The 56083-nt window shown below is 60.7% G+C and carries 55 protein-coding genes (2 of these 55 cut by a window edge); 26 read left to right on the plus strand and 29 right to left on the minus strand.

What is annotated here, in order from left to right; genetic code table 11:
• From EXW71_RS25035 to EXW71_RS25085, 10 genes are all read right to left on the minus strand, one after another.
• On the minus strand, positions 1-192 hold the beginning of the coding sequence (locus tag EXW71_RS25035) for a site-specific integrase (protein WP_134660525.1). The gene continues 1068 nt to the left of window position 1, outside the view; only the first 192 of its 1260 coding nucleotides appear in the window; it begins with the start codon at positions 190-192; its stop codon lies off the left edge, out of view.
• 359 nt (positions 193-551) lie between these two features.
• Entirely contained in the window at positions 552-1322 is a 771-nt protein-coding gene (locus EXW71_RS25045; RefSeq protein ID WP_134660526.1) for a S24 family peptidase, read from the minus strand.
• A gap of 213 nt (positions 1323-1535) precedes the next feature.
• Positions 1536-2063, minus strand: coding sequence for an inorganic diphosphatase (gene ppa, locus EXW71_RS25050; RefSeq protein WP_003176323.1), 528 nt, complete (start codon positions 2061-2063; stop codon positions 1536-1538).
• A 109-nt stretch (positions 2064-2172) separates the two neighbouring features.
• Positions 2173-2988 (minus strand): zinc-dependent peptidase, encoded by an 816-nt coding sequence (locus EXW71_RS25055; protein ID WP_134660527.1) that lies wholly within the window; start codon positions 2986-2988, stop codon positions 2173-2175.
• Between the two features lie 6 nt (positions 2989-2994).
• On the minus strand, positions 2995-3648 hold the full coding sequence (locus tag EXW71_RS25060; RefSeq protein WP_123717395.1) for a DedA family protein: 654 nt from the start codon (positions 3646-3648) through the stop codon (positions 2995-2997).
• A gap of 294 nt (positions 3649-3942) precedes the next feature.
• Positions 3943-4401, minus strand: a complete 459-nt coding sequence (locus tag EXW71_RS25065) for an N-acetyltransferase (protein ID WP_123717396.1) — start codon at positions 4399-4401, stop codon at positions 3943-3945.
• A gap of 89 nt (positions 4402-4490) precedes the next feature.
• Complete coding sequence (gene eutC, locus EXW71_RS25070) at positions 4491-5315, minus strand: ethanolamine ammonia-lyase subunit EutC (protein WP_372241345.1); 825 nt, start codon at positions 5313-5315, stop codon at positions 4491-4493.
• Between the two features lie 11 nt (positions 5316-5326).
• Positions 5327-6721: an ethanolamine ammonia-lyase subunit EutB gene (locus EXW71_RS25075; RefSeq protein ID WP_134660528.1), complete on the minus strand. Its 1395-nt coding sequence runs from the start codon at positions 6719-6721 to the stop codon at positions 5327-5329.
• A gap of 53 nt (positions 6722-6774) precedes the next feature.
• Entirely contained in the window at positions 6775-8208 is a 1434-nt protein-coding gene (gene eat / locus EXW71_RS25080) for an ethanolamine permease (RefSeq protein ID WP_123717399.1), read from the minus strand.
• A gap of 209 nt (positions 8209-8417) precedes the next feature.
• A complete protein-coding gene (locus EXW71_RS25085) occupies positions 8418-9938 on the minus strand; it encodes an aldehyde dehydrogenase family protein (RefSeq protein WP_123717400.1) in 1521 nt (506 codons plus the stop codon).
• A gap of 271 nt (positions 9939-10209) precedes the next feature.
• Here EXW71_RS25085 and EXW71_RS25090 point away from each other — a divergent pair, with 271 nt between their 5' ends.
• The 5 genes from EXW71_RS25090 (at position 10210) to EXW71_RS25110 (ending at position 15809) form a co-directional block, all read left to right on the plus strand.
• The gene (locus EXW71_RS25090; protein ID WP_134660529.1) at positions 10210-12141 is read left to right on the plus strand and encodes a sigma-54-dependent Fis family transcriptional regulator; all 1932 of its coding nucleotides are present in this window, start codon (positions 10210-10212) and stop codon (positions 12139-12141) included.
• Between the two features lie 98 nt (positions 12142-12239).
• Positions 12240-13163 (plus strand): hypothetical protein, encoded by a 924-nt coding sequence (locus tag EXW71_RS25095; RefSeq protein WP_256657140.1) that lies wholly within the window; start codon positions 12240-12242, stop codon positions 13161-13163.
• A 393-nt stretch (positions 13164-13556) separates the two neighbouring features.
• Positions 13557-14906 carry a UDP-N-acetylmuramate:L-alanyl-gamma-D-glutamyl-meso-diaminopimelate ligase gene (gene mpl, locus EXW71_RS25100; RefSeq protein WP_134660530.1) on the plus strand — a complete coding sequence of 450 codons (1350 nt, stop codon included), beginning with the start codon at positions 13557-13559 and terminating at the stop codon, positions 14904-14906.
• On the plus strand, positions 14903-15532 hold the full coding sequence (ubiX, locus tag EXW71_RS25105) for a flavin prenyltransferase UbiX (protein ID WP_060754740.1): 630 nt from the start codon (positions 14903-14905) through the stop codon (positions 15530-15532). The genes mpl and ubiX overlap by 4 nt, the downstream gene beginning before the upstream one ends.
• Entirely contained in the window at positions 15525-15809 is a 285-nt protein-coding gene (locus EXW71_RS25110) for a YceK/YidQ family lipoprotein (protein ID WP_123717403.1), read from the plus strand. The genes ubiX and EXW71_RS25110 overlap by 8 nt, the downstream gene beginning before the upstream one ends.
• A gap of 68 nt (positions 15810-15877) precedes the next feature.
• On the opposite strand, the gene EXW71_RS25115 is transcribed toward EXW71_RS25110, so the two are convergent.
• The 3 genes from EXW71_RS25115 to EXW71_RS25125 all read right to left on the minus strand — a co-directional run bounded on the left by EXW71_RS25115 (position 15878) and on the right by EXW71_RS25125 (position 18828).
• Positions 15878-16519 carry an oxidoreductase gene (locus EXW71_RS25115; RefSeq protein ID WP_134660531.1) on the minus strand — a complete coding sequence of 214 codons (642 nt, stop codon included), beginning with the start codon at positions 16517-16519 and terminating at the stop codon, positions 15878-15880.
• Positions 16520-16548: 29 nt separating this feature from the next.
• Positions 16549-18267: a C13 family peptidase gene (locus tag EXW71_RS25120; protein WP_134660532.1), complete on the minus strand. Its 1719-nt coding sequence runs from the start codon at positions 18265-18267 to the stop codon at positions 16549-16551.
• 105 nt (positions 18268-18372) lie between these two features.
• Positions 18373-18828, minus strand: a complete 456-nt coding sequence (locus EXW71_RS25125) for a MaoC family dehydratase (protein WP_123717406.1) — start codon at positions 18826-18828, stop codon at positions 18373-18375.
• A gap of 159 nt (positions 18829-18987) precedes the next feature.
• Between EXW71_RS25125 and EXW71_RS25130 the strand changes: the two genes are divergently transcribed.
• Genes EXW71_RS25130 through EXW71_RS25140 form a run of 3 tightly spaced genes read left to right on the plus strand, consistent with a single transcriptional unit; the run spans position 18988 to position 20669 of the window.
• A complete protein-coding gene (locus EXW71_RS25130; protein ID WP_090365632.1) occupies positions 18988-19341 on the plus strand; it encodes a CidA/LrgA family protein in 354 nt (117 codons plus the stop codon).
• Positions 19338-20054: an LrgB family protein gene (locus tag EXW71_RS25135; protein ID WP_134660533.1), complete on the plus strand. Its 717-nt coding sequence runs from the start codon at positions 19338-19340 to the stop codon at positions 20052-20054. Before EXW71_RS25130 ends, EXW71_RS25135 begins: the two co-directional genes overlap by 4 nt.
• A gap of 21 nt (positions 20055-20075) precedes the next feature.
• The gene (locus EXW71_RS25140) at positions 20076-20669 is read left to right on the plus strand and encodes an LON peptidase substrate-binding domain-containing protein (RefSeq protein ID WP_123717408.1); all 594 of its coding nucleotides are present in this window, start codon (positions 20076-20078) and stop codon (positions 20667-20669) included.
• Here the strand turns inward: EXW71_RS25140 and EXW71_RS25145 are convergent.
• Positions 20663-21979, minus strand: a complete 1317-nt coding sequence (locus EXW71_RS25145) for a bifunctional DedA family/phosphatase PAP2 family protein (RefSeq protein ID WP_123717409.1) — start codon at positions 21977-21979, stop codon at positions 20663-20665. The genes EXW71_RS25140 and EXW71_RS25145 overlap by 7 nt on opposite strands.
• An 85-nt stretch (positions 21980-22064) precedes the next feature.
• Complete coding sequence (locus EXW71_RS25150; protein ID WP_134660534.1) at positions 22065-22748, minus strand: DNA-3-methyladenine glycosylase; 684 nt, start codon at positions 22746-22748, stop codon at positions 22065-22067.
• A gap of 175 nt (positions 22749-22923) precedes the next feature.
• On the opposite strand from EXW71_RS25150, the gene EXW71_RS25155 reads away from it, so the two are divergent.
• The 13 genes from EXW71_RS25155 to EXW71_RS25215 all read left to right on the plus strand — a co-directional run bounded on the left by EXW71_RS25155 (position 22924) and on the right by EXW71_RS25215 (position 35411).
• Positions 22924-24189, plus strand: a complete 1266-nt coding sequence (locus tag EXW71_RS25155) for a glutamate-5-semialdehyde dehydrogenase (protein ID WP_123717411.1) — start codon at positions 22924-22926, stop codon at positions 24187-24189.
• The gene (gene nadD, locus EXW71_RS25160) at positions 24189-24833 is read left to right on the plus strand and encodes a nicotinate-nucleotide adenylyltransferase (RefSeq protein ID WP_123717412.1); all 645 of its coding nucleotides are present in this window, start codon (positions 24189-24191) and stop codon (positions 24831-24833) included. The genes EXW71_RS25155 and nadD overlap by 1 nt, the downstream gene beginning before the upstream one ends.
• Positions 24834-24902: 69 nt before the next feature.
• The gene (rsfS, locus tag EXW71_RS25165; RefSeq protein WP_123717413.1) at positions 24903-25397 is read left to right on the plus strand and encodes a ribosome silencing factor; all 495 of its coding nucleotides are present in this window, start codon (positions 24903-24905) and stop codon (positions 25395-25397) included.
• A 9-nt stretch (positions 25398-25406) separates the two neighbouring features.
• On the plus strand, positions 25407-25874 hold the full coding sequence (rlmH, locus tag EXW71_RS25170) for a 23S rRNA (pseudouridine(1915)-N(3))-methyltransferase RlmH (protein ID WP_003176297.1): 468 nt from the start codon (positions 25407-25409) through the stop codon (positions 25872-25874).
• Positions 25875-25889: 15 nt separating this feature from the next.
• Positions 25890-27788, plus strand: a complete 1899-nt coding sequence (gene mrdA / locus EXW71_RS25175; RefSeq protein ID WP_134660535.1) for a penicillin-binding protein 2 — start codon at positions 25890-25892, stop codon at positions 27786-27788.
• Between the two features lie 31 nt (positions 27789-27819).
• The gene (gene rodA, locus EXW71_RS25180; RefSeq protein ID WP_167659698.1) at positions 27820-28923 is read left to right on the plus strand and encodes a rod shape-determining protein RodA; all 1104 of its coding nucleotides are present in this window, start codon (positions 27820-27822) and stop codon (positions 28921-28923) included.
• Positions 28924-28940: 17 nt separating this feature from the next.
• Positions 28941-29951, plus strand: coding sequence for a lytic murein transglycosylase B (gene mltB / locus EXW71_RS25185; RefSeq protein WP_123717416.1), 1011 nt, complete (start codon positions 28941-28943; stop codon positions 29949-29951).
• Positions 29951-30952, plus strand: a complete 1002-nt coding sequence (locus EXW71_RS25190) for a septal ring lytic transglycosylase RlpA family protein (RefSeq protein WP_134660536.1) — start codon at positions 29951-29953, stop codon at positions 30950-30952. The genes mltB and EXW71_RS25190 overlap by 1 nt, the downstream gene beginning before the upstream one ends.
• 184 nt (positions 30953-31136) lie before the next feature.
• The gene (locus tag EXW71_RS25195; protein ID WP_134660537.1) at positions 31137-32294 is read left to right on the plus strand and encodes a D-alanyl-D-alanine carboxypeptidase family protein; all 1158 of its coding nucleotides are present in this window, start codon (positions 31137-31139) and stop codon (positions 32292-32294) included.
• Positions 32295-32378: 84 nt separating this feature from the next.
• Positions 32379-32654: a DUF493 domain-containing protein gene (locus EXW71_RS25200; RefSeq protein WP_090365645.1), complete on the plus strand. Its 276-nt coding sequence runs from the start codon at positions 32379-32381 to the stop codon at positions 32652-32654.
• Positions 32654-33301: a lipoyl(octanoyl) transferase LipB gene (gene lipB, locus EXW71_RS25205; RefSeq protein WP_134660538.1), complete on the plus strand. Its 648-nt coding sequence runs from the start codon at positions 32654-32656 to the stop codon at positions 33299-33301. The genes EXW71_RS25200 and lipB overlap by 1 nt, the downstream gene beginning before the upstream one ends.
• 26 nt (positions 33302-33327) lie before the next feature.
• Positions 33328-34329 (plus strand): lipoyl synthase, encoded by a 1002-nt coding sequence (gene lipA / locus EXW71_RS25210; protein WP_161548486.1) that lies wholly within the window; start codon positions 33328-33330, stop codon positions 34327-34329.
• A 149-nt stretch (positions 34330-34478) separates the two neighbouring features.
• Complete coding sequence (locus EXW71_RS25215) at positions 34479-35411, plus strand: LD-carboxypeptidase (RefSeq protein ID WP_134660539.1); 933 nt, start codon at positions 34479-34481, stop codon at positions 35409-35411.
• A gap of 93 nt (positions 35412-35504) precedes the next feature.
• Here the strand turns inward: EXW71_RS25215 and EXW71_RS25220 are convergent, their stop codons facing one another.
• The 5 genes from EXW71_RS25220 to leuS form a co-directional block, all read right to left on the minus strand.
• Entirely contained in the window at positions 35505-36830 is a 1326-nt protein-coding gene (locus tag EXW71_RS25220; RefSeq protein WP_134660540.1) for a lytic murein transglycosylase, read from the minus strand.
• Between the two features lie 61 nt (positions 36831-36891).
• The gene (gene arfA, locus EXW71_RS25225) at positions 36892-37056 is read right to left on the minus strand and encodes an alternative ribosome rescue factor ArfA (RefSeq protein WP_003176285.1); all 165 of its coding nucleotides are present in this window, start codon (positions 37054-37056) and stop codon (positions 36892-36894) included.
• A gap of 326 nt (positions 37057-37382) precedes the next feature.
• The gene (holA, locus tag EXW71_RS25230; protein ID WP_123717422.1) at positions 37383-38420 is read right to left on the minus strand and encodes a DNA polymerase III subunit delta; all 1038 of its coding nucleotides are present in this window, start codon (positions 38418-38420) and stop codon (positions 37383-37385) included.
• A 39-nt stretch (positions 38421-38459) separates the two neighbouring features.
• Positions 38460-39065, minus strand: coding sequence for an LPS assembly lipoprotein LptE (gene lptE / locus EXW71_RS25235; protein WP_123717423.1), 606 nt, complete (start codon positions 39063-39065; stop codon positions 38460-38462).
• Between the two features lie 88 nt (positions 39066-39153).
• On the minus strand, positions 39154-41760 hold the full coding sequence (gene leuS, locus EXW71_RS25240) for a leucine--tRNA ligase (protein WP_134660541.1): 2607 nt from the start codon (positions 41758-41760) through the stop codon (positions 39154-39156).
• Positions 41761-42021: 261 nt separating this feature from the next.
• On the opposite strand from leuS, the gene EXW71_RS25245 reads away from it, so the two are divergent.
• Together EXW71_RS25245 and EXW71_RS25250 are read left to right on the plus strand one after the other, a co-directional pair.
• The gene (locus EXW71_RS25245) at positions 42022-42339 is read left to right on the plus strand and encodes a hypothetical protein (protein WP_123717425.1); all 318 of its coding nucleotides are present in this window, start codon (positions 42022-42024) and stop codon (positions 42337-42339) included.
• 101 nt (positions 42340-42440) lie between these two features.
• Complete coding sequence (locus EXW71_RS25250; RefSeq protein WP_134660542.1) at positions 42441-43202, plus strand: YdcF family protein; 762 nt, start codon at positions 42441-42443, stop codon at positions 43200-43202.
• A 72-nt stretch (positions 43203-43274) separates the two neighbouring features.
• On the opposite strand, the gene lnt is transcribed toward EXW71_RS25250, so the two are convergent.
• From lnt to miaB, 5 genes are all read right to left on the minus strand, one after another.
• A complete protein-coding gene (gene lnt / locus EXW71_RS25255; protein WP_134660543.1) occupies positions 43275-44798 on the minus strand; it encodes an apolipoprotein N-acyltransferase in 1524 nt (507 codons plus the stop codon).
• Between the two features lie 8 nt (positions 44799-44806).
• Complete coding sequence (locus tag EXW71_RS25260; protein ID WP_017735641.1) at positions 44807-45646, minus strand: HlyC/CorC family transporter; 840 nt, start codon at positions 45644-45646, stop codon at positions 44807-44809.
• A 42-nt stretch (positions 45647-45688) separates the two neighbouring features.
• Positions 45689-46147 carry an rRNA maturation RNase YbeY gene (ybeY, locus tag EXW71_RS25265; RefSeq protein WP_123717428.1) on the minus strand — a complete coding sequence of 153 codons (459 nt, stop codon included), beginning with the start codon at positions 46145-46147 and terminating at the stop codon, positions 45689-45691.
• The gene (locus EXW71_RS25270) at positions 46140-47144 is read right to left on the minus strand and encodes a PhoH family protein (protein WP_123717429.1); all 1005 of its coding nucleotides are present in this window, start codon (positions 47142-47144) and stop codon (positions 46140-46142) included. Before EXW71_RS25270 ends, ybeY begins: the two co-directional genes overlap by 8 nt.
• A gap of 226 nt (positions 47145-47370) precedes the next feature.
• A complete protein-coding gene (gene miaB / locus EXW71_RS25275) occupies positions 47371-48699 on the minus strand; it encodes a tRNA (N6-isopentenyl adenosine(37)-C2)-methylthiotransferase MiaB (protein WP_123717430.1) in 1329 nt (442 codons plus the stop codon).
• A 131-nt stretch (positions 48700-48830) separates the two neighbouring features.
• Here miaB and EXW71_RS25280 point away from each other — a divergent pair, with 131 nt between their 5' ends.
• Positions 48831-49157 carry a DUF1820 family protein gene (locus EXW71_RS25280; RefSeq protein ID WP_003236992.1) on the plus strand — a complete coding sequence of 109 codons (327 nt, stop codon included), beginning with the start codon at positions 48831-48833 and terminating at the stop codon, positions 49155-49157.
• A 59-nt stretch (positions 49158-49216) separates the two neighbouring features.
• Here EXW71_RS25280 and EXW71_RS25285 read toward each other — a convergent pair whose 3' ends face one another.
• The 4 genes from EXW71_RS25285 to EXW71_RS25300 all read right to left on the minus strand — a co-directional run bounded on the left by EXW71_RS25285 (position 49217) and on the right by EXW71_RS25300 (position 52760).
• The gene (locus EXW71_RS25285) at positions 49217-49771 is read right to left on the minus strand and encodes a tetratricopeptide repeat protein (protein ID WP_134660544.1); all 555 of its coding nucleotides are present in this window, start codon (positions 49769-49771) and stop codon (positions 49217-49219) included.
• A gap of 226 nt (positions 49772-49997) precedes the next feature.
• On the minus strand, positions 49998-51281 hold the full coding sequence (gene hemL / locus EXW71_RS25290; RefSeq protein WP_123717432.1) for a glutamate-1-semialdehyde 2,1-aminomutase: 1284 nt from the start codon (positions 51279-51281) through the stop codon (positions 49998-50000).
• 17 nt (positions 51282-51298) lie between these two features.
• Positions 51299-51931, minus strand: coding sequence for a thiamine phosphate synthase (gene thiE / locus EXW71_RS25295; protein ID WP_134660545.1), 633 nt, complete (start codon positions 51929-51931; stop codon positions 51299-51301).
• 31 nt (positions 51932-51962) lie between these two features.
• A complete protein-coding gene (locus EXW71_RS25300; RefSeq protein ID WP_134660546.1) occupies positions 51963-52760 on the minus strand; it encodes a hydroxymethylpyrimidine/phosphomethylpyrimidine kinase in 798 nt (265 codons plus the stop codon).
• A gap of 288 nt (positions 52761-53048) precedes the next feature.
• On the opposite strand from EXW71_RS25300, the gene EXW71_RS25305 reads away from it, so the two are divergent.
• Both EXW71_RS25305 and EXW71_RS25310 read left to right on the plus strand, forming a co-directional pair.
• Positions 53049-55418: a hybrid sensor histidine kinase/response regulator gene (locus EXW71_RS25305; RefSeq protein WP_134660547.1), complete on the plus strand. Its 2370-nt coding sequence runs from the start codon at positions 53049-53051 to the stop codon at positions 55416-55418.
• 211 nt (positions 55419-55629) lie between these two features.
• A protein-coding gene (locus tag EXW71_RS25310; RefSeq protein ID WP_134660548.1) for an acyl-CoA dehydrogenase family protein crosses the window boundary here: on the plus strand, positions 55630-56083 show its start. Its footprint extends 1202 nt past the window's final position; 454 of the gene's 1656 nt are visible here — the first part of the coding sequence; the start codon lies at positions 55630-55632; its stop codon lies beyond the right edge, outside the window.

Genomic DNA, 56083 nt, shown 5'->3' on the forward strand with positions numbered 1-56083 from the left:
TGCTCGGGCTTTTTTCAGGTCGAGTTGAGGGTAACCGCCAAGCCCCATTTCTCTACGTTTGCCATTGAGCTGGAACCGTAGAACCCAGTTTTTTCGGCCTGTGGATTTGACGACAAGGCGCAGCCCATCACCGTCTTCGTAGGTGCCTGCCTCGGTCACATGTTCGACTTGTTTTGCGGTTAGCTTGCCCATACTTTCGGCCCTCTGGTCCCCCCACTTGATCCCCCACTCAGTCGTGGAAGCCGATGGATGAAAACGGAAGTCACAGGAACAAAAATAGGCTGAAACCCTTGATCCAGCAAGGCTGTCGCGGTTTTCAGTAGATGAGAGTGGCTTTCAAAAAGACATTAAAAAGCCGGCTTGTGGCCGGCTTCTCGGGGACTGCGTCAGCTTGTTTTTGACAAACTTCACCAGCCTTCAAATCGCTCAGCCCACGTTGCGTCGGGCTGAATAGTAGGGGCATCCGCGGGAACTCCTCCGCTTCGCCTGGCAGGGCGCATAGCTAAAAGCCACCCCTGCCAAATGTGCCGCGTATGATACCCACATTCATCTCAATTGCCCACCTCAGGTTCCGATTTAGAGCCTTCCCAGCCCAATAAGTGCTCGTCCAGCGGTACGGGCGGGCGGCGGTTGTTGAGGGTGGACCACCAGAACACCCAACCCACGATCTGGAAACTCTGTTCGAAGCGTTGTTCGTAGGTCAGGTATTCGTCCGGGTGTTCGGCGGCGTTGTGGCTGCGCATGCGCAGGCCGCCGCCTGGACGGTTGTAGAGGTATTTGATGCGCAGCATGCCGTCGTGCTCGACGGCGTAGATTTCGCCGTCGATGATTTGGGTGCGGCCGCGGTCGATGGCGAGGGTGGCGCCTTGTTGGATGATCTCGATCATGCTGTTGTCGACCATGTAGGCGCCGCAGGCACGGTCGGGGTTCACGTTGAGTGTTTCGAGGGTGTGCAGTGAGACGCGGATGCGCTCGGTGGAGGTGAACGTGGGGTGGAGGGGAATCTCCACATCGAGTTTTTCCGGAGGGCAGGCGGGGCCTGTGAGGTACTTTCCGCTTTCTTCGCGGGCGAGTGCAGTCCTTGCAGTGGGGCCTTCCAACAGGAAGTTGGCCGGCGGGTGTTTGGGGCCAAGGCCGGTGTTCAGCCACCGGCTGGAGACGCACAACAACTCTGCGATCTCGTTGAGTCGGCCCATGGGGACACCGCGTTTGAACCAGTTGTTCACGTGTTGAGGCGTGACGCCGCGGTTCTTGGCGAAGTCGGAGGCGGAAAGATGAACTTCCCGTAATAGCGCTTTTAGACGATCACCTGATGTATTCATAAACGCAGAGTTTACTGGCCGGGAAAGCTATTCAAATAAACCATGCGTTGAATTGCGCGTGTAGGTTTTTGCTGGGTTGTAGCCGAATTTTTCTATATCTATACGGTGTTAAACGTTGGTGGTTGTTAGTTGAACTTGGCGTTTAACTTTTTCCATAAAAAAGCCCCGAATGATCGGGGCTTTTTAAATTGCCGAAGCAATGAGAAGTGGGTATCAGCCTTTGTAGGCGGCAACCGACTTCATGATCTCGGCGCGGGCGGCGTCTGCGTTGCCCCAACCGTCGATCTTCACCCATTTGCCTTTTTCGAGGTCTTTATAGTTCTCGAAGAAGTGCTTGATCTGCTCCAGCAACAGCGGCGGCAGGTCGGTGTATTCCTTCACGTCCACATACAGCTGGGACAGCTTGTCGTGTGGCACTGCGATAACTTTGGCATCGCCGCCGCCGTCGTCGGTCATGTTCAGGATGCCGACTGGACGTGCACGGATAACCGAGCCTGGGGTAACCGGGTAAGGGGTTACAACCAGCACGTCGAGGGGGTCACCGTCGTCAGCCAGGGTGTTTGGAATGAAACCGTAGTTGGCCGGGTAGAACATCGGGGTGGCCATGAAACGGTCAACGAACAGGCAGTCGCTGTCTTTGTCGATTTCGTATTTGATCGGCGCGTGGTTGGCCGGAATTTCGATGGCGACGTAGATGTCGTTCGGCAGGTCTTTGCCAGCCGGAATCTTGCTGTAGCTCATTGGGCGTTGCCCCCGTTAATTGGCCAAGAAACTTGGCCGGATTGGCCTAAAAGTGGCGGCGATTATAGGCACATTCTGACGCCGATGCCATGCGCCAGACGTCGCAAGCTCATACGCCGTGCGGCGGGTAGTGCGGGTCATGGGCTTGCAGCCGGGCCAGGCGTTCCAGCGGATCCTGGCGGTAAAAACGGCTGAGTTGCGCGTACACCTGCGGATAGTGGCTGACCAGTAAATCCGGGGCACTGAAGAAATATTCGCTGGTAACGGCGAAGAATTCCGCCGGGTTTTCGGCGGCGTAGGGGTCGATCTCGGTTTCGGCGTCCGGGTTGGCGTCCAACTGGCGATTGAGGTCATCAAAGGCGCTTTGCATCACACTGGCCCATTCCTGCACACGCATGTCATGGTGCAGCGGCGGCAGGCCGTTGGCGTCGCCGTTGAGCATGTCGAGTTTGTGGGCCAGTTCGTGGATGACCAGATTGTAGCCTTCCCATTTGCCACTGGCCAATACCCCGGGCCAGGCGAGGATCACCGGGCCTTGTTGCCAGGCTTCGCCGCTGTGTTCGCCGTCCCATTCGTGCTCGACGCCGCTGGCATCGCGATGGCGCTGCGGGCTCAGGAAGTCGTCGGGGTACAGCACGATTTCGTGAAAGCCCTGGTACCAGTCCAGGTCTCCCAGGTTCATCAAGGGCAGTTGCGCCTGGGCGGCGAGCAGCAGGCGTTGTTCCTGATGCAGTTCGACGCCGGGCAGGGCGGTGAGGTGTTTTTCGGCGAGAAACACCACGCAGGCTTCGCGCAGCCACTGGTCCTGCTCGGCGCTGATGCCGTCGAGGAAGGTCAGGTGGTGCCGCACCCGTTGCCAGGTGTCATCGGCAATCGGGTGCTTGGCCAGCAGGCGCCGGCGACGCCAGGCGCTGAGGGACCACATCGGTGATTACGGCTTGGCTTCGGAAGAAGTGTTGCCGAAGCGGCTGCGGATCACACCGATGATCATCGGCACGAGGGACAGCAGAATGATGAACACCACCAGCAACGACAGGTTTTTCTTGATAAATGGCACGTTGCCGAAGAAGTAACCCAGGGTCACCAGGCCACCGACCCAGATCACAGTGCCGAATACGCTGAACCCGAAGAAGCGCGGGTAGGGCATTTTGGCGATACCGGCGACGAACGGCGCAAAGGTCCGCAGGATTGGCAGGAAACGCGCCAGGGTCACGGTTTTGCCGCCGTGCTTGTCGTAGAAGTCGTGGGTCTTTTGCAGGTAGTCGCGACGGAAGATTTTTGAGTTCGGGTTACTGAACAAGCGTTCTCCGGCCGTTCGTCCGATCACATAGTTGGTGCTGTCCCCGAGGATCGCCGCCAACATCAACAGGCCTGCCAGCAATACCGGGTCCATACCGCCACCTGCGGCGACGGCACCGGCGATGAACAGCAACGAATCACCCGGCAGGAATGGCATGACCACCAGGCCGGTTTCACAAAAAATAACCAGAAACAAAATGGCGTAGATCCACACACCGTAGTTTTTCACCAGCATGTCGAGGTACACGTCGAGATGCAGGATAAGGTCGAGCGGGTTGAAATCCATGAATGGCACCTGTGTGAATGGCCCGGCTCAGCAGGCCAGTGCGGGGGCTACGGTTAAGTTAGGCTACAAGCTTGTGTCGTGATTCTTACAACCGAAAGAGGCCCGCATTATACGGATCGGCAAGTGAAAAGCGTGTTGGTTTTGTAGCGGGGGATGTCGCGGTTATCCAGGATATACATCGATCTGAAGGTGGGACGGGGTTGCTCCGATTGCGCAGTGCCAGTCGTCGACACGTCCATTGACTGACCTGCCGCAATCGGGCCAAGCCCCCTGCTACAGGTGATTGTGACGAAGTCAGTCTTCACTGATCGGCAGCACATAGCTCTTGAACTCGGTGTCTTCACGAAACCCGATCGACTCATAGGTCTTCTGCGCCACCTCATTGTCACTGCTGGTGGACACCCGCAGCCGTACCGCATGGGTTTCCTTGGCCATCTTCTTCGCCGTGCGCATCAAGTTGTCTGCCACCAGCTGGCGGCGGGCGTCTTCGGCCACATAAATGTCGTTGAGAATCCACACGCGCTTGAGCGACAACGACGAAAAGCTTGGGTACAGCTGACAGAACCCCAGCAGCTTCTTGTCATCGTCATCCGCCAGGGCCAGGTAAATCACCGACTCCTTGCGCCGCAGGCGCTTTTCCAGGAAGGCCCGCGACGAGTCCGGGAACGGCAACGCGCCGTAGAATTCACGGTATTTGACGAACAAGGGTGTCAGCAGGTCCAGGTGTTCCAGGGTCGCTTGAGTAATCCGCATGTCAGGCCTCGACGTCTAAATGGGGGATGACCACGCAAGGGGCCGTGACTCGATGCTGCCTAACGGCGCTAAAAAGCGCAATCGTGCTGCTATCGGTCATCCGGTGGGCTGAGCAGGAAATTCCCTTTCATCAGGTCCGGATCATCCGACTCGATGGTCTGAACCTGCGCCTCGTCCTTGAGATTGACCCCCGACAGTTGCCGGCGACACGCCTCTTTCATCAAGTAAAGCAGGCGATGAGCCGCCATGCCGTAGCTGAGGCCCTCAAGGCGTACATTGGAAATGCAGTTACGGTAAGCGTCGGTGAGGCCGACCTTGGGGTTGTAAGTGAAGTACAGCCCCAGGCTGTCCGGCGAACTCAGCCCTGGTCGTTCGCCGATCAGGATCACCACCATCCTGGCGCCGAGTAATTGGCCGATTTCGTCGGCCACCGCCACGCGGCCCTGTTCTACCAGAATCACGGGCGACAAGGACCAGCCTTCGGCGTGGGTCTGTTCCTCCATGCGTGCAAGAAACGGCAGCGTGTGTTTATGCACCGCCAGGGCCGACAAGCCATCCGCGACGACCACGGCCAGGTCGACGCCGCCGGGGTGGGCGCTCGCGTAGTCGCGTAACTGCTGAGCGGATTCATCACTCAGGCGTCGCCCCAGGTCCGGGCGTTGCAGGTACATATGACGGTCGACGGCGGCACTGTGCAGCAACAGGCTGTCACGGCCACGTTCGGCCAACTGGCTGCTCAGGCCCGCATGATCGAAGGGCAAGTGCACCGCGTCGCGCGCCTGGGCGTGGGCGAATTGAAAATCCAGCTGCGCACTGGTGGGAATGCTGGTGCCGGTGCGGCCCAGCGCAATACGCGCCGGCGTGAGACGGCGCAGTTCGAGCCACGGGTTGTCGGGCAATTCTACGGGTTGCATCGGTGGCTCCTTCATCCCAATTGCGCCAAGGCGTGGCGAAAAGCTGGCGGCAAGCTGCTGCCAAAGTGCACCTTGCCGTCGGCTTGCGTGAAGATGCCCATTTTCGCCAGCCACTGTTCAAATTCCGGTGCCGGTTTCAAACCCAGGGTTTGACGGGCGTACAAGGCATCGTGAAACGAGGTGGTCTGGTAGTTGAGCATGATGTCGTCGGAGCCCGGGATGCCCATGATGAAGTTGATCCCGGCTACGCCCAGCAGGGTCAGCAGGGTGTCCATGTCATCCTGGTCGGCTTCGGCGTGGTTGGTGTAGCAGATGTCGCAACCCATCGGCACGCCCAGCAGTTTGCCGCAGAAGTGGTCTTCAAGGCCGGCGCGGATGATTTGCTTGCCGTTGTACAGGTACTCCGGGCCGATAAATCCTACGACCGTATTGACCAGAAACGGCTTGAAGTGCCGCGCCACCGCGTAGGCTCGGGTTTCGCAGGTTTGCTGGTCTACGCCAAAGTGCGCGTTGGCCGACAAGGCACTGCCCTGGCCGGTTTCGAAATACATCAGGTTCTGGCCCAGCGTGCCGCGGTTCAGGCTCAGGCCGGCTTCGTAACCTTCCTGCAGCACGCTCAGGCTGATGCCGAAGCTGGCATTGGCCGCCTCGGTACCGGCAATCGACTGAAACACCAGGTCCAGCGGCACGCCACGGTTGATCGCCTCAATGGAGGTGGTGACGTGGGTGAGCACGCAGGCTTGGGTGGGGATTTCGTAGCGTTGGATGATCGCGTCGAGCATTTCCAGCATGGCGCAGATCGAGGCGATGCTGTCGGTAGCCGGGTTGATGCCGATCATGGCGTCGCCATTGCCATAGAGCAGGCCATCGAGGATGCTCGCGGCAATGCCCGCCGGTTCATCCGTGGGATGGTTGGGTTGCAGGCGGGTGGATAAACGCCCGCGCAGGCCCATGGTGCCGCGAAACTGAGTGACCACACGGATTTTCTGCGCGACCAGCACCAGGTCCTGCACACGCATGATCTTCGATACGGCGGCAGCCATTTCCGGTGTCAGCCCTGGCGCCAGCGCGCGCAGGGAATGTTCATCGGCGGCGTCGCTGAGCAGCCAATCGCGCAGGCCGCCGACAGTCAGGTGGCTGACCGCGGCAAACGCCGATTTATCATGGGTGTCGATGATCAGTCGGGTGACCTCATCGCTTTCATACGGGATCAGCGCTTCTTCCAGAAAGTGCTTCAGCGGGATATTCGCCAACGCCATCTGCGCGGCCACCCGTTCACCGTCGTTCTGCGCGGCCACGCCGGCGAGAAAGTCCCCGGAGCGTGCAGGGCTGGCCTTGGCCATCACGTCTTTGAGGCTGTCGAAGCGGTAGGTTTGTGCACCCACCGCGTGGGAAAAACTTGCCATACAGTGTCTCCTTGGCGGCGCGGGCAAGGCGCTCGCGCCGAGGTTTACGGCATTCAGTGCAGGGCGGCTTCTGCGGCCTGGATCGCCGCGAATTCTTCTTCCGGCGTGCCCGCTACCAAGTGATGCCGGCTGTAGAAAGCAAAGTAAGCAATTAATACTCCATAGATGATCGCGGCGCCAATCACCACGCGGGGATCGACCAGAAAGCCCGCCACCACGGCCACGCAGGCCAGCACCAGGGCGATACCCGAGGTGAAAATCCCACCCGGTGTGCGGTATGGACGGTCCATTTTGGGGCGACGGATGCGCAAGGTGATGTGCGCGGCCATCATCAGCACGTAGGAAATGGTCGCGCCGAACACCGCCACCAGAATCAACAAGTCACCCTGGCCGGTCAGCGACAGGCCGAAACCAATGATGCCGGGGATCACCAGAGCCAGCACCGGCGCTTTGCTTTTGTTGGTCTGGGACAGTTTGCGTGGCAGGTAGCCCGCACGGGACAGGGCGAAAATTTGCCGCGAATAGGCATAGATAATCGAGAAAAAGCTGGCGATCAGCCCGGCCAGGCCAACCAGATTGACGAAGCCGCCCATCCAGGTCGAACCGCCGTAGGACAACGCCAGCGCCTCAACCAGCGGGTTCCCCGATTTGATCAGCGCGTACGTGCCGGCGCCGCCTGGCGCAATAACCAGAATCAACAAGGCAAAGCTGGTGAGCACTACGATAGCGCCGATCAGGCCCCGGGGCAGGTCGCGTTTGGGGTTCTTGGTTTCTTCGGCGGCCAGGGGCACGCCTTCTACGGCGAGGAAAAACCAGATCGCATAAGGAATCGCCGCCCACACACCGACGTAGCCGAACGGCAGGAAAGTGCTCGCACCCTTGGCCTGTGTCACCGGGATATCGAGCAGGTTGGCCACGTTGAAGTGCGGCACCATCGATACCAGGAAGACTCCCAGGGCAATGGCCGCGATGGCGGTGATCACAAACATCAGCTTCAGGGCTTCGCCCACGCCGAAGATGTGGATGCCGATAAAGATGATGTAGAACGCCAGGTAAATCATCCAGCCGCCAATACCAAACAGCGACTCGCAATAAGCGCCGATAAAAACCGCGATAGCGGCGGGAGCGATGGCGTATTCAATGAGGATGGCAGTACCCGTGAGGAAGCCGCCCCAGGGGCCGAAGGCGCTGCGGGCAAAACCATAGCCGCCGCCGGCGGTGGGGATCATCGATGACAGTTCGGCCAGGGAAAAACACATGCACAGGTACATGGTGGCCATCAGCAATGTCGCGAGGAACATGCCGCCCCAGCCACCTTGGGCCAAGCCGAAGTTCCACCCGGCGTAGTCGCCGGAGATGACATAGGCAACGCCGAGGCCGACCAGCAGCACCCAACCGGCGGCGCCTTTTTTCAGTTCGCGTTGTTGGAAATATTGGGAGTCGACTTTTTCGAAGTCGACAGAAGAACTTGTGGGTTCGCTAGGCATAGGGAAGTACCTTTCGTTGTTATTGTTTTAATTCGGCCTCTTTGGGCCGGATGCAATTGGCAAGTACTTATGAAGATCAACATGTGAGGGCGGAGTTGTTCGCGAAAGCGGTGGGTCAGTCAACAAATAAGCGACTGTCAGGCCGCTTTCGCGAGCAAGCCCGCTCCCACATTTTCAAGTGCATTTCAAATGAGGGAGCGGGTTGTCAGTTAGAAGAAGCCGAGCGGATTGATGTCGTAACTAACCAGCAGGTTTTTAGTTTGCTGGTAGTGATCCAACATCATCTTGTGGGTCTCACGGCCCACGCCGGATTTCTTGTAGCCACCAAATGCGGCATGCGCCGGGTACAGGTGGTAGCAGTTGGTCCATACGCGACCTGCCTTGATCGCCCGGCCCATGCGGTAGGCGCGGTTGATATCGCGGGTCCACACACCGGCGCCCAGGCCGAATTCGGTGTCGTTGGCAATCGCCAGGGCTTCGGCTTCGTCCTTGAAGGTGGTGATGCTCACCACCGGGCCGAAGATTTCTTCCTGGAACACGCGCATTTGGTTGGTGCCTTTAAGCAGGGTCGGCTGGATGTAATAGCCGCCGGCCATGTCACCGCTAAGTTGCTCGACTTTACCGCCGGTCAGCAGTTGCGCACCTTCGCCCTTGGCGATATCCAGGTAGGACAGGATCTTGTCGAACTGTTGCTCCGAGGCCTGGGCGCCCACCATGGTGTCGGTGTCCAGGGGGTCGCCACGTTTGATCTGCTCGACTTTCTTCATGACTACCTTCATGAAGTCGTCGTAGATCGACTCTTCGACCAAGGCGCGGGACGGGCAGGTGCACACTTCGCCCTGGTTGAAGAACGCCAGCACCAGGCCCTCGGCGGCTTTTTCGATAAATGAAGGCTCGGCTTTCATGATGTCGGCAAAGAAGATGTTCGGCGACTTGCCGCCCAGCTCAACGGTCGACGGAATGATGTTCTCCGCCGCTGCATGCATGATGTGCGAGCCCACCGGCGTGGAACCGGTGAATGCGATCTTGGCGATGCGCTTGCTGGTGGCCAGGGCTTCGCCGGCTTCTTTGCCGAAGCCGTGTACCACGTTGAGCACGCCCGGTGGCAGCAGGTCGCCAATCAGTTCCATCAGCACGTTGATGCCCAGCGGGGTTTGCTCGGCGGGCTTGAGGACCACGCAGTTCCCGGCCGCCAGGGCCGGTGCGAGTTTCCACGCGGCCATCAGCAGTGGGAAGTTCCACGGGATGATCTGGCCGACCACGCCCAGCGGTTCGTGGAAGTGATAGGCGGCGGTGAGTTCGTTGATTTCGGCGCTGGTGCCTTCCTGGGCGCGGATGCAGCCGGCGAAGTAGCGGAAGTGGTCGGCGGCGAGCGGGATGTCGGCGTTGAGGGTTTCACGCACGGCCTTGCCGTTGTCCCAGGTTTCGGTGATGGCCAGCAGTTCGAGATTCTGCTCGATGCGGTCGGCGATTTTCAGCAATACCAGCGAGCGGTCCTGGGCCGAGGTCTTGCCCCAGGCGTCAGCGGCGGCATGGGCGGCGTCCAGCGCCTTGTCGATATCTTTGGCAGTGGAACGGGGGAATTCGGCGATAGGCTTGCCGTTGACCGGCGAGGTGTTGGTGAAATAGTTGCCGTCGACTGGCGCAACGAATTCGCCACCAATGTAGTTGCCGTACTTGGCCTTGAACGAAACGATCGCGCCTTCAGTACCGGGGTGTGCATAACGCATGGTGGGTATCTCCTGGCTTTTATGTTTATTGGAGTGCAGCGCAAAGCGCTTGATAAAGCGTAGAGCAAAGGTTGGGCCACTGCTGCGCTTGCCAAGTAAATCAAGGGCTTGGGATTTATCGCAGGGCGTGACTGTGGCGCTTGTGGCACAGCCCGGGTGACAGCGTGTGCCATAAACGATACAGCTTGTGACCGGTGAGTCTGCCCGGGATTGCAATGGTCGTATGGCTGGGGGATGCTGGCTGTTCTCACGCAGGGAGAATAATAAGAACATGCACAACGATCATTTCAGCCGCCATGCCCAGCAAGTCTTGACCGTCACCCGCGGGCGAGACCTTTCCCAGGGCCCGGGCAGCGACCCGTCCATCGCCCGCTCCTGGTTGCGTTGCCTGGAGGACTATCACCTCGACCCCGCTCAGACCATCGCCCCCACCGTGCTTGAACACGGCCGTCTGCTGGAAAGCCGCGAACGCCTGCAGCAAGTGCTGCACATTGCGGGCAGCGAGATGAACAGCCTGCACCAGCAACTGTCGGGCGCCGGCCATGCCGTGCTGCTCACCGACGCGCGCGGGGTGATCCTCAACTGTGTGACCGCGCCGTCCGAGCGCAAGATTTTCGAGCGTGCCGGGCTGTGGCTTGGCGCCGATTGGAGTGAAGCCTGTGAAGGCACCAATGGCATCGGTACCTGCCTGGTGGAGCGCCAGTCCCTGACCATTCACCGCGACGAACATTTTCGCGGCCGTCACACCGGGCTGACCTGCTCTGCGAGCCCGGTGTTCGACCCGCATGGCGAATTGCTTGCGGTGCTGGATGTGTCATCTGCACGGCAGGCGGTGTCGCGCCAGAGCCAGTTCCACACCATGGCGCTGGTGAACCTGTCGGCGAAGATGATCGAGAGTTGCTATTTCCTGCGGCATTTTGAACATCACTGGCTGTTGCGCTTTCACCTGCAAGCCGAGTCGGTGGGGCTGTTCAGCGAAGGGCTGCTGGCGTTCGATGGGGAAGGGCGTATTTGTGCAGTCAACCAGAGTGCCCTGAACCTGCTGGGGCAGGGGCGCGGCGGCTTGCTGGGGCAACCGGTAGAGGCTTATTTCGACTGCTCCCTTGATTTGCTGCTCGGTCGGGCCAGCGCCAACGCCACGGCCAGCTGGCCGTTGCGTACCCGTGATGGCCGGCATCTGTTCGCCGTGTTGCGCGGGCAGTCGCGCAGCGTACCTGCTGCTATGCCCGCCCCTGTGGTCAAAGTCGAGCCGTCTCGCCAGCCCGGTATCTGCCTGGGTGATCCAGGGCTGCAAAGCGATTTTCGCAAAGCGCTGCGGGTGTTCGAGCGCGACGTGCCGTTGCTGGTCGGCGGTGAGACCGGGTCCGGCAAGGAAGCGTTCGCCAAGAGCGTTCACCAGGCCAGTCAGCGTGCCGATAAGGCTTTTATTGCCCTCAACTGCGCCGCCATTCCGGAAAGTCTGATTGAGAGTGAGCTGTTTGGTTATCGCGCCGGCAGCTTTACGGGCGCCCGTAAGGAAGGCATGCAGGGTAAGTTGCAACAGGCTGACGGTGGCACGCTGTTCCTCGATGAAATCGGTGACATGCCGCTCGCGTTGCAGTCGCGGCTCTTGAGGGTGCTGGAAGATCGCATGGTAGTGCCCCTCGGCGGCGAGCCTCAGGCGGTGAATGTCAGGATTATCAGCGCCACTCACCGCAACCTGATTGAGCGGGTGCAGGAAGGCAGCTTTCGGGAGGACTTGTACTATCGACTGAACGGCCTGGAAATTTCTTTGCCGCCTGTGCGTGAACGCAGCGATAAAGAGCAGTTGCTGGCGTTTTTGCTGGCACAGGAAGCAGGCGGACAACCGGTGTCACTGGACAACGCCGCGCGCCAGGCGCTGTTGGCTTACACCTGGCCGGGTAACGTGCGGCAGCTGCGTACGGTGTTGCGCACGTTGGTCGCGCTATGTGACAACGAAATGATCGGCGTGGATGATTTGCCCGCAATGATTCGTGTGGCGTCACAGCGCCCCAGCGTTACTGATGTACCGTCCCGTTCGAGGCTGGAGGATGCCGAGCGCCTGGCGTTGGTCAGTGTCCTGGAACAGCAGCGCTGGCAGATGACCCTTGCTGCGGAGCAGCTTGGGATCAGTCGTAATACCCTCTATCGGAAGTTGCGTAAGTATGGAGTCGAGTTGCGTATGAAACGTGAGAAGGGGTAATTATCCAGTTGCTTCTGTGTGTTGATGTGTGGAACTGGAGAAGTTTTCTATCCACTTATTGAGTGCCACTGAATGATTGGCCCAATGAGGTGATTGATATGAGAATTCCCGCTATTTTTAACCCGATTAAAATTGCAATCCATAAAATCAGCCCGCCAAAAGTTGAGATGCCTGTTTCTGGTATTGCAGGTAAGTACATACCTGCGCCCCGGGTGAACTTGCCCGGCGTTGCGCCTGATCCGAATCGAACACTGGCCAATCAGAACTTCAAGAAAATCGTGTTGGATATGAAGAATCCTGGCATCGCTGGCGTAAAGCTTCCGTCACATTCACACCCCGCTCCAAAGACGATGGGCGATGTTGTACAAAACATGATCACGGCTGATCGCTTGGTCAAGGCCGGTGTTTTCAAGACCGGGCCAGACTTGAAGACAGTAACGCGAGACGCTTTTGTCAATGCAGCGGTCAATGGCTTGGTGAGTACGCCCCTGAGCATTGGCACCTACGCAGGTTCGGTTTGGAGCGGTGAACAAATCAAGGGCGCGTTCTCTGCGAACACGCCCTTTTTGCCGCCTGCGCACCAGCCAGCGCCCAGTCAACAGTCAAAAGAGCTGGCCGGCCAGGTAAGTGGGGCGCCGAAGCCTGTGGTGGACGGTCTCGAGTTGCGCCTGGAAAACGCCGAATTGAAACTGCTATTGACGGTTAACACGATCCAATCATTTGCCGAGGGAAGTAAGGGGCTTGCACTGGATAAGTCGGAAAACTGGCCAACTGAGCCGGGTGCGCGTCTTGAACATATGGAGAAGTTATATGACGCTGCCGAAAAATCCTTGGTGGCGCTGGCTGAGAATAACGAATTCATCTTCAAACCTTATAAGCGTCAACTGCCTGCGTCTGAAACATCCATAACCTCGCGTCTTGATGTACTGGATAAAAGAAACGAGGCGATCCAGAAAATGATTGTTCGCATAATTAGTGTATTGCAGGCAGAGGCGCCTCAGGCGCCTGGGCAGGTCGTGTAATAACTGGGGTTTGCTGGGTCGTCGTTCCGGCACGCATTAAAGGACGATAAATCGCAAGTTTGGAGTGCCGGCGGACTGTGCAGGCATTGGACTTAAAGGGGGAGGGGGCGGCGGCTCGCCGGGGCGAGCGCCGTATGCCGTTAAAAGCGTGCCATTTGCCTAATGCCAGTCAGTTAAGAAGGAGAAAGGCTAAAACGTAACCTGTGGCGAGGGCGCTTGCTCCCGTTGGACTGCGCAGCAGTCCCATGCTTTGTAAACAGAGAGCGGGGCCGCTTCGCGGTCCAGCGGGAGCAAGCTCCCTCGCCACACATACAGCGTTCACCCTTAACTGACTGGCATTAGCCATTTGCCCCTCCCTGCGCTAACCTGCCGCGATGTTTTACGAGGTCGACTATGCACATTCATATTCTTGGTATCTGCGGCACATTCATGGGTTCGATGGCAGTTCTGGCCAAAGAGCTGGGCCATCATGTCACCGGCTCCGATGCCAACGTCTACCCACCCATGAGCACGCAACTCGAGGCCCAGGGCATCGAGCTGACCCAAGGCTATGACCCGTCGCAATTCGACCCGGTGCCCGACCTGGTGGTGATCGGCAATGCCATGACCCGTGGCAACCCGGCGGTCGAGTATGTGCTCAATAAAGGCTTGCCTTATGTCTCCGGCCCGCAGTGGCTGGCGGACCATGTGTTGCAGGGCCGCTGGGTGCTGGCGGTTGCCGGCACTCACGGCAAGACCACTACCAGCAGCATGCTGGCCTGGGTGCTGGAGCATGCGGGCATGAGCCCGGGCTTCCTGATCGGTGGGGTACCGCAGAATTTTTCGGTATCGGCACGCCTTGGCGACACGCCATTTTTCGTCATTGAGGCGGATGAATACGACAGTGCGTTTTTCGATAAGCGTTCCAAGTTCGTCCATTACCGCCCGCGCACGGCCATATTGAACAACCTTGAGTTCGATCACGCGGATATCTTCCCCGACCTGGCGGCAATCGAGCGGCAATTCCATCACTTGGTGCGCACCATCCCGAGTGAGGGCCTGGTCATCCATCCCACGACGGAGCCCGCCTTGCAGCGCGTGATCGAGATGGGCTGCTGGACTCCGGTGCAGACCACCGGCGCCGGCGGGCAGTGGCAGGTCAAACTGCTGAGCGAAGATGGCTCCCGATTTGAAGTACTGTTTGAAGGTGAGTCCCAAGGCATCGTCGATTGGGGCATGACCGGCCAGCACAACGTTGCCAATGCCTTGGTCACCCTGGCGGCGGCACGGCACGTGGGTGTGGTGCCCTCCATGGGGATCGCCGCGTTGAGTGCTTTCAAGAGCGTCAAGCGCCGTATGGAAAAGGTCGCCGAGGTGAACGGGGTCACTATCTACGACGACTTTGCCCACCACCCGACGGCGATTGCCACCACTTTGGATGGCCTGCGCAAACGCGTTGGCGACGCGCCGATCATCGCCATTGTCGAGCCGCGCTCCAACTCCATGAAGCTCGGTGCACACCGTGATGGCTTGCCGGAAAGCGTCAACGACGCCGATCAGGTGGTCTGGTATGCGCCGGCCAACCTTGGGTGGGATCTGCCGGCCATCGCCGCGCTGTGCACCGTGCCGTCGAAGGTGTGCGACTCGATCGAGGGCATCATCGAACACGTCAAGCAGTTGGTCGCCCCTGGCACCCATGTCGTGGTGATGAGCAACGGCGGTTTTGGCGGCCTGCACGGCAAATTGGCCGAGGCGCTGAAATGAGCGGCCCCGAGCGCGTCACCCTGGCGATGACCGGCGCTTCCGGCGCGCCCTATGGGCTGCGCCTGCTCGATTGCCTGGTGCGTGAAGACCGCGAGGTGCATTTCCTGATCTCCAAGGCCGCGCAGTTGGTGATGGCGACCGAGACCGATGTCGCGCTGCCGGCCAAGGTGCAGACAATGCAGGCGTTCCTCACCGAATATACCGGTGCGGCCGCCGGGCAGATCAAGGTGTACGGTAAAGAGGACTGGATGTCTCCGGTAGCCTCTGGATCCGGTGCGCCGGCAGCCATGGTGGTGGTGCCATGTTCCACCGGTACGCTGTCGGCGATTGCGACGGGGGCGTGTAACAACCTGATCGAGCGGGCGGCTGATGTGACGCTGAAGGAGCGTCGCCAGTTGATCCTGGTGCCGCGCGAAGCGCCGTATTCGAGCATTCACTTGGAGCACATGCTGAAGTTGTCGAACATGGGCGTGACCATCTTGCCAGCATCGCCGGGCTTCTATCATCAGCCGCAGACCATCGATGACCTGGTGGATTTCGTGGTGGCGCGCATTCTCAACCTGCTGAATATTCCCCAGGACATGCTGCCTCGTTGGGGTGAACACCATTTGAGCAGTGATGAATAAGGCGCTGCTGGTGCTGCTGGCGCTGCAACTGACGGGCTGCGCTACCGCACGTACACTGGATGCGGCGCAACCGGGGGCGCCGGTGGTGTATGCCGGCACGCGGTTGGACCTGTATGCAATGAACGGCGGCTGCTGCGCCAAGGACAGGTTTGGTGCCGAAGCGCCGACTTATCCTGGCGTGGATCTGCCGGCGAGCGCGGTCCTGGATACGTTGTTGTTGCCGCTGTCGGTGTTGACGGTGCTGGGCGTCGGGTTCAACGCAACAGGTGGCCTCTAGGCTGGGTCTTCAGGGCAACAGGAGCAAGCCCTTCGTCATTTGAACCTTAGCCAGGGCTTTTGATTGAGTTACTTGCCGAGCTTGCGCAGCTCATCCGACTCCACCACCCGCACCCCATCCTGCTCTTCCAGCGCCAGGCGCCACATGGCGCGGGCCAGTTCACAGACCTCGATGCCGTGATATTTGCCTGGGATCAATCGCGACAACGGCCCGGCCAACTGTTCGGCCAGTCGCGGTTCAAGGCGCTCCCCCAGCAAGAGCGAGGGCCGCACGATGGTCAATTGCGGCCAGTCTTGCGCCTTCAATGCCTGCTCCATTTCTCCTTTGACCCGGTTATAGAAAATCGAGGATTTCGGGTCGGCGCCAATGGCGCTGATCACGATCAAATGGCGCGCACCCATTTCCCGTGCGCGTTTGGCAAAGGCCACCACCATATCCAGGTCAACGGCGCGAAAGGCAGCTTCCGAGCCCGCTTGCTTGATGGTGGTGCCCAGGCAGCAGAAGGCGATATCCACCTGGCCGCTCAGTTGCGGCAGGAACACGGCGGGGTCACCCACCGGGTTCTCCAGGCGCGGGTGTTCAGCCAGGGGTTTGCGGCTCGGCGCCAGTACGCGGGTCACCGTGGGTTCGTTGAGCAAGCGGTCGAGCAGGTGCTCGCCGGTCAGTCCGGAAGCCCCGGCCAACAGGATATGTTGAGGTGTCAGGTACATGGTGTTTCCCCCTTGTTACACGTTACAGCTTAGTTGCCTTTGGCTTCCTTGCTATTCATTGAGACGCTTTCGAGCGCCTTTCGTGCCTGCTGTTTACGTAAGAGTTGCCAATGGGCGACCACGCCTTTGGGGGCCCATATCTGTGGTTCCGATGCTTCGAAGTTGTCGGCTTGTTCGCGCTCGGACACGTGCAGTTGTGCCAGCTTGAACGCTTGCTGTAAATCGTCGGTCTGGTTGAAAGCCTGTGCGAAAAGGGCATCGCCAAAGTAGGTGAAATCTGCTTCCTCGGAGCAGCCGAAGGACACGCGATCGGCGCGGGAAGCGGTCATGATCAAGGTGCGTTCATCCTTGAGTGCCGGGATGAAGCCACCGGAGTAGCAGGCGGAGATCACGACGATCTTGTCACGGTTTTTCAGCGGTTCGAGCACGGCGGCCAACTCGTCGGCGGGCAGGTCGGCCAGTTCCATGCGCGGCTGGTCCAGCACGAACTCGTGTTCGTGGGTGCCGTGGCTGGTCATGTAAATAAACACCAGGTCTTCCGGTCCGGTGCGCTCGGCCAGGGTTTGCACGGCGCGGCGCAGGCTCTCGCGAGTGGCCAGCGGGCGGTCGGTGATATGGTCGCGGTGGTTGACCAGGCGAATCTGGCCCCGTGCACCGAAGCGGCTGGCGAGCATGTTGCTGACGTAGTCGGCTTCACGCAGGAACACGCTTTGCTTGCCGTCGCCGGCTATGGCCAATGTATAGAGCTCGACGGCGGGCGTGGAGGGCGGCACCGCCGCGAGCGCCGCATCGAGCAAGCGGCCTTGGGCCAGCACGCCGATTTCCAACGGGTCGGGCAGCAGCTTGCCGTCAGCATCGCGTACACGCATGCCGTTGACCCAGGTGCCGGCCTCTACGGTGCCGTCGGTGAGCACGAGGGTGCCTTTGCCTTGATAGTTGTCGCTATCGAAACCGCCGATATAGAAGCTGCCATCGGTGAGGTTCAGGCGACCCTCGCCGGTAAAGCGCCATTCGCTGAACTGGCCCACGTAGTGACTGCCGTCGACGCCGATCAGCTCGCCCTTGCCGCTGAGGGCGCCTTCCTTGAACTGGCCGATCCACACGTCGCCGTCGGCGTTTTCATAGCGGCCTTTGCCGTTGAGCTGGTTCTGCTTGAACTGACCGATGTAGATATCGCCGTCGGCGCTGTTGAAGGTGCCATTACCCTCGAGCTGACCATCGACGAAGTGGCCGCTGAACTGGTTGCCGCTGTCGTCGTTGCGCTGGCCTTCGCCATTGGGTTTGCCGTGGGCGAACTGGCCCTGGTACTGGCTGCCGTCGGCGAGTTCCAGGCGACCGAGGCCGGAATACTGGTCGTTCAGGAACTCGCCGCGATAGGTCATCTGCCCCTCTTTGAGGGTGCCCTCGCCGTTGCGCCGACCGTTTTTGAAACCGCCGACGTAGCTGCTGCCCGGGGTGGTCAGGCTGCCCTGGCCGTCGAACAAGCCCTGCTTGAACTCGCCTTTATAGACCTCGCCGTTGCTGCCGTGCCATTCGCCCTGGCCGTGCCACTGGCCCTTGTCGAAATGCCCGGCGTACCAGCTGCCGTTGGGGTAGTCCACACGGCCCTGGCCTTGCAACAGGCCGTTGACCACATCGCCACGATAGCGGCCGCCATCAGGCAGGCGCGCATCGGGCGGCAACAGCGATTCGCCGTCTCCGCAAGCGGTGAGCAACAGGGCAAGGGCAAGGGGAGCGAGTGGGCGCATAGCGGGATCCGGATAATTGAGCGCCGAGTATGCCGCAGCTGCGAGATTCATACATAAATTTACATACACTGTGGCAAGGTTTATCGCCTCACCACAGGCTCGGCCTTACACGAAGCAGAGTGACAACGACTCGGCAATGTAAGCGGGCTTTTCCTGGCCTTCGATTTCCAGGGTGGCGGTGGCTTTAAATAGCCATTGGCCAGGTTTTTTCTCGTGGACGTCGGTGAGGGTAACGTTCAGACGCACGTTGGAGTTCACTTTCACCGGCTGGATGAAGCGCACGCTGTCCAGGCCATAGTTGACCGCCATCTTCAGGCCCTCGGGCATGATCAGGATGTCTTCCATCAGCTTGGGCATCAGCGACAACGACAGGAACCCGTGGGCGATGGTGCTGCCGAACGGCGTCTGGGCGGCCTTGACCGGATCGACGTGGATGAACTGATGATCGCCGGTGGCTTCGGCGAACAGGTTGATACGCGCCTGGTCGATGGTGAGCCATTCGGAGCGTCCCAGTTCCTTGCCGACATAATCTTTGAGCTGCGCTACAGGTACATAGGGCATTGCGACTCTCCTTGGTTCATCGGTTTTATAGGTCTGCGAGATCCATGGTAGATCATCATGGGCAATCAGCCCGGTCAACCCACCATGCCTTTGGCGAATGCCGGAGCATACGGCGGGCATGCTTATAATGCGTACGGGCTTTGAGGGGGGAGAGAGCGGATGCTGTTACGTGGCCTGACCTGGCTGGTGCTGTTTCAATTGATCGGTACGGCGATCAACCATTTGCTATTGCCGGTGCTGCCGGGACCGATCATTGGCTTGTTGCTGATGCTGGGGTTCCTGATCTGGCGCGGTGAAGTCGGCGAGCCCCTGAGCCTGGCGGCCGGCAGCCTGCTGCGTTACTTGCCGCTGCTGCTGGTGCCGCCCGCGGTGGGCGTGATGGTATATGCCAAGGACATTGCCGCCGACTTCTGGGCCATCGTCGGTGCGCTGGTGGTGTCGTTGGTGATTGCCATGGGGTTTGTCGGCGTGCTGATGCAGCAGTTGGTCAAGCGCAAGGAGAAGGACCAATGACCCTCGACTGGCTGGGCGCGTGGACGGCGGTGATTCATCATCCGCTGTTCGGTATCGGTATCACCCTGGGCGCCTATCAACTGGTGTTGGCGGGTTTCGAGAAAACCCGCTGGATCTTCCTGCAACCTGTGCTCGTCTCCATGCTGCTGGTGGTCGCTGTGCTGCTCACCTGCGGCCTGAGCTACACCGAGTACCGCAAGAGCACCGAGATCATGGGCATCCTGCTCGGCCCCGCGACCGTTGCTCTGGCCGTGCCGCTTTATCTGAACTTGCGACGGATTCGCCAATTGTTCTGGCCGATTTTTACTACGCTGGTGATAGGTGGGGTATTGGCCACCGGCTTGTGTGTATGGCTGGGCTGGTGGTTTGGTGCCGAGCACATGATGCTGATGACCATGGCTCCCAAGTCGGTGACTTCGCCGATCGCCATGCTGGTGGCCGAGCAGATCGGCGGCGTGGCCGCATTGGCGGCGGTGTTTGTGCTGATCACCGGGGTGGTCGGCGCGATGATCGGCCCGACGTATCTTTCGGCCCTGGGCGTACACAGCCCTGAAGCGCGCGGCATGGCGCTGGGCATGACCGCCCACGCGGTGGGCACTTCGGTGGCCTTGCAGGAAAGCGAAGAGTGCGGCGCCTTTGCAGCGCTGGCCATGAGTCTGATGGGCGTGGCCACGGCAGTGTTCCTGCCGTTGGCCGTGTCGGTAATTGTTTAAACCAGGGTTAAGGAAACCTTTATGAGTCTGGCGCTGTTCCCGCTCAATACCGTGCTGTTCCCTGGCTGTACCCTCGATCTGCAGCTGTTCGAGGCGCGCTACCTGGACATGATCAGCCGCTGCATGAAAAAGGGCGAAAGCTTCGGTGTGGTGTGCATCCTCGACGGTAAGGAGGTGGGCCTGGCTCCCGACGGTTACGCGTTGATCGGCTGTGAAGCGTTGATCCGTGACTTCAAGCAGCAGGACAACGGCCTGCTGGGCATTCGTGTCGAAGGCGGGCGGCGTTTTCGCGTGCGGGATGCCGGTGTGCAGAAGGACCAGTTGCTGGTGGCCGACGTGCAATGGTTGGAAGAACTGCCGGACCAGGCGCTGGAAGAAGAGGACGCAGACCTGCTGGCGCTGTTGTATGCCTTGGCCGAACACCCGATGGTCGCTTCGCTGGACATGGGCACCCACGCCGACGGCCAGCAGGCCCTGGGCAATCAACTGGCCTACCTGCTGCCGTTCACCGAGGCGGATAAGGTCGACCTGCTGCAACTCGACGATCCGCAACAACGCCTGGATGCCATCCAGATGTTGCTCGACGAGTTGCAGGGCGAACTTTTCGCTCAGTAGGCGTAACGCAGCAGGGCGTTAGAGGTGCCGGTGAACGCGATGAAACTCAGTACCGCCACGATGGCCGGCAACAGCAACCACCAGGTTTTTTGCGGCATGGGTGGCAGTGGGCTGCGGTATTGGCTGGCGGTCAGGCTGAAGGCACAAACGCTCATCGCCAGCAGCGTGCCGGCCAGAATGTCCGTTGGCCAATGAGCGCCCAGGTAAACCCGTGACAGGGCAATGAACGCGGCGGGAATGCAGCCCAGCAGCAGCCAGGTCATGCGCAGGCGTGTGGGCTGACCGCGACCGGCCAGCACGGCGAGGGCCAGGAAGAACGCAAATGAACCTGAGGCGTGCCCGCTGGGCATGCTGAAACTGGTCAGCGGGTCGGTCAGGATTTCCGGGCGGCCACGGGCGAAAAACAACTTGGTGCCGGTGTTGATCACCGCTGCCCCCGCCAATGTAACGCCGACAAATATGGCATGGCGCCATTGCCGCGCCAGTAGCAGCAAGGCGGTGAACACCGCGCTGGCAAAGAACATCTTCTTGAACTCACCCAGTTGGGTGACCATCACCATGGCCTCGTCCAGCCACGGGCTGCGGTGCTCCTGCACCAGTGCACTCAAGCCCTGATCGAATGCGGCGAGGTGCGGGTAGCCGATAAACAGTGCGACCAACAGCGTCAGGCTGGCGCAGCCTATCCAGAGGGTGGCACGGCGATGGCCGCGCAGGCTGCAATTCAAGCTCACCCCCAGCAATACCGCGAGGCAGGCTGCGACAACCCCGGCCTGCGGCCAGAAACCTTCAGGCAGCGGCAGGCGGAACGCTGCGCCGGTCGCCCAGCCAGGCAACAGGTAAGCCACCGACCAGCCCGCCGCCGCCACAATGCTCACGGCGGCGAACCGTGGGAAGGGCATGTCGCACATGCCGGCCACCATGGGCAGCATGGGGCGCAACGGACCAATGAAACGTCCTACCAGCAGGCTGGCAATGCCGTACTTATGAAAGTAGGTTTCTGCACCGTTCATCCATTCCGGATGGTGACGCAGGCCGGGCAGGCGCCGAATATTCTGATGGAAGTGTCGCCCCAGATAGTAGGAAACCCCGTCACCCAATAAGCCGCCGAGGAAGCCCAGCAGGAGGGTTTCACTCAAGGAGAGTGCGCCGCTGCCGGCCAGCGCGGCAATCGCAAACAGCAACACGGTGCCCGGTACGATCAGCCCGGCGATGGCCAGGCATTCCACGCAGGCGACGATAAATACCGCCACTGCCAGCCATTCGGGGTTCAGGGTCAGCCAGCCGGTAATGCTATCGAGCCATTGGCTCATAAATCCTCACCCTCTCTCATGCGAATGCGTAATCAGCACCACTAAAATTCAAACTGTGGGTTTCCCTGTGTTGCGGCGACCGTGCTCACAACAAAAAATAATCGCGGCCTTCGACCTGGCCTCGGCGCAAGGGGTTCCGCGTGCAATAAGGCGCGTAGTCGGCATCGACAAAGCGGTACATCAGGTGTTCATCGCGTCCGCTGGGGATGCCCAGGCGGGTGGTCTGGATGATGCGCGTCGGCGTCTGGCCTACGTCTTCCACATAGAGCGACGCGTGGTCGAAACGTTTGGCATCCCACATCGGCACTTTCAGGCCCAATGCTTTGCACAGCAGGGTCTGGCCGGCGCACAGCTTCTGCGATGGGCGCGGGTTGCCGTTGGCGTCCGGATTGTTCATGAGCATCTGCGCCAGACTCGCCGGGCCGGACACGTCGTCTACCCACGGATAGGCGGACTTGATCAGTACGGCATTGCCCGGGCCCTTGGCGCTGAAGTTGAGCGAGTCGCCACCACGGGCGTAGTACATATAGATATGGCCACCATCCAGAAACAAAGCCTTACGCTTTTCTGTGTAGCCGAGTGACGCGTGGCTGCCCTTTTCGGCCACGTAATAGGCTTCGGTTTCAATAATTCGCGCTGAAAGCCAGAGATCGCCGACGCGATGACGTATGACTTTTCCGAGTAAATCTCGTGCAAGCAGTTGCGCGTCGCGGTCGAAGAAGCCATCGGGCAGGGCGCTTGAGGGGCGTTCAGGTAAAAAAATAGACATGGCAGTAAGAGGTTGATACGGCTAAATGTGACGGAATCATAACAACTCCTGCCTTAATTACCGCTGAACCCCAGATTTTTACAGTTCATTTCGACCATCCGCCCCTCACCGCTGTCAGTCGGGCGGCGTCACAGCTATAATCTGCCGCTTTCCTCCCTGCCAAGACTCCCTGACCATGACTGAGTCCGTTCTTGACTACATGACCCGCCTGGGTCGCGCTGCCCGTCAGGCCTCGCGATTGATCGCCCGTGCGAGCACCGCGCAGAAGAATCGCGCCCTGTTGGCCGCCGCCGATGCTCTGGATGCCTCGCGCTCCGAGCTTGCCGCCGCCAACGAGCTGGACCTGGCCAACGGCCGCGCCAATGGCCTGGAGCCAGCCCTGCTGGACCGCCTGGCGCTGACGCCGGCGCGTATCGACGACATGATCGAAGGCCTGCGTCAGGTGGCCAAGCTGCCTGACCCCATCGGTGAAATCCGCGATATGCGTTACCTGCCGTCCGGCATCCAGGTGGGCAAGATGCGCGTGCCATTGGGCGTGATCGGCATCATTTATGAGTCGCGCCCGAACGTGACCATCGACGCCGCGAGCCTGTGCCTCAAGTCCGGCAATGCCACCATCCTGCGTGGCGGTTCCGAGGCAATCAATTCCAACCGCGCCATCGCCGCCTGCATTCAGCAGGGCCTGGCAGTGGCCGAGTTGCCGGCCGAAGTGGTGCAAGTGGTGGAAACCACCGACCGCGCTGCCGTTGGCGCGCTCATCACCATGCCGGAATTCGTCGACGTGATCGTGCCGCGCGGTGGCAAGAGCCTGATCGAGCGTGTCAGCCGTGATGCCAAGGTGCCAGTGATCAAGCACCTGGACGGCGTGTGCCACGTTTATATCGACATCGCTGCCGATATCGACAAGGCCATCCGCATCGCCGACAACGCCAAGACTCACCGCTACGCGCCGTGCAACACCATGGAAACCCTGCTCGTACACGCAGGCATTGCCGAGCGTGTATTGCCACCGCTGGCGGCCATCTACCGCGACAAGGGCGTGGAGCTGCGCGGTTGTGAACGCACCCGTGCCCTGCTGGGCGCGGACGTGATCGAAGCCACCGAGCTGGACTGGTACACCGAATACACTGCGCCGATCCTGTCGATCAAGCTGGTCGACGACCTGGACGAGGCCATCGAACACATCAACACCTACGGCTCCAAGCACACCGACGCCATTGTTTCCGAGCATTTCAGCGATGCCCGGCGTTTCCTCAACGAAGTGGATTCCGCCTCGGTGATGATCAACGCCTCGACGCGTTTTGCCGACGGTTTCGAGTATGGCCTGGGGGCGGAGATCGGTATTTCCACCGACAAGCTCCATGCACGCGGCCCGGTCGGGCTGGAAGGCTTGACCAGTGAGAAGTACGTGGTGTTTGGCGACGGTCATGTGCGCACTTGATGGCTAAACGCATCGGGCTGCTCGGCGGCACCTTCGACCCCGTGCACATCGGCCATTTGCGCAGTGCCCTGGAAGTGGCGGATGCCCTCGCGCTGGATGAGCTGCGCATGATGCCCAACGCACGGCCGCCTCATCGCGATACGCCGCAGGTGTCACCGCAGCAGCGCCTGGAAATGGTGCGCCTGGCGGTGGATGGCATTGCGCCGCTGGTGATGGACGACCGCGAGCTCAAGCGCGATAAACCGTCCTACACTGTGGACACCCTGGAGTTGATGCGCGCCGAGTTGGCCGCAGATGACCAGTTGTTTCTGCTTTTGGGCTGGGACGCATTTTGCGGCCTGCCCTCTTGGCATCGCTGGGAGGAACTCCTCCAGCATTGCCACATCCTGGTTTTGCAACGCCCGGATGCCGACAGCGAACCGCCGGATGCCTTGCGCAACCTGCTGGCCGCGCGGTCGGTAAGTGACCCCTCGGCCCTGACCGGGCCGAACGGGAATATTGCATTCGTCTGGCAGACCCCGCTTGCGGTGTCCGCCACCCAGATCCGTCAACTGCTGGCCAGCGGGAAGTCGGTACGTTTCCTGGTGCCTGACGCGGTCCTGGCCTACATCGATGCGCACGGGCTTTACCGTGCGTCGAACTGAAAAGGCGCGCTTGAACGTACGAACAGTCGTGCAGCAAGCGCCCGAACATACGAGCAAAACGAGTTTTATATGACGAACAAAGACGTAAGCAAAGTTAAGCGCAAAGGCACCTTCAAGAGCGCCCCGCTGCCGGAAGAGGCTCAGGTAGGCCCGGTTCCTGAAGGCGAAGCGCTGGTAGCGCTGGCCGTGGCCGCCCTGGAAGACGTGAAAGCCCAGGATATCCAGGTGCTCGACGTACGCGACAAACAAAGCATCACCGACTTCATGATCATCGCCACCGGTACTTCCAACCGCCAGATCGGCGCGATGCTGGACAAGGTACGCGAGGCCGTCAAAGCCCAGGGCGTGAAGCCGCTGGGTGAAGAAGGCAAGGGCGACAGTGACTGGGTGCTGGCTGACCTGGACACCGTGATCGTGCACATGATGACCAGCAACGCCCGCCAGTTCTACGACCTGGAGCGGCTGTGGAAAGGTGCCGAGCAAAGCCGCGCCGTCGATGGCAAGCACCACAGCCCGGAAGTGGGCCACGCACACTTCGACAAGCTCAACAAAGACCAGGAATAAGGAACGGCTGTGCGCCTGCGTCTGATCGCTGTCGGTTCACGCATGCCCAAGTGGGTGGAAGAAGGCTGGCACGAGTATGCCAAGCGTCTGCCTGCTGAGCTGTCGCTGGAACTGGTGGAAATACCGCTCAACACACGGGGCAAAAATGCCGACGTGGCTCGCTTTATCCGTCAGGAAGGCGAAGCCATGTTGGCCAAGGTCGGCCCCAACGAGCGCATCGTCACCCTCGAAGTGCACGGCAAACCCTGGAGCACCGAGCAGTTGGCGGTGGAGCTGGATCGCTGGCGCCTGGACTCGCGCACCGTCAACTTCATGGTCGGCGGCCCCGAAGGGCTGGCTCCGGAAGTCTGTGCGCGGGCCGATCAGCGCTGGTCGCTGTCGGCGTTGACGTTGCCGCACCCGTTGGTAAGGATTCTGATCGGTGAACAGCTGTATCGCGCCTGGACAGTTCTGTCCGGGCACCCTTACCACAAATAATCTGCGCCCCTCCCGATGACTCAGCCGATCCGCATCAAGGACCACGAGAAAGACGCACGTCTGGTACGCGCGCGAGTGGTGTTTGGTGCGATTCTGGTGGTGACCCTGCTGGGTGTGCTGATCGCGCGTCTGTATTTCCTGCAGGTGATCCAGTACGACTATCACTCCACGTTGTCGGAGAACAATCGGGTGCATGTGCAGCCGATCCCACCGACCCGCGGCCTGATTTTCGACCGTAATGGCGTGGTGGTGGCAGATAACCGGCCCAGCTTCAGCCTGAGCATGACCCGCGAACGTTCCGGCGACTGGCAGCAGATCCTCGATGTGATCGTCGAGGTGCTGCAACTGACGCCGGAAGACCGGGTGATTTTCGAGAAACGCATGAAGCAGGGGCGCCGACCATTCGAGCCGGTGCCGATCCTGTTTGAGCTGACCGAAGAGCAGATCGCACGGATCGCGGTGAACCAGTTCCGCCTGCCCGGTGTGGAAGTGGTGGCGCAGTTGGTGCGGCATTACCCGCAAGGGCCGCACTTTGCCCACTCCGTCGGCTATATGGGACGGATCAACGAGAAAGAGCTGAAAACCCTCGACCCGGTCAATTACAGCGGCACTCACCATATCGGCAAAACCGGCATCGAGCGTTTCTACGAGCCTGAGTTGCACGGCCAGGTGGGTTACGAGGAAGTCGAGACCAACGCCCGAGGCCGCGTGCTGCGCGTGCTCAAGCGTACCGATCCGGTGCCGGGCAAAGACATTGTGTTGAGCCTGGATATCAAGCTGCAGGAAGCGGCAGAGATGGCGCTGGGTGGCCGTCGTGGCGCCGTGGTCGCGCTGGACCCGAAGACTGGCGAAGTGCTGGCGATGGTCAGTCAGCCAAGCTTCGACCCCAACCTGTTTGTCACCGGGATCAGCTTCAAAGCCTACGCCGAGCTGCGGGACTCCATCGATCGGCCGCTGTTCAACCGCGTGCTCCGCGGCCTGTATCCGCCGGGTTCGACGATCAAACCGGCAGTGGCGATTGCCGGCCTGGACGCCGGTGTGGTGACGGCGTCTAGCCGTGTGTACGACCCCGGCTACTACATGCTGCCCAACTACGATCACAAATACCGTAACTGGAACCGCACCGGGGACGGCTATGTCGATTTGGACACTGCGATCATGCGTTCCAACGACACTTATTTTTACGACCTAGCCCACAAGCTGGGGATCGATCGCTTGTCCGCCTACATGAGCAAGTTCGGCCTTGGCCAGAAAGTCTCCCTGGACATGTTCGAAGAGTCTCCCGGCCTGATGCCGTCGCGGGAATGGAAGCGGGCGACCCGTCGCCAGGCCTGGTTCCCGGGCGAAACCCTGATCCTCGGCATCGGCCAGGGTTATATGCAGGCTACGCCATTGCAACTGGCCCAGGCTACGGCGCTGGTGGCCAACAAAGGCATCTGGAACCGCCCGCACCTGGCCAGGACCATCGAAGGCGAAAAGCCAGTGGATGAAAACCCGATCCCCGATATCGTGCTGCGCGACCCGTCCGACTGGACCAAGGTCAACCACGGCATGCAGCAGGTGATGCACGGCGCCCGCGGTACCGCGCGCAAGGCGGCAGTAGGCTCGCAATACCGCATCGCCGGCAAAAGCGGTACGGCCCAGGTGGTGGCAATCAAGCAGGGCGAGAAATACGACCGCACCAAGGTCCAGGAACGCCACCGTGACCACGCGTTGTTTGTCGGTTTCGCCCCGGCGGACGACCCGAAAATCGTGGTGGCCGTGATGGTCGAAAACGGTGAGTCCGGCTCCGGCGTTGCCGCGCCCGTGGTGCGCCAAGTGATGGACGCCTGGCTGTTGGCCGACGATGGCAGGCTCAAGCCCGAATATGGTGGCCCCCCTTCAAGTCCCGAGGTTACGGCCCGTGAAGAGTAATTTTGACCGCATCCTCTCCAGTGAAGATGTGATGCGTCGCCGTGCGACGTTGCTGCAGCGCATGCACATCGATGGGCCTTTGCTGATCCTGCTGCTGACCCTGGCCGCCGGCAGCCTGTTTGTGCTGTATTCGGCCAGCGGCAAGAACTGGGATTTGCTGATCAAACAAGCGTCCTCATTCGGCCTGGGCCTGTTGTCGATGGTGGTGATTGCCCAATTGGAGCCTCGCTTCATGGCGCGTTGGGTGCCGCTGGGCTACGTGGCCGGTGTGTTGCTGCTGGTGGTGGTGGATGTGATGGGGCACAACGCCATGGGGGCGACCCGCTGGATCAACGTTCCGGGGGTGATTCGCTTCCAGCCGTCGGAATTCATGAAGATCCTGATGCCGGCGACCATCGCCTGGTATCTGTCCAAGCGCACCTTGCCGCCACAGCTCAAGCATGTGGGCATCAGTCTGATCCTGATCGGCGTACCGTTTATCCTGATCGTGCGCCAGCCTGACCTTGGCACCTCGCTGCTGATTCTCGCGGGCGGTGCGTTCGTGCTGTTCATGGGTGGGCTGCGCTGGCGCTGGATTCTCAGCGTACTGGCCGCCGCCATCCCAGTGGCCGTGGCCATGTGGTTCTTCTTTATGCACGACTACCAGAAGCAGCGGATCCTGACGTTCCTCGATCCGGAGAGCGACCCGTTGGGCACTGGCTGGAACATCATCCAGTCCAAGGCGGCCATTGGCTCAGGTGGAGTATTTGGCAAGGGTTGGTTACTGGGCACCCAGTCGCACCTGGACTTTTTGCCGGAAAGCCATACCGACTTCATTATTGCGGTGATGGGCGAAGAGTTCGGCCTGGTGGGCATTTGCGCGCTGTTGCTGATCTATTTGCTGTTGATCGGTCGCGGGCTGGTGATTACCGCCCAGGCGCAGACGCTGTTCGGCAAGTTGCTGGCCGGCAGCCTGACCATGACTTTTTTTGTTTACGTTTTTGTCAACATCGGTATGGTCAGTGGCCTGCTGCCGGTGGTTGGGGTGCCGTTGCCATTCATTAGCTACGGCGGAACTTCGCTGGTGACATTGCTGTCAGCGTTTGGGGTTTTGATGTCGATTCACACGCATCGCAAGTGGATCGCACAGGTTTGAATAAGGTGAAGATGTCAATGCAAGTAATGCGCGGCTGGGCGACTCGGCACGCGTCCTGGATGGGCCTGATTGGGCTGCTGGGCGCGACGCAGGAGGCGCTGGCCGGTGACTACGATGGTTCACCCCAGGTCGCCGAATTTGTCGGTGAAATGACCCGCGACTACGGTTTCGCCGGCGAACAGCTGATGGGCGTGTTTCGCGAGGCCCAGCGCAAGCAGGCGATCCTCGACGCGATCTCGCGCCCCGCCGAACGCGTGAAGCAGTGGAAGGAATATCGTCCCATGTTCCTCACCGATGCCCGCGTGGCTCGTGGTGTGGACTTCTGGCGTCAGCATGAGGCCGTGCTGGCCCGTGCCGAGCAGGAATACGGTGTGCCGGCTCAAGTCATCGTTGCGATCATCGGCATTGAAACCTTTTACGGGCGCAATACCGGCAGTTACCGGGTGATCGATGCCTTGTCGACCCTGGGCTTCGATTACCCGCCACGCGCCGAGTTCTTCCGTAAGGAATTGCGCGAATTCCTGTTGCTGGCTCGCGAAGAACAGGTCGACCCGTTGACCCTCAAGGGCTCCTACGCCGGTGCAATGGGGTTGCCGCAGTTCATGCCGAGCAGCTTCCGTGCGTATGCGGTGGATTTCGACGGCGACGGCCACATCAATATCTGGAGCAACCCCGACGACGCGATCGGCAGCGTGGCCAGCTACTTCAAGCGCCATGGCTGGGTGGCCGGTGAACCGGTGGTGGTGCGCGCCGATGTGACCGGCGATCGCGCCGACGAAGGCCTGACCCAGGGCATCGAGCCCGCCAAGACGGTCGGGGAGTTGCGGGCGCTGGGCTGGTCGGGTCAGAATGCGCCACGCGATGATATGCCGGTGACGGCTTTCCGCCTGGAAGGCGAAAATGGCCCGGAATACTGGATGGGCCTGAAGAATTTCTACGCAATCACGCGTTATAACCGCAGTGTGATGTACGCCATGGCCGTGCATCAGCTGTCAGACATGCTGGTCCAAGCACGGGGCAACAAGTAATGCGGGTACCGCCGTTCAATAAACCGCTCAAGCTGGTGGCGTTCGCCGCGTTGTCATTGCTGGTTGTCAGTTGCTCATCCACGACCAGTCGCGCTCCGGCGCAGAAGGGTGGTGCTATCGTCCGCGCCCAGCCGGGCCTGGACATCAACCGCGCGCATAAAGATGGCGCGCCGTGGTGGGACGTCGACGTTTCGAAGATCCCGGACGCCACGCCAACCCTGCACACCGGTCCGTACAAGGCCAACCCCTACACTGTGCTGGGTAAAAACTACTTCCCGCTGCAGGACTCCAAGACCTACTCGCAAACCGGCACGGCGTCCTGGTACGGCACCAAGTTCCACGGTCAGAACACGGCCAATGGCGAAGTCTATGACCTGTACGGCATGAGTGCGGCCCATAAGACCTTGCCGCTGCCCAGCTATGTGCGGGTGACCAACCTGGACAACAACCGTACGGTGATCCTGCGGGTCAATGACCGTGGGCCATTCTATTCCGACCGGATCATTGACCTGTCCTACGCTGCCGCGAAAAAACTCGGTTATGCCGAAATCGGCACGGCACGGGTGAAAGTCGAAGGTATCGACCCGGCGCAATACTGGGCCCAGCGTGGCAAGCCGGCACCGTTGATGCTCAACGAACCGCAGACGCCACAGCCGCAGGTGACTGCCTCGGCCGGCAAGATCGAACAGTGGACGCCGCCGCCGGCGCAGCACGCACCGGATACCGTGGTCGTACCGCATGCGGCGCCCGGCGCTTCGATGGCGGGTGGGCAGTACCTGCAAGTGGGCGCTTTCGCCAACCCGGATGCGGCGGAACTGCTAAGGTCGAAACTCAGCGGTATGGTCAGGGCGCCGGTTTTCATCAGCTCCATCGTGCGTAACCAGCAGACACTGCACCGTGTGCGCATGGGCCCGATCGGCTCGCCGAGCGAGGTTGCGCAAGTACAGAACAGCGTGCGCCTGGCCAACCTGGGGCAACCCAGCGTGGTCACCGCAGAATAAAAGTAAGGGATTGATGGCTTGGGCCCGCGCGCGGGTTTGAGCCCTGGTTGTTTGGCTCGTTGAACAATAAAAACCCCGGGGGCAAGGGGGGGGCGGGCAACCGAACACGCGACAGCCTGGAAGCGGGCTGTCTGAATAGTTTTGCCCGCGAGGGCAAGTTTTTATAAGCAATTTCGAGAGACGGATGAACATCACCACCTTAGCCAAACGCACGTGCCTGCTTCTTTCGCTGATCATCACCCCGGCCGCCTGGGCGGTTGAGATGGTGCCGGCTTCCCCGCAACTGGCCGCCAAGGCCTGGGTCCTCATGGATGCCGCCAGCGGCAACGTGCTGGTCGAGAACAACGGTGACCAGCGCCTGCCGCCGGCCAGCCTGACCAAGCTGATGACGGCTTACATCGCGACCCTGGAAATCCGTCGCGGCCAGATCGGCGAGAACGACCCGGTTACCGTCAGCGAAAACGCCTGGCGTACCGGCGGTTCGCGGATGTTCATCAAGGTTGGCTCGCAAGTGACCGTGAGCGACCTGTTGCACGGCATCATCATCCAGTCCGGCAACGACGCCAGCGTCGCCCTGTCCGAGCACATCGCCGGCAGCGAAGACGCATTCGCCGACCTGATGAACAAGACCGCCGGCGATCTGGGCATGACCAACAGCCACTTCATGAACCCGACCGGTCTGCCGAACCCGGAGCACTATTCGTCGGCTCATGACATGGCAGTGCTGGCTCGCGCCATCATCCGTGTCGACCCGGTTCACTACGCGATCTACTCCCAGAAAGAATTCTTCTGGAACAACATCAAGCAGCCTAACCGCAACCTGTTGCTGTGGCGTGACAAGACCGTTGACGGTCTGAAAACCGGCCACACCGAAGAAGCCGGCTACTGCATGGTGTCGTCGGCGGTGCGTGATGGCCAGCGCCTGATCGCCGTGGTCTTCGGCACCAACAGCGAGCAGGCCCGTGCGGCCGAGACGCAAAAACTGCTGACTTACGGCTTCCGTTTCTTCGAGACCCAGACCTTCTACAAGAAGGGTGCCGAGCTGGCGACTGCGCCGGTGTGGAAAGGCGCAACCTCCCAGGTCAAGGCCGGCCTGGCTGAAGACCTGACCCTGACCATGCCTAAAGGCCAGCTGAAAAAGCTCGCCGCCAGCATGACCATGAACCCGCATCTGGTTGCGCCAATCGCCAAGGGCGACGTGATCGGCAAGGTCGAAGTGAAGCTGGACGATAAAGTGGTGCACAGCGCCGACTTGATCGCGCTGGATGGCGTCGACGAAGGTGGTATCTTCCGCCGCGTGTGGGATAGCATCCGTCTATTCTTCTACAGCTTGTTCAACTGATAGTGTGCACCTGCAAGGCCCCGTGTTGATCCGACACGGGGCTTTGCCCGTCGCCACGGCTTACGCTTACGAGGCCGTTACGCCATGACCGATAAAGAAGTAAAGGCGCCAAAGATCGAATTCCCAGTGACTGATTATCCAGTCAAAGTGATCAGCGATACCGGTGTAGGCAACAAAGACAAGATTCTCGAGATCGTGCGCAAACACGCGACGATCAACGACAACCGGGTGGACGAGCGTTCGAGCACCAACGGTAAGTACACCACGATCCAATTGCACATCGTTGCGACGGATCAGGACCAGCTCTACAACATCAACAGCGAACTGCGGGCCACCGGCTTCGTACACATGGTGCTGTGATGCCGCAGGTCCTGGGCTTTCGCGAGCTCGGCCGGATGGACTACGAGCCCGTATGGCATGCTATGCAGCGCTTCACCAACGAACGCGGCACCTCGGCCCCCGATGAAGTCTGGCTGGTGGAACACCCGCCGGTGTTCACCCAGGGCCAGGCCGGCAAGGCCGAACATCTGCTGCTGCCGGGTGATATTCCGGTGGTGCAGGTCGACCGAGGTGGCCAAGTGACTTACCATGGGCCCGGTCAACTGGTGGCTTACCTGTTGCTCGATGTACGCAAGCTGGGTTTCGGCGTGCGCGATCTGGTCAGCCGCATGGAGGCTTGCCTGATCGAGCTGCTCGCCAGCTACGGCGTGACTGCCGCGGCCAAGCCCGATGCACCCGGTGTGTACGTGGCGGGCGCGAAAATCGCCTCCCTGGGGTTGCGTATCCGTCATGGGTGTTCCTTTCATGGCTTGGCCCTGAACGTGGACATGGACCTGGCGCCGTTTCGCCGGATCAACCCGTGCGGTTACGCCGGGCTGGCCATGACCCAATTGAGCGAGCATGCCACACCGATTAAATTTGCCGAGGTAAGTGCCCGGCTGCGTGCGCAGCTCGTCAAACACCTCGACTATGCTGAGCAGACGACCCTTACGGGCGGAATCGACTGATTATGACTACTGATGCAGTGCAAACCATGATCCCGACGGTGGACGTTACCGAACGTCCGGCCCCGGCCCCGCGTGCCAAGGTGGAAGCCGGCGTCAAGCTGCGCGGCGCCGAGAAGGTTGCACGCATCCCGGTGAAGATCATTCCGACCACCGAACTGCCGAAGAAGCCTGACTGGATTCGCGTACGCATCCCGGTTTCGCCGGAAGTCGACCGTATCAAGTCCCTGCTGCGCAAGCACAAGCTGCACAGCGTGTGCGAAGAGGCCTCCTGCCCGAACCTGGGCGAGTGCTTCTCCGGCGGCACCGCGACCTTCATGATCATGGGTGACATCTGCACCCGTCGTTGCCCGTTCTGCGACGTCGGTCACGGCCGGCCGAAGCCATTGGACGTCAACGAGCCGGAAAGCCTGGCCATCGCCATCGCCGACCTGCGCCTCAAGTACGTGGTAATCACCTCGGTAGACCGTGACGACTTGCGCGACGGCGGTGCCCAGCACTTTGCCGACTGCATTCGTGAAATCCGCAAGCTGTCGCCGAATGTGATGCTTGAAACCCTGGTGCCCGACTACCGTGGCCGTATGGACGTAGCGCTGGAAATCACTGCTGCCGAGCCGCCGGATGTGTTCAACCACAACCTGGAAACCGTGCCACGCCTGTACAAGGCCGCACGTCCAGGTTCGGATTACCAGTGGTCGCTGACGCTGCTGCAGAAATTCAAGCAGATGATGCCGCACATTCCGACCAAATCCGGCTTGATGCTGGGCTTGGGCGAGACTGACGAAGAAGTGATCGAAGTCATGAAGCGCATGCGCGAGCACGACATCGACATGCTGACCCTGGGCCAGTACCTGCAACCGTCGCGCAGCCATTTGCCGGTACAGCGTTTCGTGCACCCGGACACCTTCGCCTGGTTCGCCGAGGAAGGGTACAAGATGGGCTTCAAGAACGTGGCTTCCGGCCCGCTGGTACGTTCCTCGTACCATGCCGATGAGCAGGCCAAACTGGTCAAGGCGAGCCTGGTTTCGTAATACAGATCTGCGTTACATAGCGGATTCGATGTGGGAGGGGGCTTGCCCTCGGTTGCGGGTTGTCAGTCGATACAAGTGCTGGCTGATCAACGCTATCGAGAACAGGCGTCCTCCCACATTTCGTTCAGCGTTCTATAGGGGATCAATGGATGGCCACTCAACACGCAGCCGCCGTACCTGCATTACGTGCCGAAGGCGTTATTGGCCTGATCGCTCCTGCCGGGCCTGCCGCGCTGGACGTGGCAAAAGCCGAGCAATGGGTGCGTGCCCGCGGCTACAGCCTGCGGATTTTCCCCGGTGTTTATGAGCGCGAGGGCTACCTGGCCGGCAGTGATGAGGTGCGCCTCAATGACCTGCACGCAGCCTTCGCCGACCCTGAAATCGATGCCATCCTCTGCCTGCGCGGCGGCTATGGCACGCCACGGCTGTTAGATCGCCTGGACTTCGACCTGCTGCGCGCCAATCCGAAGCCTTTCGTCGGCTACAGTGACATCACTGCCGTGCACTTGGCGATCAATCGCTACGCGGGTTTTGTGACGTTCCATGGTCCGCTGTTCAATGCCGACTTGCTGGGTGAGAAGCAGCAGCCTACCGAGTCGTCATTGTTCAAAATGCTGCGGGGCCAGCTGAGCGCCGGCAGCGTGCTGGCACACCCGGTGGCCTACCCGTTGACCACGGTCTCGCCTGGCATTGCCTGTGGGCGCTTGTTGGGCGGTAACCTGTCGATGATTGCGGCCGTGATGGGCACTGCTTTCGAAATTGATGCGAAAGGCATCATCCTGCTGATCGAAGACGTCAACGAACCCATCTATCGAATCGACCGACTGCTGACCCATTTGCGCCTGGCGGGCAAGTTGGCGCAAATCGCCGGTGTGCTGGTGGGGGATGTCGCGGGGGTGGATCAAGCGGCGTTGGAGCGGCTGCTAAAGCAGACCTTCGAGCCGTTGTGCATTCCGGTGTTGTCCGGCTGGCGCAGTGGGCATTGCGATCCGAACCTGACCCTGCCGATGGGCGCATGGGTGCGATTGGATGCGGGGGAGCAGCGGCTGGTGCTGGAGCAAGATGTGGTGTTTAAGCCCTGAGTTTGATGGCGTCTGCCGAACCACTATCGGGAGCAAGCCCCCTCCCACGTTGGAGAGGGCTTGCTCTGCGCTACGATAGCCTTCAAAGCCGATTCACCGGCTCTGCAATGACTCCAGCAACTTAACTGTCGGATAGCCATCCGCCGGCCAGCCCAATGATTGCTGCGCCGCCCGAATCGCCTTGCGCGTATTCGCGCCGATAATCCCGTCGGCATTACCCGCGTCATAACCCTTGGCGCTGAGCACGGTCTGCAGATCAATACGCTGGGAGCGGCTCAGCGGCAGCTCATCCTTCGGCCAGTTTCCGCGGATCACACCCGCGCCGGTAAACCGCTGCGACAACAGGCCCACCGCCAACGCGTAGGATGAAGAGTTGTTGTACTTGAGGATCGCCCGGAAGTTATCCAGCACCAGGAATGCCGGGCCTCGGTAACCGGCCGGCAGTAGCAGGGCGGCGGAGAGTTGGTCGACATTGGGCGGCATGCTGCTGCCGGCCGGTAGCTGGATTCCCAGCCTCATCCATTCGGCGACGGTCTTGCGGATACCGCCATCGGCCAGGGCGTAGTCGAAGTTGGCTGGCAATTGCTGTACTTCAAAGCCCCACGGCTGGCCGCGCTGCCAGCCGGAGCTTTGCAGGTAATGCGCGGTGGAGGCGAGGGCGTCGGCCGGGCTGTTCCAGATGTCGCGGCGACCGTCGCCGTCGAAGTCGACCGCGTGGGTGTTGTAGGTGGTCGGGATGAACTGGGTCTGGCCCATGGCGCCGGCCCAGGAGCCTTTCATCTGGTCGGCGGCGATATCGCCGTGCTGGATGATTTGCAGCGCCGCCAGCAGTTGGGCCTGGGCGAACGCCGGGCGGCGGCCTTCGTAGGCCAGGGTCGCCAGGGAGCGAATCACCGAATTGTTGCCTTGGAACTGGCCGAAGTTGCTTTCCATACCCCATACGGAGACCAGCGCTTGGCGATCAACGCCATAACGCTCCTCGATGCGTTGCAGGATGTCGGCGTATTTGATCAGCAAGGCCTGGCCGTTGCGCACACGCAGCGGCGACAGTGCGCCGTCGAGGTATTCCCACACTGGGCGGGAAAATTCCGGCTGGCTACGGTCAGCGCGGATTACCGCCATATCGGGAGTGACCCCGGCAAAGGCGTTATCGAACACAGCTGGCGTGATACCGGCCTTCAGCGCTTCAGCGCGAAACCCGGCCATCCACTCGGCAAAGGTTTGTGTCGGCTGGATATCGAGATTGTCCACCGCCAATGGGGCAACCACAGCGGGCGCTACGGCCGGCGCGGTTTGCAGTTTAGGCAGAGGCTGGGCATCTGCAGCGGTAGGTTTCTCCGCGCAGGCGACAAGCAGGATGAGGCTGGAGGCAGCGATCAATTGGCGAAGGTGCCAACGACGGGAAAGACTAGAGGGCATGCACAGGTCCAGGAATTACAGATCAGGTGCAGACCTTATCATGCCGGAGGGGCGCTTGCCTTCAGGCTGCCAGAAAGTAAGAAGCCTCCCAGCTATTAGACTGGAAGGCTTCGCGGCGGTAACTGCCTTTGCCCTTGCCGGCGCGTTCCTGACGGCTGCGGAACAGTGGCTGGGCGATGATGGATTTGGCCTTGTTGGGGCCATGCTTAGATGGCTTTTTGCTCATGATGATGGTTCTCGATAGGTGGGCTGGAGCGGGCCAAATCATCTGCCGAAGCCAGGCGGCTGTAAAGCCCGTAATTGTAAGCACGATCAAAATGTGGCGTTTGGGGTAATGCCAGTCAGGTAAGCGATAGAGCGGACAACGAGTAACCTGTGGCGAGGGAGCTTGCTCCCGTTGGGTCGCGAAGCGGCCCCAGCTTTGGGCTTGAAAAGACTGGGCCTGCTACGCAGTCCAGCGGGAGCAAGCTCCCTCGCCACAGGTTACTTTTTGGCCTTTCTCCTTCTTAACCGACTGGCATCAGGAGTTTGGGGGGGCTTTTGAAAGGCGGGTTATTCAGCCGGCAACGCCAGGCGCTGGCCAGCCATCAGCAATGACAATCGGCTCAGGCTCATCCAGGGCGAACCGGCCGCTTGGCCCTTGATCTGCGCATCGATGCGTTGCGCCTCCAGCAGAAGCTGCGCCCAGCGCTGCGCCGAGTGCCGCTGAAGGGCTTTGCTCATCAGGGGTTTGCGTTTGTCCCAGACCGGTGGCCGGGCCTGGCTGAAAGCTCTGTCCAAGGGCGTACCCTGGCTGTATTGCAGGGAAATATTGGCCAACACCCGCAACTCCCGGGCCAGGGCCCAGAGGATCACCGGTGGTTCTACGCCCTCGCCGCGCAGCCCTTCGAGCATGCGCAGGGCGTGGGCGGGTTCACCATTGAGGATCGCATCCACCAGCCCGAACACGTCGAAGCGAGCGCTGTCAGCGACCGCGCCTTGCACGGTTTCAACCGTGATCTGCCCATCTTCGGCCATCAGCTTGAGCTTTTCGATTTCCTGGGCGGCGGCAAGCAGGTTGCCTTCGACCCGGGCCGCGATCAGCTCGACGGCGTCTTGTGTGGCCGACAGCCCCGATTGGGTCAGTCGTTGACGAATCCACTGCGGTAATTGGCTGCTGTCTACTGGCCAGATCTGGATGAACTGGGTCTGTGCCCCTTCCACCAACGCCTTGCCCCACTTGGTCTTTTGCGCGCTGCCATCGAGCTTGGGCAAGCTGATCAGCAAGACCGTGTCCTCGGCGGGGCGCGAGCAGTATTCCATCAAGGCGGCCGCGCCCTTGTCGCCGGGTTTGCCCGAAGGCAGGCGCAGTTCCAGCAGGCGTTTTTCGGCGAACAGCGACATGCTCGCGCCGGCTTGCAGCAGCGTACCCCAGTCGAAACTGGCGTCGGCACTGAATACCTGGCGTTCATCGAAGCCCTGTTGGCGCGCAGCCGCGCGAATGGCATCGGCGGCTTCCTGGCACAGCAGCGGGTCATCCCCGCTGACGATGTAGACAGGCGCGAGCCCACCCTGCAGATGTTTGGCGAGTTGTGCGGGAGCGAGTTTCATAGGCGGGGCGAACGGGGCGCCTGGGGCGCCCCGTATGGCTTACTCGGCTGGTACTTCAACAGGCGACTGTTTAGGCGTGTTGTTTTCATACTCTTGCGCGGCTTTCAGGGCGTCGGCGTCAGCCTTGGCCTTGTTGTCAGCCGTCTGTTGCAGGGCTGCGAGTTTTTCCGGCGTCAGCTGTTGCAGGCGGACCATCAGGCGCTGGATCAGCTCGCGACGCATTTCCTTGCGCACCTGGATGATTTCCGAGTCCGAGCCCACCAGGTTGTTGCCATCGTGGCTGACGACCTTCTGCACTTCCACCTTGTCGCCCATTAATGGCAACTGATCGCGGCCACGCAGTTCATACACGACTTTGGTGTTCAGCTCGATGTCCGACGCACGACCGGCACTGGCGTAGCTGAGGTTGCGCTGGGTTTCTTGTTCATCGATCAGGTTCAGCTTGTAGGTCGCACCGTTGTAGACGTGCACGCCGCTGTTTTCCAGGGTCTGGCGCAGTTGCTTGACGGTTTCGCCGTAGGCGTTGCGGGCGCTGAGGTCGAGTTCCTTGAGCGTCAGCTCGTTGGTGCCGGTACCGCGCAGCTGGAAGCCGCAAGCGCTCAGCAGCACGGCAAGGCCCATTACCAGCAGGTTGCGTTTGATCATTTTGTTGCTCCCCTTGAAACCATATGGGCCTTATCGAGGCCCTGAAGGCTTTGTTCGACGCGGAGCTCAAGCCCCGCGCCCGATCCGATTAGCTAGCGACGATATTGACCAGTTTGCCAGGCACCACGATCACTTTGCGGATCGTCAGCCCTTCGGTAAAGCGCAGCACGTTTTCGTTGCAGCGCGCTGCCGCTTCGACTTCCTCGCGAGAAGCGCTGGCCGGCATGTCGATCTGGCCACGCAGTTTACCGTTGACCTGAATCACCAGTTGCAGCGTGTCCTGTACCAGGGCGCTGTCGTCCTGGACTGGCCAGCGTGCATCGATGACCGCGTCGCTGTGGCCCAGGCGGCTCCACAGTTCGTGGCTGATGTGCGGGGTGATCGGCGCCAGCAACAGGGTGACGGTTTCCAGGCCTTCCTGGATCAGTGCACGGTCCTGTTCGGTGGCTTGCGGTGCTTTTTCCAGCACGTTCATCAGCGTCATCACCTGGGCGATGGCGGTGTTGAATTTGTGGTTCTGGCCCACGTCCTGGCTGGCTTGGCGGATGGCCAGGTGGGTGCTGCGGCGGATGGCTTTCTGCTCATCGCTCAAGGCGGCAACGTCCAGCTTGCCCGGCAGCCCTTGGCTGACATGGGTGTGCGCCAGGCGCCAGACGCGCTTGAGGAAGCGGTGCGAGCCTTCGACGCCGGAGTCGGACCATTCGGCGCTCATGTCGGGCGGCGAGGCGAACATCATGAACAGGCGGCAGGTGTCCGCACCGAACTGGTCGATCATCGACTGTGGGTCGACGCCGTTGTTTTTCGACTTGGCCATCTTCTCGGTGCCACCGATTTCCACCGGCAGGCCGTCGGCTTTCAACTTGGCGCTGATGACCTTGGCTTTGCTGTCGCGCTCAAGCTCGACATCCGCCGGGTTGAACCAGGTGTAGGCGCCATTGGCTTCGCGGCGATAGTAAGTCTCGGCGATCACCATGCCTTGGGTCAGCAGGTTCTTGAATGGCTCATCGGAACTCACCAGGCCTTCGTCGCGCATCAGCTTGTGGAAGAAACGCGCGTACAGCAGGTGAAGAATGGCGTGTTCGATGCCGCCGATGTACTGGTCCACCGGCAACCAATGGTCGGCCGCAGCTTTTTCCACCAGGCCGCCTTCATAGTGTGGCGAGGCGTAGCGGGCGTAGTACCACGAGGACTCGACGAAGGTGTCCATGGTGTCGGTTTCACGCTTGGCAGGCTGGCCGCATTTCGGGCAGGCACATTCGTAGAACTCGGGCATGCGTGCCAGCGGCGAGCCGGCGCCATCCGGCACCACGTCTTCCGGCAGTACCACCGGCAACTGGTCTTCCGGCACCGGCACGTCACCGCAGCTTTCGCAGTGGATGATCGGGATCGGGCAGCCCCAGTAGCGCTGGCGGCTGATGCCCCAGTCGCGCAGGCGGAACTGGGTACGCGAGGCGCCGAGGTTTTTCTTGATCAGTGCAACTTCGATGGCGTCGAAAGCGCCTTGGAAGTCCAGGCCATCGAACTCACCGGAGTTGATCAGCGTGCCGTGCTCGCCGTAGGCGTCTTGCCACGGGGCCGGGTTGGTGTCGCCCGAGCTGGTGCGCACCACGGATTTGATCGGCAAGTTGTACTTGTTGGCGAACTCGAAATCGCGCTCGTCGTGGGCCGGCACAGCCATTACTGCGCCATCACCGTAGTGCATCAACACGTAGTTGGCGACCCATACCGGCAGCTTCTCGCCGGTCAGCGGGTGTTCGACGAACAGGCCGGTTGGCAGGCCTTTTTTCTCCTGGGTGGCGACGTCGGCTTCGGCCACGCTGCCGCCTTTGCATTCGGCGATGAACGCTTGCAGCTCAGGGTTGTTCTGCGCGGCTTGGGTGGCCAGCGGGTGTTCGGCGGCCACGGCAACATAGGTTGCGCCCATCAGGGTGTCCGGACGGGTGGTGAAGACTTTCAGTGCGCCCGCTTCGCCGATCGAATCGACGTTGTAGGGGAACTGCACTTCCATGCCCTTGGATTTGCCGATCCAGTTGCGCTGCATGGTCTTGACCTGCTCCGGCCAGCCCGGCAGGTCGTCGAGGCTCGACAACAGTTCATCCGCGTAGGCGGTGATCTTGAAGTAGTACATCGGGATTTCGCGCTTTTCGATCAGCGCGCCGGAACGCCAGCCGCGACCGTCGATGACCTGCTCGTTGGCCAATACGGTCTGGTCGATCGGGTCCCAGTTCACGGTGCCGTTCTTGCGGTAGATCACGCCTTTTTCGAACAGGCGCGTAAACAACCATTGTTCCCAGCGGTAGTAGTCCGGCTTGCAGGTGGTCACTTCGCGGGACCAGTCCACTGCCAGGCCCAGGCTGCGCAGCTGGGTCTTCATGTAGGCGATGTTTTCGTAGGTCCACTTCGCGGGCGCCACGTTGTTTTTCATCGCGGCGTTTTCCGCCGGCATGCCGAAGGCATCCCAACCCATGGGTTGCAGGACATTCTTGCCGAGCATGCGCTGGTAGCGGGAAATGACGTCGCCGATGGTGTAGTTACGCACGTGTCCCATGTGTAGCTTGCCGCTGGGGTAAGGGAACATCGATAGGCAGTAGTAAGTCTCCTTGCCTGGCTGTTCACTGACTTCAAAGGACTTCTGCTCGTCCCAGAAGGTTTGGGCGGCATTTTCTATTTCACGGGGCTGATATTGTTCGTGCATGGCTACTTTTGAACTGAATAGGGGTGGCCTAATCCTCTTCGGTACAACATTCAGGTTGATCGACACCAAACAGCGGCGCGTCCGTGCCCAAACCCTGCGGGAAGTGGAGTTACAGGAAGCGCCGTAGCATACATGACCCCACTCTATCGAGGGAAACCCTGATTGCGCGGTCGAGGCCGTCTGTCGCGGCACCGGGCAGGCGTAGCCATGGAGACTACGCTGTTTATTGGGGAGCAAGTCTTTCTTCAATGAGGTGAGGGGATGGTTGAATCGCAGCGAACCTTAACGAAACCGCAGTTGTATGAGGGGCTGATCGACCGATTGGGTCGGGCACTGGATGCTGCAAAAACCGCAGGCCGATTGCGTGATGAGCGGCCTCTGGAGCTGGAGTTGCGGGGCTTGAGCCAGGCGGAGCTTGAACTGATCAAGTGCTACCTGGAAATGAATCACCAGCGCGCTTCTTCTGAACAGGCTTCCCCGCCTTCTCAAGAGTCGCCGCGTTCAGCCAAGGTGATCTGGCTGAGGGACGTATCCGCCGGTCGCAGAGTCGACAAGCTTCGGGCCGTAAGGTGCAAGTGAAATAAACGCAGTGCTATCCGTTGGTCTTCTCGAAATGTGCTGGTAAAGATTGTCGCTGAACTGCGTTGCATCTAGGCTTCGGGCATCTTTGGAGATGCCCGATGCCTTTTCGTTATTTCATCAAACAACTATTGCTGCCGCCCGGTATTTTTTTGCTGTTGCTGGCGTTCGCCTGGTGGATTCGTCGCAGTCGCCCGCGCCTGGCAGGGTTCTGCTTTGCCCTGGGGTTGGGGGGCATGTGGCTGATGAGTCTGCCGGTGATGGTGCAATGGGGAGCGCACGCATTGGAAACCGAGCCGCCCTTGGCCCGGGAAGACTGGGCAACCCTGGCCCAGCGGGCCGATGCAATTGTGGTATTGGGCTCTGGACGTGAGCGTGGCGACCCTGCGTGGGGCACCGACCAACCCACAGGCATAGGCCTTGAACGCCAGCGTTATGCCGCACGACTGGCCAAGGCGTCAGGCTTGCCGGTGCTGACCAGCGGTGGTTTGCACTATGGAGCGCCGCCCAGTGAGGCCGAGCTGATGGCTGTGTCGATGCAGGATGATTTTGGCGTCACTGTGCGCTGGAAGGAAGAGCGTAGCCGTACCACGTGGGAAAATGCACAGATGAGTGCTGAGATCCTGTTGCCCGCGGGCATCAAGCGTGTGGTGGTGGTGACCCAGGCCTGGCATATGCCGCGTTCGGTCTGGAGCTTCGAGAAGGCCGGTTTCACGGTGGTGCCGGGGCCTGTGGGGTTTCTCGGGGTCGACAATGCGCGACCGCTCGGCGGCTGGATGCCCGAGTTCAAGTCGGTTTGGCAGAGCGGGCAGTTGATCAACGAAGCTGTGGGGCAGGTGGGCTATCGGTTGTTTTACCGCTGAGCCTTCTGATTAAAATGCAAATTGGAATGTGGGAAGGGGCTTACCCCTTCCCACATGGTGTTGCGTTGGCTGTCAGACGGTCTTGGACATCCGGCCGGCCAGCAGCGCCCAGCCAAACAGCAGCACGCACACAATGATCAACGGCCACGAACGCCACTGCAGGTAAGGCGTCAGGTTGTGCATCGGCACGACCTCTCCGTAGAGAATCCCGCGCTCGAATTGTGGGATCTGCGCGGTGATCTGCCCGAATGGATTGATCAGGCCGGTCACGCCGTTATTGGTGGCGCGGATCATCCAGCGACCGGCTTCCAAGGCCCGCATCTGCGCCATTTGCAGGTGCTGCAACGGGCCGATGGAGCGGCCAAACCAAGTGTCGTTGCTGATGGTCAGCAGCAGGTCGCTCTGGGCCGACAGGCCAGCAGCGAACTCCGGGTACACCACTTCATAGCAAATGAACGGCGCAAGGTGATAGCCCTTGGCCTGGAGCATGGCCTGGTCAGAGGGGCCACGGGCGAAGTCCGACATGGGCAGGTCGAAGAAGGCGATCAGCCCGCGCAATACGTCTTGCAGCGGCACGTACTCACCGAACGGCACCAGTTTTTGCTTGAGGTAGGTGCCGTCGCCTTCGCCCACGACAGTGATGCCGTTGAAGTAGCGCTTCTGGTGATGGACTTCCTGGCGAATCGGTACGCCGGTAATCAGCGCGGAATTCCGCTCGGCGGCGAACTTGCCCATCATGGCAAGGTAACCCTCGACGGACTCCTTGAGCACCGGCACCGCGGTTTCCGGCCAGATCAGCAGGTCAGTCCGCTTGGCGCTGAAGCTCATGTCGCGGTACAGCGCCAACTGCGCATTGAGCTGCTCAGGGTCCCACTTCATGCTTTGTTCGACGTTGCCCTGGATGGCGGCCACGCTCAGGGGGGCGCCGGAAGGGGAAGTCCACGCATGGTGTTTGAGTGCCAGGCCGATGGCCCACGGTGCAACCAACAGCACCAGGCCTGCGCCGATAAAGGCATTGCGCTTGCTTGCCAGCAGACGGGGCAGGTTGCACAGCAGGGCCGCCGTCAGCGCCAGGGCAAAGGAAATCAGCCACATGCCGCCCAGTGGGGCGAGACCGGTGAGCGGGCCGTCGAGCTGGCTGTAGCCGGAGTACAGCCACGGGAAGCCGGTGAGAAACCAGCCGCGGAAAGCTTCCTGGCCGACCCACAACGCAGCAAAGGTCAGGGCATCCGCCAGGGGCGCCTCGTTGCGGCGCAACCAGCGTGCCCACAGCCAGGCGGGCAGGGCGAAGAACCAGGCGATGGCGGCGGTAAACAGCAGCATCAGGAAGCCGGCCAGCAGCACCGAAGCGCCGCCGAAATGGTGGATGCTGTAGTAGATCCAACTGGTGCCGGCACCAAACAGGCCGAAACCGAAACACCAGCCACGGCCCAGGGCCTGACGTGGTGTCAGTTCCCGTAACCCGACATAGAACAACCCCACCGCCACCAGTGCAAATGGCCACAGGTCGAACGGTGCCAGTGCCAGGGTAGTGAGGGCGCCGGCCACCACAGCCAGCAAATTACCGGGCCAGCCGGGGGCGAACAAGCGGCGCATATCAGTCCTTAGCGGGCAATAGGAGTCAGGCGGATCAAGTGGATGCGACGGCTGTCCGCATTCAGGATGCGGAAGCGATACGCACCGATTTCGGTGGTTTCGTTACGCTTTGGCAGGTGCCCGAACGCATTCATCACCAGGCCGCCCACCGTGTCGAACTCATCGTCGGAGAATTCGCTGTCGAAGAACTCGTTGAAGTTCTCGATCGGCGTCAGCGCCTTGATCAGGAAGTCACCGCTGGGCAGGGGTTTGATGTAGCTGTCTTCTTCGACGTCGTGTTCGTCTTCGATGTCGCCGACGATCTGTTCCAGCACGTCTTCGATCGTCACCAGGCCCGCTACGCCACCGTATTCGTCGATCACAATGGCCATGTGATTGTGATTGGCGCGGAACTCGCGCAGCAACACATTCAGGCGCTTGGATTCGGGCACGAAGGTGGCCGGACGCAGCAGGTCCTTGATGTTGAAGTTGTCGCCGTTCTCCTTGAGGATCAGCGGCAATAGGTCCTTGGCCAGCAGGACGCCCATGACGTCGTCATGGCTTTCACCGATCACCGGGTAGCGCGAGTGCGCCGAGTCGATCACGGCCGGGAGGAACTCCCGTGGAGTCTGGGTCGCCTTGATGCTGATCATCTGCGAGCGCGGGACCATAATGTCCCGTACTTGCAGGTCTGCGACCTGGATGGCGCCTTCGACGATGGCCAGCGCTTCGCTGTCCAGCAACTTGTTCTGATGGGCCTCGCGCAGCAGCTCAAGCAGCTCCTGGCGGTTTTTCGGCTCGTGGGCAAAAGCCTGGGTCAATTTACCCAGCCATGACTTCTGCCCGTTGCTCGATCGGTCTTCGCTCATAGCGATTACTCTGAATCCTTTGTCGTATTGGTTAAGTGTTGATCAGCTTTCGTCATCTGCATAAGGGTCAGGGTGACCCAATTCTGCAAGCAACGTTTGTTCCAGTGTTTCCATTTCCTCGGCTTCGTCATCGTCTATATGGTCGTAACCCAAGAGATGCAAGCAGCCGTGGATGACTAGATGGGCCCAGTGGGCTTCAAGTTCCTTTCCCTGCTCCCGTGCTTCGCGCTCCACCACCGGCACGCAGATGACCAGGTCACCCAGCAAGGGGATATCCAGTAGTTCATCCGGTACGTCGGCGGGGAAGGACAGCACGTTGGTGGCGTAGTCTTTTTGACGCCAGGTGTGATTCAGCTCACGGCCTTCGGGCTCGTCCACCAGGCGGATGGTCAGCTCCGAGTCGGCGGTGCGCTGGCGCAGGGCCAGGGCGCACCATTGGCGGAACTGTTCTTCACTGGGGGCAGGGGCTTCGGTGGCCAGCTGCAGGTCTAGCTCAAGCATCGTGGCGAGCGTCCTTGGCCGGTGCGTCGCCCTGATGTTCGAAGCGCTCGTACGCTTCGACGATGCGCTGCACCAACGGGTGGCGCACTACGTCCTTGGGCATGAAGTGAGTGAAGCTGATCCCAGGCACATCCTTGAGTACCTCGATCACCTGGCCCAGCCCCGATTTTGTGCCCTTGGGCAGGTCGACCTGGGTGATGTCACCGGTGATCACGGCCGTTGAGCCGAAACCGATACGGGTCAGGAACATTTTCATCTGTTCGACAGTAGTGTTCTGGCTCTCGTCGAGGATGATGAAGCTGTTGTTCAAGGTACGGCCGCGCATGTAGGCCAGCGGAGCGATCTCGATCACCTGGCGCTCGATCAGCTTGGCCACGTATTCGAAGCCGAGCATCTCGTAAAGTGCGTCGTAGAGCGGGCGCAGGTACGGGTCGATCTTCTGGGCCAGGTCGCCGGGCAGGAAGCCGAGTTTCTCGCCAGCCTCGACCGCCGGTCGCACCAGCAGGATGCGGCGTACTTGCTCGCGTTCCAGGGCGTCCACCGCACAGGCCACGGCCAGGTAGGTCTTGCCGGTACCGGCGGGGCCGATGCCGAAGTTGATATCGTTGCCGAGGATTTCCTTGACGTACTTCTGCTGATTCAAGCCGCGCGGGCGAATCATGCCCTTTTTGGTGCGCAGGGCCACGCTGGCTTCGGCCACCGGGTTGTTGGCCAAGTCTTGCACCGCCGATTCCTGCAAGTACAGGTGCACCGTTTCCGGCGACAGCTCACTGCCCTTGGTTTCGCGGTAGAGACGGCGCAGCAGGTTTTCTGCGGACGTGGTGTGTTGGGGTTCACCAATCAGTTCGAACTGATTGCCGCGATTGCGGATCTCGACGCTCAGGCGTTGTTCGATCAGGCGCAGGTGCTCGTCGAACTGTCCGCACAGGTTGGCGAAACGGCGAGCCTCAAAGGGCTCGAGGAGAAAACGATGGGGTTCTACTATGGGTGCGTTCAAGGTCGCTTTTAGCCGCCCTTTGGCTGTTGAGGTGAAAGAGAGGATAACGCCAGAGGCGCGGGTACGAAAGCACTTATATATCCCGAGTGTGGCGCGGTTCTTACAGGGGAACGGGCTTGCTCGCGAAGGCGGTGGGTCAGCCGATAGAGGTATCAACCGATCAACCACCTTCGCGGGCACGCCCGCTCCCACATTTTGATCTGCGCCAGTCAGTGATACCGACGGGTTATTGAATCAGCGATCCGCGCAACGAATGGGGCTGCGCCGCATCGATGTGCACGTCGGCGAATTGGCCGATCAGGGTGGGAGTGTCGCAGCGGAAGTTGACGATTCGGTTATTCTCGGTACGGCCTTGCAGCTCTCCCGGGTCTTTTTTCGAGTAGTCGGTCACCAGGATGCGCTGGATCGAACCGACCATTTGTCGGCTGATCTCGAAGCCTTGCTGGTTCAGGCGATGCTGCAGTGCATTCAGGCGCTCTTTCTTCAGCGCTTCCGGGGTGTCGTCCGCCAGATCGGCGGCCGGGGTACCCGGGCGCGGGCTATAGACGAACGAATAGGAGAAGTCGAACCCGACGTCTTCGATCAGCTTCATGGTCTGCTCGAAGTCTTTTTCGGTCTCGCCTGGGAAGCCGACAATGAAGTCCGAGCTGATGCAGATGCCCGGCACCGCCGCACGCAGTTTGCGCAGCTTGGATTTGTATTCCAGGGCGGTGTGGTTGCGCTTCATGGCCGACAGAATGCGGTCCGAGCCCGACTGCACCGGCAAGTGCAGGTGCTTGACCAGCTCCGGCACTTCGGCGTGGGCCTGGATCAGGCTGTCGGAGAACTCCAGCGGATGCGAAGTGGTGTAGCGAATGCGCTCGATGCCGTCTACTGCAGCCACCACGCGGATCAGCTCCGCCAGGTCGGCCAGGCGCCCGTCGTGGGTCTGGCCGCGATAGCCGTTGACGTTCTGGCCCAGCAGTGTCACTTCGCGCACGCCGTTTTCGGCCAGGTGGATGATTTCCGACAGTACATCGTCAAACGGCCGGCTGACTTCCTCGCCGCGTGTGTAAGGCACTACGCAGAAGGTGCAGTACTTGCTGCAGCCTTCCATCACCGACACATAGGCGCTTGGCCCGTCGATGCGTGGCTCGGGCAAGTGGTCGAATTTTTCGATTTCCGGGAACGAGACGTCAACCTGCGGCAGCTTGGTCACGCGGGCGGCGTCGATCATTTCCGGCAGACGGTGCAGGGTCTGTGGGCCGAAGACCACGTCGACATAGGGGGCGCGGTCGCGGATCGCGGCACCTTCCTGGCTGGCCACGCAGCCGCCGACGGCAATCACCATGTCCGGGTTGGCCAGTTTCAATTCGCGCCAGCGGCCCAGTTGGGAATACACACGGTCCTGGGCCCGTTCGCGGATCGAGCAGGTGTTGAGCAGGATCACGTCGGCATCTTCGGCGCGGGCGGTGACTTCCAGGGCCTGGTGTTCGCCCAGCAGATCGACCATGCGCGAGCTGTCGTACTCGTTCATTTGGCAGCCGTGGGTTTCGATGTAAAGCTTCTTGGCCATGGGGATCGTCAACTGGTGGTAAAGAACCGCGCATTATAGGGGGCATGCCCATTGGTTCCTAGCGTTGTGCATCGGGTGGCATGCTATAGTTCGCGCCCCCTTTTATATCCCCGATGTGTTGTTTGCCCACCATGACCAAACGTGAAGCTCCAATCTACAAGGTGATTTTCCTTAACCAGGGCCAGGTGTTCGAAATGTACGCCAAGCAGATCTATCAAAGTGATCTGTGGGGCTTCCTGGAGGTGGAAGAGTTCGTCTTTGGCGAGCGCACCCAGTTGGTGGTCGATCCAGGCGAGGAAAAACTCAAGGCGCAGTTCGAAGGTGTGGTGCGCAGCTTTGTGCCCATGCATTCGATTGTGCGCATCGATGAGGTGGAGCGCCTGGGCACACCGAAGATTAGCGAGGCCCGGGGCGTGAGCAACGTCATGCCGTTTCCGATGCCGATGCCAGAGAAGTAAACGCCTGGATTCTGTCGTGTGCGGGGCAAGCCCGTCTCACGACGGAAAGCCGTTTCTGATCAAGGCAGGGGTGAGAAGGGCGAGCGCCCATCGGCACTCTGCAATTCCTGCAGGTAATTGCGGAAGATCTGGCCCAGCACCTGGGTGGCTACTTCCAGTTCATCGCGCTGCATGTGTTCGGCGACTTCGTCGGCGGTGTCCAGCGCGTCTTCGGCACCGTTGACCGCGGCCATTTTCAGCACGATATACGCCTGCACGTTATTGGCCGGTACGCCTTCGCCTTTGAAGAACATATTGCCCAACTGGAATTGCGCCTGGGCATGCCCCTGCAACGAGGCTTTCTCAAAGTAGCTCAAGGCCAGGTTGAGGTCGCGAGAGGGGTTCTTGCTGTCGTGGTAGTACTCGCCCAGCTCGTATTGCGCCTGTGCATCACCGCCATCGGCCTGTTTCTGGCACGCGCTCAGCGCTTCGGCCTGGCTGTCGGGCTGTGTATTGAGGGTGCAACGACCCATCGCTGGGATTAACAACGAGTTGCCGCCTGCTTGTGCATGTGCCAGCAGCGGCTGAAGGAGCAACAGGCAGCCCAGTACCAGGGTGCGGCCGGTGCGTTTCATGGGAATCGACTTACCTCTGACGGGGCGCGCGGACCCTCGGGGAGTCCAATGAGCGCGCATTATGAAATAAGCAGGCCCTTGCTTACAAAGTCTTTACTCGATTTTCTGCTGCATGGGCAAGTTATCTGCCGGATTGCAGGTAGATTCTCGAAAAAACAAGGAAAAGTCTGTAGGCAAAGTAGTAAATCAGGCGTCGCCCAAGGCAACGCCTGACTTGTTGCGGCTGTTATTTCAATGCGGCAAAAGCACGCTCGGCAGCATCCAGGGTCAGTTTCAATTCGGTTTCGCCATGGGCGATCGAAGTGAAGCCGGCTTCAAAGGCACTCGGTGCCAGGTACACACCACCTTCCAGCATCAGGTGGAAGAAGCGCTTGAACAGGTCGGCATCGCTGCCCATTACGTCATCAAAGGTGACGATGTCGTCGGCACCGCTGAAATACAGGCCGAACATGCCGCCCGCCTGGGTGGTGACGAACGGGATACCCGCTGCATCGGCGCGCAGTTGCAGACCATCCAGCAGCCGGGTGGTGTAGTCGGTCAGCTCAGCGTGGAAGCCCGGGCGGCTGATCAGGCGCAGGGTGGTCAGGCCGGCAGCCATCGCCAGCGGGTTACCCGACAAGGTGCCGGCCTGGTACACCGGGCCCAACGGTGCGATGTGTTGCATGATTTCGCGTTTGCCGCCGAAGCAGCCTACCGGCATGCCACCACCGATGATCTTGCCGAAGGTGCTCAAGTCCGGCGTGACGCCGTAGTGAGCCTGAGCACCGCCAAGGGCCACGCGGAAACCGGTCATCACTTCATCAAAGATCAGCACCACACCGTGTTTGTCGCACTGTTCGCGCAGGCCTTCAAGGAAGCCTGGCGCCGGTGGTACGCAGTTCATGTTGCCGGCCACCGGTTCGACGATGATGCACGCCACCTCTTGGCCGACTTCATTAAGCATCTGCTCGACGGCGGCGATGTCGTTGAACGGCAACGTCAGCGTGTGTTTGGCGAACGCCGCGGGTACGCCGGCCGAGCTTGGCACACCCTGGGTCAGCAGGCCGGAACCGGCTTTCACCAGCAGGCTGTCGGAGTGGCCGTGGTAGCAGCCTTCGAACTTGATGATGCTGTCGCGGCCGGTAAAACCGCGGGCCAGGCGGATCGCGCTCATGGTGGCTTCGGTGCCCGAGCTGACCATGCGCACCATTTCCATCGATGGCACGATGGCGCACACCAGGTCAGCCATCTCGGTTTCCATGGCGGTCGGCGCGCCGTACGACAGGCCGTGTTCCAGTTGCTTGCGCACCGCGTCAAGCACGTCCGGATGGCTGTGGCCGAGGATCATCGGGCCCCAGGAGCCCACGTAATCCACATAGCGCTTGTCATCTTCGTCGGTAACGTAAGCGCCTTCGGCATGCTTGAAGAACAGCGGCGTGCCGCCCACGCTTTTGAACGCACGCACGGGGGAGTTCACACCACCGGGGATGTGTTTCTGGGCATTGGCAAACAGCGTTTCGGAACGGGACATGATTAGGCTCTCTGAATTCAGGCGTGTTTTCTATTTAGAAGGTCGTTGAACGCGCGGGCGCGGCGCGTGACCTCCTGGGTGCTGTCGGCCCCAAACAGGCCGTGCACCACTGCCAGCAGGTCGGCACCGTGGGCCACCAGCGGTTCGGCGTTTTCAAGGGTGATGCCACCGATCACGCAGATCGGCAACTGCAACTGTGTGCGGGCCTGGGCCAGCATTTCGACGGTGGCCGCGGGGGCGCCAGGCTTGGTGTTGGAATTGAAGAAACGGCCGAAAGCGACATAACTGGCGCCCTCCCTGGCGGCCTGTTCCGCCAGTTCTATCTGGCTGTGGCAGGTGGCGCCGATGATTGCCTTGGAGCCCAACAGCGCACGGGCCGGAGTCAGTGGGCCGTCGGTCTGGCCCAGGTGCACACCGACGCCCAGGCGCGCAGCCAATTCGGCGTCGTCATTGATAATCAGCTGGGTCTTGTAGCGCGAACATAGCTCTCGCAGCTTTTCGGCTTCACGCAGGCGCCGCGCGTCATCGCTGCTTTTATCGCGGTACTGCAACAGGGTCACGCCGCCGTCCAGCGCTGCTTCGACGTAGGCGAGGAATTTGCCGGCCAACAGTTGGCTGTCGGTTATGGCATACAGGCCACGTAGTTTCATCGGGCAGGCCTCTTGCTTTTAAGAACGAAAGTTACGAGCAGAAATCCAGCGGCAGCCGGCGCGGCACGAACTGGCCCTGGCCGAGTTGTTCGGCGTCACGCAGGGTGCGCCAAGTGTAGTTGAGTGCCGACTGCACGGCACTGGCCAAGCCTTCGCCCTGGGCGATCCGGCCGGCGAGCGCACTGGCCAGCGTGCAACCCGAACCGTGGTAACTGCCGGGCAGGCGCTGGCAGGTAAAGGTCTGGCGCGTGCCGTCGCGGCTGTACAGGCGGTTGTGCACTTCGTGTTCGTCGCCATGGCCGCCGGTGATCAGCAGATGCTTGATATGGGGCAACAGTTTCTCGGCGCATTCGTCCGCCGTACCGTCAGGCAGCTCGGCGAGGATGCGTGCTTCAGGCAGGTTCGGTGTGGCAATCAGCGACAGCGGCAATAACCGCTCACGCATCGCGTAGCCCACCTCGTCCTTGCCCAGGCTGCCACCGCCGCCGGCGCGCAGCACCGGGTCGCACACCACCGGCAGGTGCGGATGCGCCTGCAGCAGTTCGACCACCGTGTCGACCATCGCGGTAGAACCCAGCATGCCCAGTTTGACGGCCGCCACTTCGGAGTCGCCGAGCACGGCATTGGCCTGGGCCAGCACCCATTCGCGGTCGAGCACGCGGAAATCAGTGACGTTGACGGTGTTCTGCACGGTCAGGGCGGTGACGGCCGGGGCCGCATGGCAGCCTTGGGCGAGCAGGGCTTCGATATCTGCCTGCAAGCCGGCGCCACCACTGGGGTCGTGGCCGGAGAGACAGAGGACAACGGGACGGGAGCTGTAGATATTCATGGTGCGCGAGCTTACCACCAAACGCTTTTTGCGTGGCTGTCGGGCTTGGGGGGAATTTGATGCTTGGAAACAACCTGAGTACGGCCCGCCAGTTATCCGGTTGAATGCTGTCAAAAGCGCTGAAAGCCTCGCGATAGAGCCTTTCAAAAAATTATTTCAATAGTGTCCAATGGCCTTTACTGGCTATGCTAGAGTGGTTCGAAACAACTTACGGTATCGCCGGTGTACGTCTACTCAAAAGGAAATGGGGGGCTTTTGACATAACCGGACAGGCCACGCTGGGGCTCTATGCGCTATTTGCTGATCTTATTGTTGTGCGGGCTGCCGATGCTCGCCAACGCCGTCGACTTCGATCAGGCGACTCGAAGCCTCCCTCTGGGCCGGGTCATGCAAGTGCTCGAAGACCCAACGGATGCCCTCACCATCGCCCAAGTCAGTTCCCCTGCCTACGCCGCCCAGTTCAAGACCCATGACAAAGCCACCCTCAATGCCGGCTATTCGCGCTCGGTGTTCTGGCTCAAGGTCGACTTGCATTACGTCGCCCAAGACCCCCGAGCCCCGCGCAGCTGGTTTCTGGAACTGGCGTATCCACCACTGAACCACTTGGACCTGTACCAGAACGACGGCACCGGTACCTACCGCCTGACGAGCCGCACGGGCAGCGCGCTGCCGTTTTCAAGCCGTGAGGTAGGCCACAGTAATTACCTGTTCAAGCTCAACTTCGTGCCCGGCCAGCAGGAAACCGTGTATCTGCGCCTGCAAAGTGAAGGATCGATCCAGGCCCCGTTGACGCTCTGGGCCGGCACCGCTTATCTGGAGCAGCAGCCGCTGCGCCTGTATGTACTCGGGGCAATCTATGGCGTATTGCTGGGGATGCTGGTTTACAACCTGTTCATCTACTTGAGCGTACGCGACACCAGCTACCTCTATTACATCCTCTACATTGCCTCGTTCGGGTTGTATCAACTGTCGGTCAACGGCGTGGCGGTGCAGTATTTCTGGCCGAATAACCCGTGGTGGGCGAATGCGGCGGTGCCGTTCCTGATTGGCTCGGCAGCGTTATTCGGCAGCCTGTTTGCGCGCAGCTTCCTGCACACGGCGCAGCACAGTCGTTGGCTCAACCGTCTGTTGCTGGGGTTGGCGGCCTGTGGCGCGGTGGTGATGGTGCTGGCGCTGCTGACCAGCTACGCGCTGGCCTTGCGCCTGGCGACCGGCCTGGCGCTGGTGTTTACCGTGAGCATCTTTGTCGCGGCCATCAAGGCCTGGTTCTGTGGCCAGCGCATGGCGCGTTATTTCATCATTGCCTGGTCGGCGTTCCTGCTGGGCGGTGTGGTCAACACGATGATGGTGCTGGGCTACCTGCCCAATGTGTTCCTGACCATGTACGCCAGCCAACTCGGCTCGGCCATTGAAGTGGCCCTGCTGTCCCTGGCCCTGGCGGATCGCATCAACGGCATGCGTGAGCAACAAGCGCAAATCCTCTTCGACGCCAGCCAGAAGCTCGAAGTGCTCAACCAGCAATTGGCTCGTAGCAACCGCCTCAAGGATGAGTTCCTCGCCACCCTGACCCATGAATTGCGCACGCCGATGAATGGTGTGATCGGCTCCCTGGAGCTCATGCAGACCGTGCCGCTGGAGGATGACTTGGCGCAATACCAGCAAACGGCTGCCGGCTCGGCGCGGGACATGATGCGCATGGTCAACGGCATTCTCACCCTGACCGAACTGCAAGCCGGGCGCCTCAGCGCCCAGCCCCGGCTATTCAGCCTGCGCGGGACCCTTGATACCTTGCGCCAGCAGTTCAGCGCTATTGCCCAGAGCAAGGGGCTGGAGTTCTCCATTGATGTCGCGGATGAACTGCCGGACCGTGTGATCGGTGACGCGGGCAAACTCACTCAGTGCCTCGATTGCCTGCTGGACAATGCATTCAAGTTCACCCACGAAGGCAGCGTGCGCCTGCGCGTGGTAGGCGTGCCTCACGCGGATGGCAGCTTGCGCTTGAGCTTTATCGTGACCGACACCGGTGTCGGCTTCGCCTTCCTTGACGAGGCCACGCTGTACCAGCGCTTCTTCCAACTCGATGGCTCGACGACCCGCCAATACGGCGGCCTGGGTATTGGCTTGGCGATTTGCCGGCAACTGATCGAACTGCTGGGCGGGCGCCTTACCCACCATTCCGAGCCGCGCAAAGGTAGTCGGTTCCAGTTGGAGGTAGAGGTCGGCACAGTGCCGCCTGAACCGAAAGTGGCGCCCGACAGGCAGCGTGCACCTCAGGATTGCGCGGTGCTGTTGGTGGACGACAACAGCGTGGGCCAACTGGCGGTGCGCGGTATGTTGCTCAAGCTCGGTTACCGCGTGAAAACCGTGGACTCCGGCCCGTCAGCCCTGGCCATCCTGCAAGATGAAACCTTCGATGCCGTGTTGCTGGATGTGCCCGAAGGGGGCTTTTCATTGTGCTGTCAGATTCGTGCATTGCCCGGTTGCGGTGAGCTGCCGGTGATCGCCCTGAGCGCCTCGTTGCAGGCGCCGGAGCGTGAGCGCTGCCACGGCGTCGGTGTCAGCGACCGCCTCAGCAAACCCGTGCGTTTTGACGCGTTACAGGCGGTACTGGAGCGCCGCCTGCTGTGTTCGGTAGAGGGCGAAAGCGCCGGACATTAGGCGCGTATGCCACTTTTTTAAGGCGGATGACGGTGCTTAACTGAAACTCCGGCCCTACCGATAGGCAACGTGTAGGAGCGAGTTTGTCCGTAAAGGAACCGAGAGCGCCGCGTTAAACCAGACGCCGCTGCGTTATCGCGACTTTTTCCCGAGCAAGCCGGCTCCCGCCAACAGCCTTGATCGGCGTGGCCTTTATTTCAGGAGGCCCGTCATGAACCTGCACTCGTTCGCCGAAACCCACGAAGTCACCAATCAGCCGCCCTCGTTGGACGGCACCAACCTCTATCGCATCGACTTGCCCCTGCAAGACTGGTCGCGCCGCTTCGGCGCCGGCTGGGCACAGGCACGTATCGATGCTTATGGTGCGCTGGCCGGTGGCCCGTTGATGGAAGCCGGGTTCCTGGCGAACCAGAACAAGCCGGTGTTCAGCAGCCATGACCGCTACGGCCACCGCATCGACCTGGTGGAATTTCACCCGGCTTATCACGAACTGATGCGCACCGCCGTGGAACATGGCCTGCCGTCGCTGCCCTGGGCCCATCCGCAGCCCGGCGCCCATGTGGCCCGCGCCGCGATGACCTACCTGCACAGCCAGGCCGAAGCCGGCACGGGGTGCCCGCTGACCATGACCTTCGCCTGTGTGCCCGCGCTGCGCCTGCAACCGG

It is taken from the genome of Pseudomonas sp. BCA17, assembly GCF_004519405.1.
Lineage (GTDB): Bacteria > Pseudomonadota > Gammaproteobacteria > Pseudomonadales > Pseudomonadaceae > Aquipseudomonas.

What these genes read in the sequence shown, in the direction of transcription:
- ubiX (WP_060754740.1), top strand. Translation starts at nt 14,903, where the DNA reads ATGAGCGGCCCCGAGCGCGTCACCCTGGCGATGACCGGCGCTTCCGGC.
- EXW71_RS25130 (WP_090365632.1), top strand. Translation starts at nt 18,988, where the DNA reads ATGCTGTTACGTGGCCTGACCTGGCTGGTGCTGTTTCAATTGATCGGT.
- lipB (WP_134660538.1), top strand. Translation starts at nt 32,654, where the DNA reads ATGCCGCAGGTCCTGGGCTTTCGCGAGCTCGGCCGGATGGACTACGAG.
- EXW71_RS25285 (WP_134660544.1), bottom strand. Translation starts at nt 49,771, where the DNA reads ATGAAACGCACCGGCCGCACCCTGGTACTGGGCTGCCTGTTGCTCCTT.
- EXW71_RS25150 (WP_134660534.1), bottom strand. Translation starts at nt 22,748, where the DNA reads ATGTCTATTTTTTTACCTGAACGCCCCTCAAGCGCCCTGCCCGATGGC.
- EXW71_RS25075 (WP_134660528.1), bottom strand. Translation starts at nt 6,721, where the DNA reads ATGGCAAGTTTTTCCCACGCGGTGGGTGCACAAACCTACCGCTTCGAC.
- EXW71_RS25140 (WP_123717408.1), top strand. Translation starts at nt 20,076, where the DNA reads ATGAGTCTGGCGCTGTTCCCGCTCAATACCGTGCTGTTCCCTGGCTGT.
- EXW71_RS25305 (WP_134660547.1), top strand. Translation starts at nt 53,049, where the DNA reads ATGCGCTATTTGCTGATCTTATTGTTGTGCGGGCTGCCGATGCTCGCC.
- hemL (WP_123717432.1), bottom strand. Translation starts at nt 51,281, where the DNA reads ATGTCCCGTTCCGAAACGCTGTTTGCCAATGCCCAGAAACACATCCCC.
- EXW71_RS25065 (WP_123717396.1), bottom strand. Translation starts at nt 4,401, where the DNA reads ATGCGGATTACTCAAGCGACCCTGGAACACCTGGACCTGCTGACACCC.
- EXW71_RS25095 (WP_256657140.1), top strand. Translation starts at nt 12,240, where the DNA reads ATGAGAATTCCCGCTATTTTTAACCCGATTAAAATTGCAATCCATAAA.
- EXW71_RS25250 (WP_134660542.1), top strand. Translation starts at nt 42,441, where the DNA reads ATGCCTTTTCGTTATTTCATCAAACAACTATTGCTGCCGCCCGGTATT.
- EXW71_RS25120 (WP_134660532.1), bottom strand. Translation starts at nt 18,267, where the DNA reads ATGCGCCCACTCGCTCCCCTTGCCCTTGCCCTGTTGCTCACCGCTTGC.
- mltB (WP_123717416.1), top strand. Translation starts at nt 28,941, where the DNA reads ATGCAAGTAATGCGCGGCTGGGCGACTCGGCACGCGTCCTGGATGGGC.
- EXW71_RS25135 (WP_134660533.1), top strand. Translation starts at nt 19,338, where the DNA reads ATGACCCTCGACTGGCTGGGCGCGTGGACGGCGGTGATTCATCATCCG.
- EXW71_RS25300 (WP_134660546.1), bottom strand. Translation starts at nt 52,760, where the DNA reads ATGAATATCTACAGCTCCCGTCCCGTTGTCCTCTGTCTCTCCGGCCAC.
- EXW71_RS25220 (WP_134660540.1), bottom strand. Translation starts at nt 36,830, where the DNA reads ATGCCCTCTAGTCTTTCCCGTCGTTGGCACCTTCGCCAATTGATCGCT.
- thiE (WP_134660545.1), bottom strand. Translation starts at nt 51,931, where the DNA reads ATGAAACTACGTGGCCTGTATGCCATAACCGACAGCCAACTGTTGGCC.
- EXW71_RS25090 (WP_134660529.1), top strand. Translation starts at nt 10,210, where the DNA reads ATGCACAACGATCATTTCAGCCGCCATGCCCAGCAAGTCTTGACCGTC.
- EXW71_RS25110 (WP_123717403.1), top strand. Translation starts at nt 15,525, where the DNA reads ATGAATAAGGCGCTGCTGGTGCTGCTGGCGCTGCAACTGACGGGCTGC.
- EXW71_RS25125 (WP_123717406.1), bottom strand. Translation starts at nt 18,828, where the DNA reads ATGCCCTATGTACCTGTAGCGCAGCTCAAAGATTATGTCGGCAAGGAA.
- leuS (WP_134660541.1), bottom strand. Translation starts at nt 41,760, where the DNA reads ATGCACGAACAATATCAGCCCCGTGAAATAGAAAATGCCGCCCAAACC.
- mpl (WP_134660530.1), top strand. Translation starts at nt 13,557, where the DNA reads ATGCACATTCATATTCTTGGTATCTGCGGCACATTCATGGGTTCGATG.
- miaB (WP_123717430.1), bottom strand. Translation starts at nt 48,699, where the DNA reads ATGGCCAAGAAGCTTTACATCGAAACCCACGGCTGCCAAATGAACGAG.
- EXW71_RS25045 (WP_134660526.1), bottom strand. Translation starts at nt 1,322, where the DNA reads ATGAATACATCAGGTGATCGTCTAAAAGCGCTATTACGGGAAGTTCAT.
- EXW71_RS25145 (WP_123717409.1), bottom strand. Translation starts at nt 21,979, where the DNA reads ATGAGCCAATGGCTCGATAGCATTACCGGCTGGCTGACCCTGAACCCC.
- eat (WP_123717399.1), bottom strand. Translation starts at nt 8,208, where the DNA reads ATGCCTAGCGAACCCACAAGTTCTTCTGTCGACTTCGAAAAAGTCGAC.
- mrdA (WP_134660535.1), top strand. Translation starts at nt 25,890, where the DNA reads ATGACTCAGCCGATCCGCATCAAGGACCACGAGAAAGACGCACGTCTG.
- EXW71_RS25245 (WP_123717425.1), top strand. Translation starts at nt 42,022, where the DNA reads ATGGTTGAATCGCAGCGAACCTTAACGAAACCGCAGTTGTATGAGGGG.
- EXW71_RS25260 (WP_017735641.1), bottom strand. Translation starts at nt 45,646, where the DNA reads ATGAGCGAAGACCGATCGAGCAACGGGCAGAAGTCATGGCTGGGTAAA.
- EXW71_RS25085 (WP_123717400.1), bottom strand. Translation starts at nt 9,938, where the DNA reads ATGCGTTATGCACACCCCGGTACTGAAGGCGCGATCGTTTCGTTCAAG.
- EXW71_RS25215 (WP_134660539.1), top strand. Translation starts at nt 34,479, where the DNA reads ATGGCCACTCAACACGCAGCCGCCGTACCTGCATTACGTGCCGAAGGC.
- ybeY (WP_123717428.1), bottom strand. Translation starts at nt 46,147, where the DNA reads ATGCTTGAGCTAGACCTGCAGCTGGCCACCGAAGCCCCTGCCCCCAGT.
- lnt (WP_134660543.1), bottom strand. Translation starts at nt 44,798, where the DNA reads ATGCGCCGCTTGTTCGCCCCCGGCTGGCCCGGTAATTTGCTGGCTGTG.
- rsfS (WP_123717413.1), top strand. Translation starts at nt 24,903, where the DNA reads ATGACGAACAAAGACGTAAGCAAAGTTAAGCGCAAAGGCACCTTCAAG.
- EXW71_RS25155 (WP_123717411.1), top strand. Translation starts at nt 22,924, where the DNA reads ATGACTGAGTCCGTTCTTGACTACATGACCCGCCTGGGTCGCGCTGCC.
- nadD (WP_123717412.1), top strand. Translation starts at nt 24,189, where the DNA reads ATGGCTAAACGCATCGGGCTGCTCGGCGGCACCTTCGACCCCGTGCAC.
- EXW71_RS25060 (WP_123717395.1), bottom strand. Translation starts at nt 3,648, where the DNA reads ATGGATTTCAACCCGCTCGACCTTATCCTGCATCTCGACGTGTACCTC.
- EXW71_RS25115 (WP_134660531.1), bottom strand. Translation starts at nt 16,519, where the DNA reads ATGTACCTGACACCTCAACATATCCTGTTGGCCGGGGCTTCCGGACTG.
- EXW71_RS25280 (WP_003236992.1), top strand. Translation starts at nt 48,831, where the DNA reads ATGACCAAACGTGAAGCTCCAATCTACAAGGTGATTTTCCTTAACCAG.
- holA (WP_123717422.1), bottom strand. Translation starts at nt 38,420, where the DNA reads ATGAAACTCGCTCCCGCACAACTCGCCAAACATCTGCAGGGTGGGCTC.
- ppa (WP_003176323.1), bottom strand. Translation starts at nt 2,063, where the DNA reads ATGAGCTACAGCAAGATTCCGGCTGGCAAAGACCTGCCGAACGACATC.
- EXW71_RS25200 (WP_090365645.1), top strand. Translation starts at nt 32,379, where the DNA reads ATGACCGATAAAGAAGTAAAGGCGCCAAAGATCGAATTCCCAGTGACT.
- rodA (WP_167659698.1), top strand. Translation starts at nt 27,820, where the DNA reads ATGCGTCGCCGTGCGACGTTGCTGCAGCGCATGCACATCGATGGGCCT.
- EXW71_RS25195 (WP_134660537.1), top strand. Translation starts at nt 31,137, where the DNA reads ATGAACATCACCACCTTAGCCAAACGCACGTGCCTGCTTCTTTCGCTG.
- EXW71_RS25190 (WP_134660536.1), top strand. Translation starts at nt 29,951, where the DNA reads ATGCGGGTACCGCCGTTCAATAAACCGCTCAAGCTGGTGGCGTTCGCC.
- lptE (WP_123717423.1), bottom strand. Translation starts at nt 39,065, where the DNA reads ATGATCAAACGCAACCTGCTGGTAATGGGCCTTGCCGTGCTGCTGAGC.
- EXW71_RS25055 (WP_134660527.1), bottom strand. Translation starts at nt 2,988, where the DNA reads ATGTGGTCCCTCAGCGCCTGGCGTCGCCGGCGCCTGCTGGCCAAGCAC.
- lipA (WP_161548486.1), top strand. Translation starts at nt 33,328, where the DNA reads ATGATCCCGACGGTGGACGTTACCGAACGTCCGGCCCCGGCCCCGCGT.
- arfA (WP_003176285.1), bottom strand. Translation starts at nt 37,056, where the DNA reads ATGAGCAAAAAGCCATCTAAGCATGGCCCCAACAAGGCCAAATCCATC.
- eutC (WP_372241345.1), bottom strand. Translation starts at nt 5,315, where the DNA reads ATGCAACCCGTAGAATTGCCCGACAACCCGTGGCTCGAACTGCGCCGT.